At 66.9% G+C, this 46,171-nt stretch carries 29 protein-coding genes, 1 pseudogene and 1 riboswitch (1 of these 31 only partly in view); of the genes and pseudogenes, 5 read left to right on the plus strand and 25 right to left on the minus strand.

The features are described from left to right. The 7 genes from DFR39_RS20390 to tadA all read right to left on the minus strand — a co-directional run. A protein-coding gene (locus DFR39_RS20390) for an ABC transporter substrate-binding protein (RefSeq protein ID WP_133604230.1) crosses the window boundary here: on the minus strand, nt 1–365 show its 5' portion. It extends 280 nt beyond the left edge of the window; the window shows 365 of its 645 coding nt (coding positions 1–365); it begins with the start codon at nt 363–365; its stop codon lies off the left edge, out of view. 593 nt (nt 366–958) lie between these two features. Then, complete coding sequence (locus DFR39_RS14210) at nt 959–2,809, minus strand: ABC transporter ATP-binding protein (RefSeq protein WP_133604231.1); 1,851 nt, start codon at nt 2,807–2,809, stop codon at nt 959–961. A gap of 8 nt (nt 2,810–2,817) precedes the next feature. Further along, nucleotides 2,818–4,263, minus strand: a complete 1,446-nt coding sequence (locus DFR39_RS14215) for an ABC transporter permease (protein ID WP_133604232.1) — start codon at nt 4,261–4,263, stop codon at nt 2,818–2,820. Between the two features lie 13 nt (nt 4,264–4,276). Next, a complete protein-coding gene (locus DFR39_RS14220; protein WP_133604233.1) occupies nt 4,277–5,260 on the minus strand; it encodes an ABC transporter permease in 984 nt (327 codons plus the stop codon). A 17-nt stretch (nt 5,261–5,277) separates the two neighbouring features. Continuing rightward, a complete protein-coding gene (locus DFR39_RS14225) occupies nt 5,278–7,524 on the minus strand; it encodes an ABC transporter substrate-binding protein (RefSeq protein WP_133604234.1) in 2,247 nt (748 codons plus the stop codon). A 182-nt stretch (nt 7,525–7,706) separates the two neighbouring features. Then, a complete protein-coding gene (locus DFR39_RS14230; RefSeq protein WP_133604235.1) occupies nt 7,707–8,720 on the minus strand; it encodes an LD-carboxypeptidase in 1,014 nt (337 codons plus the stop codon). Continuing rightward, complete coding sequence (tadA, locus tag DFR39_RS14235) at nt 8,717–9,286, minus strand: tRNA adenosine(34) deaminase TadA (RefSeq protein ID WP_133604236.1); 570 nt, start codon at nt 9,284–9,286, stop codon at nt 8,717–8,719. The genes DFR39_RS14230 and tadA overlap by 4 nt, the downstream gene beginning before the upstream one ends. A gap of 47 nt (nt 9,287–9,333) precedes the next feature. On the opposite strand from tadA, the gene DFR39_RS14240 reads away from it, so the two are divergent. Then, on the plus strand, nt 9,334–10,401 hold the full coding sequence (locus tag DFR39_RS14240; RefSeq protein WP_133604237.1) for a DUF72 domain-containing protein: 1,068 nt from the start codon (nt 9,334–9,336) through the stop codon (nt 10,399–10,401). Between the two features lie 109 nt (nt 10,402–10,510). On the opposite strand, the gene DFR39_RS14245 is transcribed toward DFR39_RS14240, so the two are convergent. The 10 genes from DFR39_RS14245 to guaB all read right to left on the minus strand — a co-directional run bounded on the left by DFR39_RS14245 (nt 10,511) and on the right by guaB (nt 35,341). Then, complete coding sequence (locus DFR39_RS14245; protein WP_133604238.1) at nt 10,511–12,748, minus strand: NADP-dependent isocitrate dehydrogenase; 2,238 nt, start codon at nt 12,746–12,748, stop codon at nt 10,511–10,513. 192 nt (nt 12,749–12,940) lie between these two features. Next, nucleotides 12,941–13,522 carry a hemagglutinin repeat-containing protein gene (locus DFR39_RS14250; RefSeq protein ID WP_162849533.1) on the minus strand — a complete coding sequence of 194 codons (582 nt, stop codon included), beginning with the start codon at nt 13,520–13,522 and terminating at the stop codon, nt 12,941–12,943. Between the two features lie 46 nt (nt 13,523–13,568). Continuing rightward, nucleotides 13,569–13,955 carry a hypothetical protein gene (locus tag DFR39_RS14255; RefSeq protein WP_133604240.1) on the minus strand — a complete coding sequence of 129 codons (387 nt, stop codon included), beginning with the start codon at nt 13,953–13,955 and terminating at the stop codon, nt 13,569–13,571. Nucleotides 13,956–13,972: 17 nt separating this feature from the next. Further along, nucleotides 13,973–14,626: a VENN motif pre-toxin domain-containing protein gene (locus tag DFR39_RS14260; RefSeq protein ID WP_133604241.1), complete on the minus strand. Its 654-nt coding sequence runs from the start codon at nt 14,624–14,626 to the stop codon at nt 13,973–13,975. Nucleotides 14,627–14,672: 46 nt separating this feature from the next. After that, on the minus strand, nt 14,673–15,656 hold the full coding sequence (locus tag DFR39_RS14265) for a hypothetical protein (protein ID WP_211343874.1): 984 nt from the start codon (nt 15,654–15,656) through the stop codon (nt 14,673–14,675). A gap of 350 nt (nt 15,657–16,006) precedes the next feature. Next, nucleotides 16,007–28,921 (minus strand): two-partner secretion domain-containing protein, encoded by a 12,915-nt coding sequence (locus tag DFR39_RS14275; RefSeq protein WP_133604243.1) that lies wholly within the window; start codon nt 28,919–28,921, stop codon nt 16,007–16,009. After that, nucleotides 28,918–30,717 carry a ShlB/FhaC/HecB family hemolysin secretion/activation protein gene (locus DFR39_RS14280; protein ID WP_246030834.1) on the minus strand — a complete coding sequence of 600 codons (1,800 nt, stop codon included), beginning with the start codon at nt 30,715–30,717 and terminating at the stop codon, nt 28,918–28,920. Before DFR39_RS14280 ends, DFR39_RS14275 begins: the two co-directional genes overlap by 4 nt. A gap of 73 nt (nt 30,718–30,790) precedes the next feature. After that, nucleotides 30,791–30,876, minus strand: a riboswitch (cyclic di-GMP riboswitch). A gap of 60 nt (nt 30,877–30,936) precedes the next feature. Further along, complete coding sequence (guaA, locus tag DFR39_RS14285; RefSeq protein ID WP_133604244.1) at nt 30,937–32,571, minus strand: glutamine-hydrolyzing GMP synthase; 1,635 nt, start codon at nt 32,569–32,571, stop codon at nt 30,937–30,939. Nucleotides 32,572–32,583: 12 nt separating this feature from the next. After that, nucleotides 32,584–33,861 carry an MFS transporter gene (locus tag DFR39_RS14290; RefSeq protein ID WP_246030835.1) on the minus strand — a complete coding sequence of 426 codons (1,278 nt, stop codon included), beginning with the start codon at nt 33,859–33,861 and terminating at the stop codon, nt 32,584–32,586. A 7-nt stretch (nt 33,862–33,868) separates the two neighbouring features. Then, the gene (gene guaB / locus DFR39_RS14295) at nt 33,869–35,341 is read right to left on the minus strand and encodes an IMP dehydrogenase (protein ID WP_133604245.1); all 1,473 of its coding nucleotides are present in this window, start codon (nt 35,339–35,341) and stop codon (nt 33,869–33,871) included. Between the two features lie 172 nt (nt 35,342–35,513). On the opposite strand from guaB, the gene DFR39_RS14300 reads away from it, so the two are divergent. Next, nucleotides 35,514–36,083, plus strand: a complete 570-nt coding sequence (locus tag DFR39_RS14300; RefSeq protein WP_133604246.1) for a DUF4124 domain-containing protein — start codon at nt 35,514–35,516, stop codon at nt 36,081–36,083. Nucleotides 36,084–36,105: 22 nt separating this feature from the next. On the opposite strand, the gene DFR39_RS14305 is transcribed toward DFR39_RS14300, so the two are convergent. Both DFR39_RS14305 and DFR39_RS14310 read right to left on the minus strand, forming a co-directional pair. Further along, nucleotides 36,106–36,441 (minus strand): RnfH family protein, encoded by a 336-nt coding sequence (locus DFR39_RS14305; protein ID WP_133604247.1) that lies wholly within the window; start codon nt 36,439–36,441, stop codon nt 36,106–36,108. Continuing rightward, a complete protein-coding gene (locus DFR39_RS14310) occupies nt 36,428–36,889 on the minus strand; it encodes a type II toxin-antitoxin system RatA family toxin (RefSeq protein WP_133604248.1) in 462 nt (153 codons plus the stop codon). Before DFR39_RS14310 ends, DFR39_RS14305 begins: the two co-directional genes overlap by 14 nt. Before the next feature lie 57 nt (nt 36,890–36,946). Here DFR39_RS14310 and smpB point away from each other — a divergent pair, with 57 nt between their 5' ends. Both smpB and DFR39_RS14320 read left to right on the plus strand, forming a co-directional pair. After that, complete coding sequence (smpB, locus tag DFR39_RS14315) at nt 36,947–37,420, plus strand: SsrA-binding protein SmpB (protein ID WP_133604249.1); 474 nt, start codon at nt 36,947–36,949, stop codon at nt 37,418–37,420. A 10-nt stretch (nt 37,421–37,430) separates the two neighbouring features. Then, nucleotides 37,431–38,495 carry an adenosine deaminase gene (locus DFR39_RS14320; RefSeq protein ID WP_133604250.1) on the plus strand — a complete coding sequence of 355 codons (1,065 nt, stop codon included), beginning with the start codon at nt 37,431–37,433 and terminating at the stop codon, nt 38,493–38,495. Here the strand turns inward: DFR39_RS14320 and DFR39_RS14325 are convergent. The 4 genes from DFR39_RS14325 to DFR39_RS14340 all read right to left on the minus strand — a co-directional run bounded on the left by DFR39_RS14325 (nt 38,473) and on the right by DFR39_RS14340 (nt 42,242). Beyond that, nucleotides 38,473–39,669, minus strand: coding sequence for a PLP-dependent transferase (locus DFR39_RS14325; RefSeq protein ID WP_246030836.1), 1,197 nt, complete (start codon nt 39,667–39,669; stop codon nt 38,473–38,475). The genes DFR39_RS14320 and DFR39_RS14325 overlap by 23 nt on opposite strands. 71 nt (nt 39,670–39,740) lie before the next feature. Continuing rightward, nucleotides 39,741–41,147 carry a 30S ribosomal protein S12 methylthiotransferase RimO gene (gene rimO, locus DFR39_RS14330; protein WP_133604251.1) on the minus strand — a complete coding sequence of 469 codons (1,407 nt, stop codon included), beginning with the start codon at nt 41,145–41,147 and terminating at the stop codon, nt 39,741–39,743. A gap of 54 nt (nt 41,148–41,201) precedes the next feature. Beyond that, the gene (phaR, locus tag DFR39_RS14335) at nt 41,202–41,777 is read right to left on the minus strand and encodes a polyhydroxyalkanoate synthesis repressor PhaR (RefSeq protein ID WP_133604252.1); all 576 of its coding nucleotides are present in this window, start codon (nt 41,775–41,777) and stop codon (nt 41,202–41,204) included. A 93-nt stretch (nt 41,778–41,870) separates the two neighbouring features. Beyond that, a complete protein-coding gene (locus DFR39_RS14340; RefSeq protein WP_162849534.1) occupies nt 41,871–42,242 on the minus strand; it encodes a nuclear transport factor 2 family protein in 372 nt (123 codons plus the stop codon). A gap of 146 nt (nt 42,243–42,388) precedes the next feature. Here DFR39_RS14340 and DFR39_RS14345 point away from each other — a divergent pair, with 146 nt between their 5' ends. Then, entirely contained in the window at nt 42,389–44,734 is a 2,346-nt protein-coding gene (locus DFR39_RS14345) for a diguanylate cyclase (protein WP_133604254.1), read from the plus strand. 59 nt (nt 44,735–44,793) lie between these two features. On the opposite strand, the gene DFR39_RS14350 is transcribed toward DFR39_RS14345, so the two are convergent. Continuing rightward, nucleotides 44,794–45,876, minus strand: coding sequence for a branched-chain amino acid ABC transporter substrate-binding protein (locus DFR39_RS14350; protein WP_246030839.1), 1,083 nt, complete (start codon nt 45,874–45,876; stop codon nt 44,794–44,796). Between the two features lie 200 nt (nt 45,877–46,076). Beyond that, nucleotides 46,077–46,171 (minus strand): annotated as a pseudogene (locus DFR39_RS14355) (ABC transporter ATP-binding protein); the annotation flags it as partial.

A 46,171-nucleotide genomic window follows, 5' to 3' on the forward strand; every position in this document is an offset into this window, starting at 1 on the left:
GGGGCGGGCGCGGCGGGTGCGGGCGGCGGGGTCGGTGCCACGTCGCGCGTGGGCGGCGGGGTGTTGCTGACCGGTGCCTGGATCGCATTGGGCGGCGGCGGCGCCGTCACCTGCACTTCAGGCGGCGGCACGAAAGGCGGCGGCGGCGCCTTCATGTCCGGCGGCGGCGGCACAACCTTCTCGGGCGGCGGCGGCGGCTTGACCTTCTCTTCCACGACCTTCACGTCGATGGGGCCGGCCACTTTTTCCACGGCCTTATGGACCAGACCACTGGCCAATGCCCAAATCATCAGCACGTGAATCAGGATCACGATGCCGAGCCCTGTGAAGCGGGACGCGCCCTGCTTCTCCTGCGCAAAGTTCATGCGCGCTCCTTCATCAAACTGCGAAACACTTCCATCGGTGCAAATCGGTGATCAGCGCCGTATCGCCCCAGCAAGCAAGACGGCATACCAGGATGCCGTCGCCGCAGCAGCGAATCCCCGAATACCTTCTGGGCGCAAGGGCCGGTTTTGTATCACAACCACGCCACGCCTTTTCGACCCCCTCCCCGACCTGCGGGAGCGCATCGCGGACACAAGGCCCAGGCGTGACGAGAACGAACACTCACAAAAAAATCAGCCCGACGGTTCCAGGACCGCGGGCGACCCAGCCCGAATCGGTGGCTGTAACACTATTACAACAACCCCTTCGGACAGGGCGACATCTTAAACCAAGCTGACAACGCCCCCCCTGGGGCTTACCCGAGCAAGACCGCCTGTGCGAATAGCGGAATTTCACTTGATTCCATCGCAGCAGCCTCGTTCGACCGGTGCGAATTCAGGGCATCACGCTGATGCGGCATTGCAACATCAGCTGCCAATGCCTGTCACCAAGTTACAAGCGATTTCAGCCCTGCATGCACATGCCGGCGCGGAGTTTACTGGATACCAGTTTAATACCTCCATGAGTGGTGGTTTCAGCCCGCATGCGCAACGACACCCGGTAGGCGGGGTACCGCAGCCAGCAGCTTGCGGGTGTAGGCCTGCTGCGGCGAACCCAGCACGGCGGCCGTGCTACCGGCTTCCACGATGCGTCCCGACTGCATCACCGCCACCTCGTCGGCGATGTACTCCACCACGCCGATGTTGTGCGTGATGAAGAGATAGGACAGCCCCCGCTCCCGCTGGAGCTCGCGCAAGAGATTCAGGATCTGGGCCTGCACCGACACGTCCAAGGCCGAGGTGGGCTCGTCGCAAACGATCAGCCTGGGCTCCACGGCAAGAGCCCGGGCGATGGCGATGCGCTGACGCTGCCCCCCGGAGAACTCGTGCGGATAGCGTTCCAGCGCATCGCGCCTCAGGCCCACCTGGTCCACAAGGGTCTCCAGCACCTGACGCCGGGCCTGGGCGTCCAGCTCGGGGCGCAGGGCCAGCATGCCCTCCTCCAGCAGCTCCAGCACGCGCATGCGCGGATTCAGGGAGGCAAAGGGGTCCTGGAAGATGATCTGCACCTGACGCCGCGCCTCGCGCAGGGCATCCCCATCCAGCGTGAAGAGATCTCGCCCATCCAGCAAGGCCTGACCCTCGATCTCGGCCTGGCGGCGCAGCAGCTGCACGATGGCCTTGCCCGAGGTGGTCTTGCCACAGCCGGACTCCCCCACCAGGGCCAAGGTCCGGCCGGCCCGCAGGGTGTATGAGACGCCCTTGACGGCCTCGAAGTAGCGGGCGCCGGCGCCAAACAGCCCACCGCTGAGGGCAAAGCGCACCTTGAGGTCGCGCACCTCAAGCAGAGGCGTGGCCTCGGTCTGCGGTGGTGGCGACGCCTGAGCCCGAGCGGGCGGCTGAACCGCAGGCGCTGCGGGAAACTCCTGCGCATGGGTGTAGAGGCGGCAGCGCACGGCATGGCTGGCGCTCAAGGCCTGCAACTCGGGGCGATGCTGGGCACAGGCCGGCAGCGCCCGGTCACAACGCGGCGCAAAGCGGCAGCCTTCAAACTCCATCCACAGCGGCGGCACGGTTCCGCCGATGGCCGCCAAGGCCTCGCCTCGCTTGGCCGAGTCCGGCAGCGCCTGGAGCAGGAGCCGCGCATAGGGATGCTTGGGCGCGGCAAAGAACTCGGCCGCGGGGGCCACTTCAACAATCTGCCCGGCGTACATCAGGGCCACCTGATGGGCCATGCCCGAAACCACCGCCAGATCGTGCGTGATCAGCAGCACGCCCAGGCTGCGCTCGCGCTGCAAGTCCTTGAGCAGATCCAGGATCTGCGCCTGTATGGTCACATCCAGGGCCGTGGTGGGCTCGTCGGCGATCAGATAGTCCGGCTCAGCCGCCAGGGTCATCGCGATCATCACGCGCTGCTTCTGCCCGCCCGAGAGACGGAAGGGGTACTCGTCGATGCGGCGCTCGGGCTCCGGAATGCCCACGCGATGCAGCCACTCGATGGCCTTGGCGCGCGCCGCGGCACCGCGCAGCGTGGTGTGGGTCTCGATGGACTCGACGATCTGCTCGCCCACCTTCATCACCGGATTCAGGCTGGTGGAGGGCTCCTGGAAGATCATGCCGATGCGCCCGCCGCGCACCCGGCGCATCTGCGCCTCGGGCAGGGCCAGCACATCCTGGTCGTCGAGCAGCACGGCGCCATCGGTCACACCGCCGTTGTCGGGCAGCAGACGCATCAAGGCCAGCGCCGTCATGCTCTTGCCGCAGCCCGACTCGCCCACCAGGGCAAAGGTTTCCCCGCGGGACAGGCTCAGCTGCATGCCATCGATGGCGCGCACCAGGCCGGCATCGGCGTCCAGCGCCACCTTGAGGTTGTCAATCTTCAGCATGGCGGTCTTCAGGTCTTGGCGATGGGCTTGAGCACGCGGGGGCGCAGGCTGCGGGCGCGCGGATCGAAGGCGTCGCGCACGCCATCGGCAAAGAGATTGGCGGCCAGCACCAGGGCCACCATGAAGGTGAAGGCGGCGGCAAAGGGCCACCACACCACGGGGTCGCGGCTCATCTCGTTGCGGGCGAAATTGATCATGCCGCCAAAGCTGTTCATGGAGGGGTCCACGCCCACGCCCACATAGGACAACACCGCCTCATAAAGGATGAGCGAGGAGAACTCCAGCACCGTGACGATGAGCATCAGATGGGCCACATTGGGGAAGATATGGCGGCGCATGATGCGCAGATGGCTCACCCCGAAGGCCGTGGCCGCCTGCACATAGTCCAGCTCACGCAGCTTCAGCGCCTCGGCACGCAACAGCCGGCACAGACCGGCCCAGCCCGTGACGCCCAACACCATGCACAGCAGGAAGAGCTTGAGATCTCCCCGCTCCACCCCGGTCTCGAAGAGCTCGGGATGCTTGTCCAGGAAGACCTGGACCATCAGCACACAGGCCGCGATGAGCAGGATGTTGGGGATGGAGGACAAGACCGTATAGATGTACTGCACCAGCTCGTCCACCCAGCCCCGGAAATAGCCGGCCATGATGCCCAGGCCCACGGCCAGGGGCAAGGTAGCCAGCGTGGCCAGGGCGCCGATCACGAAGGCGGTGCGAACGCTCTTGAGCGTCTGGTAGAGCACATCGTTGCCGGTGATGTCGGTGCCAAAGACGTGATAGCGCCCGATCAGCGCGGCAACCATGCCGACGAGCACGCTCAGGGCCAGCAGCGCCCAGGCCGCGGCACGCCAGGGCAGGCGTGACTCGCCGCGCCAGAGCTCGCCGCAGGCCGCGGCAAAGGCCATGCAGCGATGCCGGCCGTAGAACACCGCGCCCAGCGCGCACAGCAGCAAACCACCCAGCAGCCCAGCCGCGGCGCCGCCCAGGGCGCGCAGGCTCACATCGGCCAGCCACTGGCGCGGCGGATCGCTCAGATGTGCGCCGCCGAAGCGCAGGCGCGGGGCGCTGCGCACCACCTGCCCGTCCACCTCCAGCGACTCCTTGGTAAAGCCCTCGTAGTGCAGGGGCAGCGAGTAGGTGGACTCACGCCCCTCCAGCGCCGGGGCCAGCAGCGCGTCCAGCAAGGAGCGCACGCGCACGTCATAGGCGACGGCGGAGGCCGTGCTGCCGGCAGCGGCCGGCAGGGGCAGACGGTAGTGCACGCTGTCGGCCAGCGTCACCAGCAAGCCGGCCGCCAGCACCACGGCCGAGGCCATGGCCGGCGCACCGGCAAAGGCCTTGGCCCAGGTGGCGCGCAGATTGGCGTCGCGGCGCACCATCAGCACATAGGCGAACAAGACCGCCATCAGCAGCCAGATGGCGGCGTCGGTCCACAGAAGCACGAATTTCGGCATGATGCTCAAGTCCTCAGCCCAGGCGCACGCGCGGGTCGGCCCAGGTGTAGGCCAGGTCGATCAGGATGTAGGTGGCGATGTAGAGCAGGGAGCCCACGAAGACCATGGTGCGCACGATGGCGAAGTCCTGCTTGCTGATGGCCTCGATCACATAGGCGCCCAGACCCGGGATGCCGAAGAAGCTCTCGAACACCAGGCTGCCCATGAAGACGTAGGGCAGATAGCCACCCGCGCTGGTGATGATGGGGATCAGGGCATTGCGCAGCACATGGCGGTACATCACCACGGTTTCCTTCAGGCCCTTGGCCCGGGCGGTGCGCACATAGTCCTTGGCCACCTCCTCCAGCAGCATGGCCCGGTACAGACGGGCCTCGGCGCCCAATCGGGCCAGGGCCGAGAGCAGCACCGGCAGCACCAGGAAGCGCACCACGTCCAGGCCCGTGGAGTAGCCCGAGATGGGCGCCAGCTTGAGCACGCGCGAGAAGAAGTACTGGCCCACGATGATGTAGAACAGGCTGGAGATGGAGAGCAGCAGCACACAGCTGATCACCCCCCATAAATCCAGCCGGGTGTTTCTGAAGGTCACCAGCAACAAGGCAAAGGCCGTACTCGCAATGACCTGCAGCACGAAGATGGGCAGGGCCAGCTGCAAGCTCACCCACATGCGGGTGGCGACCTCGTGGCCGATGTCGCCCGCGCTCTCGCCATCGGCGCGGCCGAACTTGAGCGTGAACAGCGAGACCGAGCGCTCCCAGAAGATGGTGTCGGTGTAGCGCTGCACGCCCTCGCGGGCCTCGTTCACGTACAGCGGCTTGTCATAGCCGCGCTCGGCCTTCCACTTCTCGATCAGCTCGGGCGTGACGCGCTTGCCGCCAATGTTCAGGCGCGCCATATCGTCGGGCGTGTTGACCGTGAAGAACAGGAAGAAAGTGGCCAGATTGACGCCCAGCAGCACCAGCAGGCCGTAGCAAAGGCGGCGGAAGGTATAGCGGATCATGTTTGTGCGGGGCTCAATCAGGAGGCAGGGGCGTCGTCGACCAGACGGCCGCGCGCATCCAGGCGTTCACGCCGCTGCAGGGCGCGTCGGGCCAGCCACACGGCAAGGGCCCCGAGCAGGACCAGCACCGCCAGCGGCCAGAGCACAGGCTCGTTCCAGAGGCGCACCTGGCTGGCGCGCTGCTCGGCATCCAGGCGCAGATAGCGCGCGTGGTCGCGAACCAGGATGGCGGGCTTGGAGTTCTTGATCCAGCCATGCACGGCCGCCGAGGCATAGGGATAGAAGCCGAAGCTCAGCGGGGCGTCGTCACGCAGCAGGCGCGTCATCTCATCGATCACCCGCTGCTTCTCGGGGCCGTCGTCCAGGTTCTTGAGCTTGGCAAAGAGCTTGTCGAACTCCGGGCTGATGTAGTTGGCGGTGTTCTCGCCATCGGACACGCTCTTGGCATTGGGGCCGTAGAACAGGAAGAGGAAGTTTTCCGCGTCCGGATAGTCGGCATTCCAGCCCAGCCAGAAGACCTGGTGCTTGCCCTTGCGCACCTTGTCCTGGAACTGGTTGTTGTCGGTGGCACGCACTTCCAGCTGGATGCCCAGCTTCGCAAACTGCTTGACCACCCAGTCGATCTCGGGCTTGCGCTCGGGCGAGGCCGGAGCGTAGTAGTCATAGTTCAGAACCAGGGGGCGGCCCGACTTGGCATCGCGGCCATCGGGGTAGCCGGCCTCCACCATCATGCGGCGGGCATCGTCGATGGAGCGTCGCACGGCGCGCCCGTCGACCCAGCGATGGGTCACCGGGTTCACGCCCTCGGGCGTGCCCTCGCGCGAGCCCGGGATGCCCTGGGGCAGCAGGCCCTGGGCGGTCTCACCGGCCTTCTTGGGGAAGACCTTGGAGTACTCCTCCCAGTCGATGGCAATCGTGATGGCCTGGCGCAGCAGGCGGTTGCGCTTGCGCTGCTCCGCGGTCTCGCCCCAGCCAATCACCGGGTCCAGCATATTGAAGCTGATCCAGTAGCTGTTGACGTCGCTGTACTGCTCAAAGTCAAAGCCCTTGGCCTTGTACTGGGCGCGCACCTCGTCGGAGTCATCGGCCTCGACCAGATAAGACTTGCCGGTGTCCGTGCGCTCGAAGACCTCAAGGTCGTAGTAGCCGTCGCGGAACTTGTTGCGCTGAGGCGTGGCCTCGCGCTCCACGGTCAGCACGATCTTGTCGATGAAGGGCGTGGGTTTGCCGCAATCGGCCAGCAGACCCTTTTTCTCATCACCCGGCATGCCCTCGCAGGGATAGGGCTCGCCCCGGTAGTTCGGGTTCTTCTCCATCACGATGCGCCGGTCCTTGGCGTACTCGGTCATCATGTAGGGGCCGGTGCCCACGGGCCAGACGTCCAGGGTCAGGCCACGCTCGGCCATGCCGGGCTGGGCGTAGAAGGCATCCGCCTCCCAGGGCACAGGGGCCAGGAAGGTCATCTGCATCCAGTACTTCCACTGCGGGTACTTGCCGCGGATCTTGAGGCGCAGGGTGTGCTTGTCCAGGGCCTCGGCGCCCTCCAAGGGCCAGCGGCGAAAGTCCAGAAAGGGCTTGTCCAGGCTGGACGGATCCAGACCCTGACGCAGCTTGGCGTCCTCGCGCTTGATCAGCTCCCCGTACTCCTGCAGGCCCTGCACATACTCGGCAAACACGCCATAGATGGGCGCGGTGATGCGGGTGGTGGCGTGCCGCTTGATGGCATAGACAAAGTCCTCGGCCACCAGCTCGCGCGTGCCGCGCTCGGCGAAGTCCCAGGGCGTGCGCCGCTCACCCAGCTCACCCGCGCGCATCTGGTGGTAGAGGTACTCGCCTTGGGCATTGCGGGCAAAGGCCGGATGAGGCGCGTACAGGATGCCCGGCTTGATGGGCACGTCGTAGATGCTCAGCGCAATCTGCTCACCGGGCGCGTCGTCCGGCAGCGGGCGTCCCTGCTTGTCCAGATACTTGGGCTGCACCACCTCGGCGGCCGTCTTGGGCACCAGGGTGAAGGGTCGCTTGAGGTAGTGGTAGCCGTAGAGCGGCTCGTAGACCTGATAGGTCACGGCCGTGTCATTCGACCAGTAGGACGCCGTAGGGTCCAGATGCCGAGGCGTGTTCTCGATCATGGCCGAGTACACGAGATTGCGGCTCTCGTCGCCCTGGTTCCAGGGGCTGTTGTTGCAGGCGCTCAGCGCCAGCGTGGCGGCCAGCGCCGCGGCAGCGCAACGCGCCGTCGCAGCCAGTCCTCGAAGCACTTGCATGCGGAGCAACCCATCCTTCCAGCAACAGCGGATGCGAGGGCTTGCGGGTCCGCCCCGTCGCATCCTTCAAAAAACAACGAGCCTCCCGGACAGTGCGGCTCGTGGCCGCGTGTGCAGGAGGCAAGGCCCACCATCATAAGGGCAAAGGCTGAGGCAACACCCCGCAGGCGCGGGGCCGGGTCTTACCGGCTTGAAGGACGCTTGGCCTCGTGCTCGGCCTCGTGACTGCAAGCCTCGTCGCAGTCGTGCGCGTGCTGGTGATGCGCCGGGTCCGGGCCCCAGATCATCAGGGCCTCGCGCCCCTGCACCACCAGATCCATCTTGGCGCCCACCGGCAGGCAGACCTTGGTGGGCACATGGCCGAAGGGCAGGCCCGTCAGGATGAGCAGGCCCGGGCAGCGTTCGCGCACCGCGGCAATGGCGCTCTTGAGCGTGTAGCCGCGGTCCAGCGGCGACTTCTTCCAGGCGCTGAACTCGCCCAGCACCACGGCCTTCTGCGCCTGCAGCACCCCGGCCTGGGCCAGCTGCAGCAGCATGCGCTCCACGCGGTAAGGGTGCTCGTTCACATCTTCCAGAAAGAGGATGCCACCCTTGATCTTGGGGAAATGCGGCGTGCCCAGCAGGGAGTTCAGCACGCAGAGATTGCCGCCCCAGAGCGTGCCGCGCGCGTGCAGGCCGTCGAAGCCGGCCTCGGTGCGAAAGCCCACGGCCTCCAGCAGGCCCTGCATGGCTTCCACAAAGCAGTCGCGGGTGATCTCATCCACGCCACCCTCGGCCTCCTCGCGGCCGAAGTCGTCGCAGGCCAGGGGGCCGGCCCATAGGCCAAAGGCCTCGGCGCTGCGCAGCTTGGTGTGGGCCAGCAGACCCAGATGCAGGGAGGTCAGATCGCTGTGGCCCACCCAGCGCGTGCCGCGCTCCACGGCGCGCGCCAGCAGGGCCCAGTCGATCTGGTCCAGCAGGCGGGTCAGGCCATAGCCGCCACGGCTGGCCAGGGCCACCGAGGGCGCGGCCTCGGCCACGCGGTGCAGGGCCGCCAGGCGCGTGGCATCGTCACCCGCAAAGCGCTGGTGGCGCGCCAGCGCGTCGGCATCGATCTCGACCTCGAAGCCGAGCTGACCCAGGCGCTTGGCGGCGCGCTTGAGGGGCTGGCTCTTGGCCAGCACGCCGGCGGGGGTGTAGAGGGTCAGGGAGCTCATGGTTGTTCGGGGTCCAGGTGGGTGGCGTCGCCGGTGGGAATGGGGGTATCCGCCTCGGAGGCCGCGGCCTGGGCGGCCAGGCGACGCTGGCGGGCGGCGGCGCGACGCTCGGCAAAGAACTCGCGCAGCAGGCGCGCCGAGGGCTCGGCCAGCACCCCGCCCACGATATGGGTGTGGTGGTTCAGCTGCTTCTGGCCAAAGAGATCGAGCACCGAGCCCGCCACCCCGGTCTTGGGGTCGGGCGCGGCAAAGACCACGCGCTTGAGCCGCGCATGCATCATGGCCATGGCGCACATGGCGCAGGGCTCCAGGGTCACGAAGAGCTCGCACTCCGGCAGGCGGTAGTTGCCCAGCAGGGTGGCCGCATGGCGCAGCGCCACGATCTCGGCATGGGCCGTGGGGTCGTGCGTGGTGATGGGGCGGTTGTAGCCGGTGGCGATCACCTGGCCGGCCCGCATGATGACGGCGCCCACCGGCACCTCGCCCACCAGCAGGGCGTTGTGCGCCTGGTCCAGGGCCAGACGCATGGCGTACTCGTCGGCGGGGGTGGGGCTCAGGTTCTGCATGAGGCCGGGCAGTGTAGCAAGCGGCGGGCCGCTATCCTTGCGCCCGTATGCAAGACGCCCTGTTTCCCGAGGAGCTGCTGACCCCGGCCGTTTCGCCCATGGCAGCCACGGCGCCCCCGGCCAGCGCCGGCCTCAAGGTCCGCCCACAGCCCGTGGATGAGGCGCAGCGCGCCCTGGCCGCCGCCCTGCCCCGCGAGATCCATCTGGGCGGCTCCTCCTGGAGCTACCCCGGCTGGGCCGGCCTGGTCTGGGACAAGGCCTACGCCGAAAGCCTGCTCTCGCGCCACGGCCTGGCCACCTATGCGCTGCAGCCCCTGCACCGCGGCGTGAGCCTGGACCGCGGCTTTTACCGGCCCTTGAGTGCCAGCCAGTACGAACGCTATGCGGCCCAGGTACAGGCGGATTTCCGCTTCACGGTCAAGGCACCCAGCCTGGTGAGTGACGCCCTGGTGCGCGCCGAGGGCAGCGGCCGGGGCCAGCAACTCAACCCGGTCTTCCTGAATCCCGAGCTGGCCTTGCAGGAATTCGTGCAGCCGGCGCTGGAGGGCCTGGGCCCCAAGATCGGCGCCCTGGTCTTCCAGCTCAGCCCGCTCACACCCCAGATGCTGGCCCGCATGCCCGAGCAGCTGGAGCGCTTGCGAAGCCTGCTGCGCGCCCTGCCCGATCTACGCAGCGCCACGCCCGAGGGCGTGATCGCCGTGGAGGTGCGGGACCCCGAATGGCTCACGCCGGACTTTGCCGCCGTGCTGCGCGAGTGCGGCGCCACCTACTGCCTGGGTCTGCACCCCAAGCTGCCGCCCCTGGCCCAGCAGCTGCCCCTGCTGCGTGCGCTCTGGCCCGGCCCCCTGGTCTGCCGCTGGAACCTCAACCGCCTGCACGGCCCCTATGGCTATGAGGACGCCGGCCGCAAGTACGGCGCCTTCGACCGCATGCTGGACCCCGACCCCGAAACCCGTGAGGCCCTGGCCCGGGTGATACGCGGCACGGCCGGCGCCGGCCACAAGGCCTATATCAGCATCAGCAACCATGCCGAGGGCTGCGCCCCCTTGAGCGTGCGCGCCCTGGCCCAGGCCCTGGTCCAGCCCCTGGTCCAGGACAGGGCGCCCAAGCGCTGAAGCCAGGACAGCGGCTGCGGAAAAGAAAAGTGGCGCGCAAGCCCCAGGGGCTCGCGCGCCATCGCGCTGGGCATCAGGGCCCCGTAGGACGGGGCCGCAATCCGCTGCCTCAGCCGCGCAGGGCGGCCAGGGCGGCGTTGAAGGTCTTGGACGGGCGCATCACGGTGGCCAGCTTCTCGGTGTCGGGCTTGTAGTAGCCACCGATGTCCACCGGCTTGCCCTGCACCTCGGCCAGTTCCTTGACGATGGTCTGCTCGTTCTCGCTCAGGCTCTTGGCCAGGGGCGCGAAGTGCTTGGCCAGCTCGGCGTCGTCGGTCTGGGCGGCCAGTTCCTGGGCCCAGTACAGGGCCAGATAGAACTGGCTGCCGCGGTTGTCCAGCTCGCCGGTCTTGGGGCTGGGGCCCTTGCGGTTGTCCAGCAGCTTGCCGGTGGCCGCGTCCAGGGTCTTGGCCAGCACCTTGGCCTTGGGGTTGTTGTTCTTCAGGCCCAGGTCTTCCAGGCTCACGGCCAGGGCCAGGAACTCACCCAGGGAGTCCCAGCGCAGGTGGTTTTCCTCCACCAGCTGCTGCACATGCTTGGGCGCAGAACCGCCGGCACCGGTCTCGTACATGCCGCCACCCGCCATCAGGGGCACGATGGACAGCATCTTGGCCGAGGTACCCAGTTCCATGATGGGGAACAGGTCGGTCAGGTAGTCGCGCAGGATGTTGCCGGTGGCGCTGATGGTGTCCAGGCCGCGGATCACGCGCTCCAGGGTGTAACGCATGGCGCGCACCTGGCTCATGATCTGGATGTCCAGGCCAGCCGTGTTGTGCTCGTGCAGGTACATCTTGACCTTGGTGATCAGCTGGGCCTCATGCGGGCGGTAGCTGTCCAGCCAGAAGACCACCGGCATGCCGGAGTTGCGGGCGCGGTTGACGGCCAGCTTGACCCAGTCGCGGATGGCGGCGTCCTTGACCTGGCACATGCGCCAGATGTCGCCCTGCTCCACGTTCTGGCTCATCAGCACCTCGCCGGTCTCCAGGTCGGTGATGTTGGCCACGCCGTCTTCGGGGATTTCGAAGGTCTTGTCGTGCGAGCCGTATTCCTCGGCCTGCTGAGCCATCAGACCGACGTTGGGCACCGTGCCCATGGTCTTGGGATCGAAGGCGCCGTGCCACTTGCAGAAGTTGATCATCTCCTGATAGATGCGGGCAAAGGTCGACTCCGGCATCACGGCCTTCACGTCCTTCAGGCGGCCGTCGGCGCCATACATCTTGCCGCCGGCGCGGATCATCGCGGGCATGGAGGCGTCGACGATGATGTCGTTGGGCGAGTGGAAGTTGGTGATGCCCTTGGCCGAGTCCACCATGGCCAGCTCGGGGCGATGCTCGTGGCAGGCGTGCAGGTCACGCTTGATCTCTTCTTGCTTGGCGCTGGGCAGGGTGGCGATCTTGTTGTAGAGATCGACCATGCCGTTGTTGACGTTCACGCCCAGCTCGTCAAAGAGCTTGCCGTGCTTCTCGAAGGCTTCCTTGTAGAAGATCTTCACGCAGTGGCCGAAGACGATGGGGTGCGAGACCTTCATCATGGTGGCCTTGACGTGCAGCGAGAACATCACGCCGGTCTTGTGTGCGTCCTCGATCTCGCGCTCATAGAACTCCAGCAAGGCCTTCTTGCTCATGAACATGGAGTCGATGATCTCGCGGTCCTGCAGCGCGACCTTGGGCTTGAGCACGATGGTCTTGCCGCTCTTGGTCAGCAGCTCCATCTTGACGGTGCGGGCGCGGTCCAGGGTCATGGACTTTTCGCCGTGGTAGAAGTCGCCGCCATGCATGTGCGAGACATGCGAGCGCGAGGCCTGGCTCCACTCGGCCATGCTGTGCGGGTTCTTGCGGGCGTATTCCTTGACGGCCTTGGGCGCACGGCGGTCGGAGTTGCCCTCACGCAGCACCGGGTTCACGGCGGAGCCGATGCACTTGTTGTAGCGGGCGCGGATCTCCTTTTGTTCCTCGGTCTCGGGCTTCTCGGGGAAGTCGGGGATCTTGTAGCCCTTGTCCTGCAGTTCCTTGATGGCCGCCTTGAGCTGGGCCACCGAGGCGCTGATATTGGGCAGCTTGATGATGTTGGCCTGGGGCTTGAGGGTCAGCTTGCCCAGCTCGCTCAGATTGTCCGGCACGCGCTGCTCTTCGCTCAGGCAGTCGGCAAAGGCACCCAGGATGCGGCCCGCCACCGAGATGTCACTGGTACCCACCTTGATGCCTGCCGGCTCGGCAAAGGTCTGCATGATGGGCAGGAAGCTGGCCGTGGCCAGCAAAGGGGCCTCGTCGGTCAGCGTGTAGATGATGTCAGGCTGCTGGGTGCTCATGAGTGTTGTCCTGTAGTTCTTGCGCTGCACCCGCTCACAGTGCAGCAGCGACACAAAAATCACACCCTGCGCCACGAGGCACAGAGATGTTCACGCCGCATTTTCCTGCAATTTGACTCCACGATGCGAAAAACGCTGCAAGCGCTGCCATGACAGGCCCGCGTAAAGAAAAGCCGCTGCAAGGCAGCGGCTCTACGAGCATTCGGAGGCAGGCAGTTCGCAGCGCCTGAGACCAGCATTGAGCCCGCCCGCGCCCAGCTTGATGCCCACACCCACGCTGCCGCTCTTGGAGCTCTGGCTGTTGCTTTCCTGCGTGGTGTTCTGCGCGGCCAGGATGTTGATCTGGTCCTCGGCCTGGAGCCGGGTCTTGCCCCCAGCCTGCACCGTGCTGCCGCGCAGCGTCAGGTCGCTGTCTGCGCCGCCGCCCGTGGCGCGGATGCTGATGTCGCCGCCGGCCGTGACGCTGCTGCCCCGCGCCAGGTCCGCGCTGCTGCTGTGCTGGCTTTGGCTGCGGCTGGCGCCCAGGGTGAAGCTCAGGCCGATGCCCCCGGCCTTGTCGGCGGCGTTGCCGTCGGTCATGACCGACGAGCCGTCCGGATTCTTCTGGCCCGTCGGCACCTGGCCCTGGCCGCCCTTCACCGCATCCACCGCCTGCTTGGTATTTATCGCCACATTGGCCGCAGCCAGGGCCTTGACGCGCGAGTCGCTGCTCTGGCCGGCCGCCTTGATCTGGCTGCTCGCGCTTTGCACCGCGTTGAGTACTGGGTTGCTCACGGCCACCTCAGTGTTCATGCGGGTTGGCGGGATTTTGCAGGTCCGACTAGATACAGCTGTCTAGTCTGGCGCGCAATGCCTCTTCAAACTCAGCAATGGTGAACTCCTTTCCGGAATTCAAATATCCTGCATCATCGTAAACGGAATTACCAAATTTCTTGCAAATTGAGTACACCACCACAGCGGCAAACAAATCATCACCTCGAGTGCTAACAGCCCCCAAAAATCTCGCAGAGTTTGGTATCCGTTCGTCTATCGCTTGCTCATCAATCGACACCCAACACCACTCATTTTCAGCAGCGCCCTTCACGTAGGAGTTTTTATGACAAGGACCAACCGGCTCAAATGTTACCGTCGGCACTTGTTGCTTAAAGTAAACAAAGCCATCTTTTATAGCAACCATTAACTCATCATGCGTGGGATTGGTTGCCATGGGTATAAAAGAATCTCTCATGGTGCACCCGGAACCTTCATAGCAGAGCGGGTCAATATTACCCAGCCATTTGTGGTTTTGATATTAATGTTATTGACAACCCCCTCATTCAATACGTTTGCAATCGGCGACCCTGGCTTCACCCAGCTTGTCACATCTTGAGTCGCGACACCCGCCTTAGTTGCATCAACATACATATCCCCAACTTGGCCGGCCTTACTCATTTGATTGGCGCCGCTTATTACATTTCGTTGAACTGCCGTCATACCATTGCCTGTCACCTCCTTCAGGCTAACAGGTACGCCATTGAGCCAGCCATCAATACCTGGGGTGTTGGAAGCCGGTTGCCCTACGAACTTTCCACCTTTGAAGGCAACAATATCAGCAGCCTGAGCGGTTTCCGCTGCACTCATCGCATTGGGCACAACTTCACCGGCTTTCGGGGCAGGTAAGCGCTTCGCGAACTCACTCCACTGCGCATGGTTGAGGTAGTTGTTCTGCGCCGCATTGGCCGCCGTGTTGGCTGCGGTATTGACGCTCGCCGCCGTGCCGTCACCGGTAGCCAGGGCGCCCGCCACACCGCCCATCAAGCTGGCAAAGGCGACGGTCTCTGCGGCTTTGCCGGGATCCCCCGAGGGGTTGAACCACTGGGCCGCCGACTCCCCCACCATGGCGCCGGCATGGCATCCAGTTTGTGCCGCAGCGGCACTGCTGATCTCAGGCTTTCAAAGCGTCCAGCGACAGCACGGCATCGTAGTCAGGCCAGTCTTCGCGAGCACGCTTGAGCACGCCCTGCATGAGCTCATCGAGCTCGGGCACAGCTTGCTCGGGTGGAAGCTGGTCAAAGGGTGCGGCCATCAAGGGATGATCCAGCCTCGGGTTGGCCAGTCCTTCCCATTCGCGCAGCCGGAAGATGAAAAGGATTTCCACCGGGACGCGCTCCAGATGCCTGTCCTGGTTGAAGTCGTAGGAGTTTTTTTGGCTCTCTTTGCCGGTTTGCCACGTGTGGCGGTCGCACGCGGCCAGCAGGCAAGGCACCAGATCGTCGGGGTTGGGCGTGCGCCAGTGGGCCAACAGCGCTTCGTAGATCGGCTCGTCGTAGGCATAGCCCGGCCACTGGTGTGAGACATCGCCCACCCAGTCGGCAAACAGGCGCAGCATGAAGGCTTGGGCGCGGCGGTGCTCCTCTTCGTATTCGATCACCAGCTGGTGCCCACGATTGAGCGCCGCATGGGTCAAATAGCCTTGGTGGATCACGGCGTCTTTCCAGCCAAGCATCGCCATCGCGGCCATCATGTTGGCGGCGGTTTGGATGGAGAACATCCGAAGGCCGCCGTCTGGATGCTGCGGGAACAGGATGCCGTATCGATAGTGCCAAAAGAACGCTTGCTTGATGCCAACTTGGTAGTAGCGTATCCAATAGGCCAAATCAGGCCTCCAACTCGGGTTGTCTGGCGCAGTTGCCAATGCTCGGCATGCTTGGACCCTTGCTAGCCTTTCTGTGGTGTAGTCTGTTATGTTGCGCTTGTTCGGCAATTGTTGTGAGGGCGCCGCATCCTCTCTGGTCACGTACTCACGAATGGCGTTTCGATGAAAATCTTCGTGAGTGAGTGCTTTCGCAATGCGCCCCAACACGCTTTTGTAGGAAGGCCACTTTGGGTTCACACCCATGCGATCACATCGGTTCATTTGCTGGGCCATGATTCCACCTTGAATTCTGCGACGCCTGTTGTGCCGGGAGCTGGCAGCCCCACTTTGACGGTGACACCTTATACCTTAAAGCCATCCGTACTTAGAGCGACCCGAGTTCACCTCGGCCAGCACCGAGCGCTACGCCTTTTGAACATCTAACTCATCCCACAGCGGCAACAAACCCAACTTCTCCATGTGAGTTCCGAAATCCACAAATGGCTTAGAACCTATATCAGCAAGCGAAAACCATGTGGCTTCGCATTCTTGGCATACGTAAACATCCTGCCCGGTCTTCTTTATCTGCGCTACAGCTATATCACCTTGCTCGCATCTAGGACACAACATTTCCAGCTCCTTACTTATTGAACGGGATAAGCAGTAATTATTTTACTCGTTCCAGGCCGTACAATGATTTTAATGTTAGTTTCGCCGGCAGTGCCAATAACTCGCCCCATTGGAACGACATACGCACCAGGGTCATTTGGCAAAGGATTACCTTTCGCCAACCACGCTTCATCTACTAGCCCCAGGATTTCTTTTCTATCCACATTGAAAACAGTGTGCGTTGTTTTGTTCGGATTCGGTACAGCATGGTCAAGAACGTGCTGCACACGATTGCCGTGCACTGAACCCGGTCCATAGTCAACACCTGCAGGCGTTGTCCAGGTTCTTGTGCCTTTGTCAAAGGTAAGCTCAACAACCTTCGGTGCACTGTTTACCCCACCCGCCGTTCGCGCCTCCGCAATCACCAGCTGCAACTCTTGAACTACCGCAGCTGGATCGGCACTTCTCACCGCGTTGGTCAGTCTGGCAGCCGCCGCAGCTGTCGCCCCCGAGCCAACAACGGGCGCCGTAACTCCAGTTGTTGGCACACCACCTGCGATTTCAATTGCACCGATGCTGATGTCTGTCATCAAGCTAGTGCACGCCGGTGTGCCTATGCCGCTGCCGCAGGCAGCCACCAAGGCCCGGCCCACATGCACCAACACCCCAGCCCCCGTCGCTGTCGCCCCCACCATCAGCGCACCTCTCATGATGGCGGTGCTGCTTTGCACGTGCTCAGCACCCCACTGCAGCGCGTTGAGCGCCTGCCCCAGATCATTGACCTGGCGCTGGATCAGCCGGTCCGCAGTCGCGCCACCCAACACCGCGCGCACCTCGGGGCTTTGCAGGTCTTGCAACGCCTGGGCCATGTCTTGCACCCGCGTGCTGCACGCTTGCGGGTTGGCTTTGCATTGGTCCACCAGGCGCCCCACAGGCTTTTGCTGCCCACCAGCGCTTTCATTGCCCAACAGCAGCCGGCGCAGGCTGTCGCAGCCCACCTTGCAGTTCTCCAACTGCGCGATGGCGTTCTTCAGGTCGCGCGTCTCCAGGTAATTGTTCTGCACCGCGTTGGCGGCTGTATTGGCCGCCGTGTTCACGCTCGCTGCGCTGCCGTCTCCCGTGAGCGCGCCAGCGGTGGCGCCCATGAGCTTGGCAAACTCCAGCACCTCGGCCTCTGTTTTGGTGCCGTTGGGGTCGAACCACTGTGCCGCCAGTTCACCCACCGTCGCACCAATGGCGCCGCTGTGGCAGCCTTGCGACCCACCACCCGCTGCACCTGCCAGGCAGCCCCCCAGCGCGTGCGCCAGCAGTTGGCCAGCGGGGTTAAGCACGCTTTTCCCTTGCGCATCGGGCACCGTCATGCTGCCAATGGCTTGGGCACCAAACGCCCCTGCCGTGCTGGCCATCGCCCCCACCAGCGCGGTCCTGATGCTGTCCTCCAAGCTGGCTCCGGTCAACGTGCTGTTGATCGCGGCACTGGCCACATTGCTGATCACGGCTTTGCCCAGATTGGCAGCGAAGCCGCTGTTCTGCGGTGTGATGCTGGCCAGGGTCTGACCATTGAGGGTCAGGGTGTTGGACAAGCCGTTGAGCGCTCCTGCCGTGAGCATGCTGGTCAGCAAGTTCTTGATGCTGTCCTTGCTGCCGAGTTCCTTGAGCGTCTTGCCAATGTCCCCGCCGTTGTTCACCAGGCTGACACTCGCACTCGCGGCCAGACCTGCAAACCCTGCATTCAGGGCCGCTCCGGCGGCCGTCAGGCCGCCTGCGCTGGTCGCCAGGGTCACACCGCCGAGGGTGGTGGTTCCCGCGGTCGTGGAGCCAAGCAACTCAACACCCATGCCGCCCGTGGCCCAGGCCACCGCCAAGGCCACAAGCGCTGCACCGGCTCCGGTCAGCCCCTGCTGCTTGTAGCTCCATTCACGCTGGGCCAGCTCCACCTCGCTCCATTTGATCGAAGGGTGGCTGCGCAGCTGTTCAAGGTAGGCCAAGCCGGGTTGCTGGCCGGCCAGCTTCTGCACCTGCTCCTGCAAGCTGGGCACGGCTGCGCCACTGCCCGGTTCGGCCACGCGCGGCAGCTCAATACTGAGCTTCACACCGGCGTCAACGCTGACCGTTCCCAGCAGCTCACTCATCTGCCCCGTGCTGCGGTCGTGACCCTGCCCCTCCTGCTTCTGCCAGACGCCGCCCGTGACCGCACGGCTTTGAGAGCTGGCCTGGTCCCTCTCAATCGCAGCACCAATGAGCAGCTCGCCCGTCGCCCCCTCACCGGGCCTGCGCACGAACGAGATCTCTGGCGCCTGAATGCGTGCACCGATCAGCTCGGTACGCTCACCCACGCCTATCCGGACCGCTTGGTCCGAGACCAGCTCCGTGCGCACGGCCTGAGTCTTGAGGCTCAAATCCTGACTCGATACCTTGCGGTAGCCGATCCCGGCAAAGCTCGAACGGCTGGTGCTGTCGGTCAAGGTCTTATGGGTGTTTTCTGCGGAGTACAGCAGCGTCTTGTCCACGCCCTCCACGTGCAGAAGACCCGTGCTGTCGAACTTCGCGCCCACACTGATCACGTTCTGCCCCAGCACCTCAATGGCCTGGCCTTCAAGCGTCGTGCGCACCGCCGTGGCCTTGAGTTCCTCGTGCTGGGTGACCGTTGTCTTCTTCTTCAGACCGCCCCAACCCCGCTTGGTCGAACTCGTGGTCCAGTTCCGCTGCTCGGTGTCCGTGTTGTGATCCAGCAGGACCGTGCCCGCCGAACTCACACTCACTTTGCCCTGCACCGCACTCAGATCCGTGGCCTGCAAGTGCACTTGCGTGCCACCGTACAGGGTCACGCCCTTGTCGCCCTCAATGCGCGTCTTGTTCAGAGTTTCCAGGCTTTGAATGGTGACGCCGTCGACGAGCTTTTGGCTCTGGGTCTGGGTGCTTCCCGTTGTGATGCTCTGAGCTGCGATCACGGCTGTTTGGCCGGCCGCGCGAAGCTGTGTGTCGACCAGGTCCACACTGCCCTGCTTGGATTGCAGCAACAGTGATCCGCCAGCCCTCAGCGCTGATGCTTTAACACTGACGTCGCCTTGGACCTCAAGCCTCACCGTGCCTTGCCCCGCCACGAGCAAAGAGCGGTCAATGCCCAAGTTCGAAGCCGTGATGGCAAGACTGCGGCCCGCGATCACCTCGCTGTTGCTGATGTCTACCTTCTGACCGCTCAAGGCCACACTGACGCCTCGAATGCCGCCCCCGCTGCTGCTGATATTGAGCGCCTTGACGTCAACCAGTTCCCCCGCGCGCACCTGGCCTTGGTTCGTGAAGTCGCCGCTCAGCGCCATCTCCACGCGCTTGCCGGTGATCAGCGCCCCGCTGGGCTGCAGATCACCCTCGCGCGGCAGCAGGTAGACCTGGGGAACCAGCACGCGCTGGCGGCTGCCGTCGGCCAGGGCCACCTCCTGCTCCACCAGCCAGACCAGGTCGGTGGTGAGCTGGCTCATCTGCTCGGCGCTCAGGGCCACGCCGGGGCGCAGCTGGTGCTGCTTGGCAAAGCTCGCGCCGTTGTCCAGCAGGGCGCGGTACATGGCCTCGTCGCTGCTGTAGCCCGGCAGGAAGCTGGCGCCCGTGAGCTGCCCCAGTTGCTCGCGCACCAGGCGCTGCTCATAGAAGCCGTCACCCAGGCGCTTTTGCGTGGTGGCCGGGTCGGCCGCCACGGCCTGCAGCAGGTAGTCGCTGGACAGCCATTCGCGGTAGTTGGCGAACTGCGGGTCCGTCTCCACCAGGTAGCGCGCACTCGATTCGCTGCGCGTCTTGAACAGGCTGTTGCTGGGCAGGCCCAGCCCCACGGGCACGCTGCGCGCCAGGCCGGCGCCGCTGAAGCTCGCCGCCGCTCCGCGCAGGGTCTGAGCCGCGGCCGCGCCGGGCGCGCGTCCGCCCCCAAGGCTGCCGGCATTCACGGCATCCACCGCCGCCGCCTGTGCGGCCTGGCGCAGCTGCGAAGCCTGGGCATCCGCCCCGCCGGCCTGGGCTTGCAGCGCCGCCCGCAGCGCGGCCTGCACCCCGGCGCGGGCCGACTGCGAGCCCGCCTGCACATTGGCGTCCACGCTGGCCGCGCTGCCGGCCCGCACCGCCTGGGCCGTGAGGCCGGCATCCTGACGCCAGCCCGCCGCGGCGCCCGCATCGGGCCCGGTCTGCGCTGCCGCCGTCACGCTTTGCGCGGATGGCCCGGTCAAGCCACCGAGGCCGGCGCCACCGGATGCCTGCACCGCCACACTGCCGGCGCCCGCTTGGGCACCGGCGCCTGGACCGACGCCCACGCTACCGGCCTGCGCGCGGCTGCCGGGCGCGCTTGCTGCGGGCAAGCTGGCGCCAGCGTGAGTGGGCAGGGTCAGCGCCACCTGACGCTGCGTGCCATTGCCTGGGTCCGTGACGGTGACGGTACGGTTCAGATTGTTCACCGCAGCGCCCGTGATGGCCACGCCATCACGCCCCTCGACAATGCTCATGTCGTTAGTAATTTGGGCGCCCGTGATGCGCAGCTGTCCCCCCACAGTGATTCGAGCCGCCGACGACTGAGTAGCTTCAGCAGAGCCACCTTTCACGAGCTCCGGCATGAAGCGGGCATAGCTCGGTTTCTCAGCAACGAACTCTTCCCAGGCTTGGCCCGGATGCCGCCCTCGGATTTTGTCGCCGCCCTCGAAACTAATCCCTGTGATTACGCCGTTCTCAGTTTCGCTAGTTGTGTACGGCTCAAAGACAATCAGGTCATCCTTCAGAATGCGATCGTTGAGAACAAGGGCTGGTGCGCCTTGTATCTGATATGCACGCCCAGGATTTGCGAGGACGAAATCGCCCCAGGCTCGCATAACCGTTCGGCCATTCAGGTACACCCACTCGTCAACGGCGACGTTGTCCGTGCAGGTGAAGCCGCTATCTCCGCCGCATTCGTAGTAAACCGGGTAGTACCCAACAAACCGAACCCGATCACCCAGCGGATCGCCTGCGGCCCTCCACATCAGATACGGATTCACATTCCGCACATCCCCAGCCTTCAACTGCAGGTCACCGATCGCCTCGATGGTCGCCCCGCTATTGAGAACCGTCCCGCTGCTGGTGATCTGCATATCCCCACCGCTGCGAATCAGCGCCTTGCTGTCGAGCAGGCGCACCGGCGTGTTGCTGCTGCTGCTGTCCTGCCCGCTGCCTGCCCCCGCATGCACGCTGCGGTTGACCAGCCCCCCGGTGAGGTCCAGCTTCAGCCAGCGGCTGGCTTCCAGCGTGGCGTTCTCGTTGAGCAGACTGGCGCCGGACAGGCTCAGGTCGCCGTCCGCAAAGATCAGGGCGCCGTCCCGGTTGCTGATCTCGCCGCTGAACTTGCCGTCCAGGGAGCGGCGTGCGGCGATCACCGCGGCCTGGGCGCCTTCCCGCTCATTGCGCAGCGAGGCGGCATCCAGGGTGATGTCACCGCCGTAGAGGCGGCCGCTGCCAAGGTTCAGCACCTGGCCCGCGGTGATGGCCACGCCCTCGCCGTCGATCAGGCCCCGGTTGCTGAGCGTGCCGCTGCCGGCATTGAGCAAGGTGAGGCGGCCATTGAGTTCGCCGCCGGCCTCGTTGTCGATCTGGACGGCCTGGATGCTCAGGCTGCCCCCGCTGCGCAGCACGCCCTGGTTGCTGAAGCGGCCCGAGAGTCCCAGGCTCAGATCACCCGCTGCCTGCAGCTGGCTGCCCGCGCCGTAGACCCAGTCCCCGTTCAAGCCCAGCAGGCTCAGCGAGCCCCGGCTGCTGATCTCGCCGCTCACGCCGCCCACCAGCTCACGCACCGAGAGCTTCAGCGCGCTGCCGGCCCAGATGCGGCCGCCCTGGTTGTCCAGCGAGAGCGCCGAGACCTGCGCTGAGGCCCCGCCGTCGCTGAGGCTCAGCTCACCCACGGCCCCGATCTGGCCCGCCGCATTGTTGACGCTCTGGCTCAGGCTGAGCTGCAGATCGCCGTTGGCCCGCAGCTGGCCGTTGCGGTTGTCCAGCTGGGCGGCACTCACGAGCAGGTGCCCGCCTTGCAGGCCCTGGTCCTGGCCGGCGGTGTTGCGGTTGTCGATGCCGCGGTCCACCCGCAGCGTCAGGGTGTTGCCGCCGTACACCAGGCCCCCAGCGTTGAGCAGCTGCTGGGCCTGAGCGTCCAGCCCCTGGCTGCCCACCAGGCGCCCGCCCCGGTTGTCCAGGGTGTCGCCCACGGCCAGCGTGAGGGTCTGTGCTGCGATCTCGGCACGGTTGCTGAGCTGGGTCACGCTCAAGCGCGCCGTGCTGCCGCTGCTCATGCCGTTTTCATTGAGCAGGCTGGCAGCGTTCAGATCCAGCTTGCCCACGGCATGCACGCCCGTGGGGCTGCTGATGGCGGCATCACGCGTGTTGTTCAGTGCGGCGCCCTGCAGCTGCAGGTTCAGATCGCCTTCGGAGCGAATCAGCCCACCCTGGTTGTTGACCGTGCCGCTGCGCAGCTCCAGCAGCTCTTTGGCCAGCAGGCGAGCGCCGCTGTTGTCCAGCGACTGGCCCTGGCTGTCCAGCAAGAGTCGGCCGGCGGAGATTTCGCCCTGGCGGTTGCTCAGCGGGCCGCCGCTGCGCAGATCCAGTTGCTGGGCCGCCTGCAACTGGCCTTGCAGATTGTCCAGCCCTGCGCTGAGGCGCAGCGTGGCACCCGCGTCCAGGCTGGCAATGCGCCCCTGCTGGTTGCCCAGCGATGTCGCCTCCAGATGGAGGGCCTGTTTGGCCACCAGGCTGCCGCCTTGGTTGAGTACGTCCGCGCCGGCCTTGAGTTGCAGCGCGCCCCCGCTGCCCACCTGACCGCCGGCCCGGTTGTCCAAGCCGCCCAGCGTGAGCGTCATCTCGCCGCCGCTGCGCAGCTGACCGCCCTGGTTGTCCAGTCCCGCGTCGGTGGAGAGCACCAGCGCCGCCTCGCTCTGCACCAGACCTGCGCCGCCATTGCTGAGGCTGGCGCTGTGCAGCTGCATCGGGCCGCGGCTCATCAAGCTGCCGCCACGGTTGTCCAGCTGGCCGCCCACGGTCAGGGTGGCCGCACCGGTGCTGAGCAGCTTGCCGGCTTGGTGATCCAGGCTGGCGGCCTGGAGCGTGATGTCATGTGCCTGGGTCTGGCCCTGGGCCAGATTGACAGCGCCCGTGGCGTTCAGCTTCAGGGTGCTCGAGGCCAGAATCTTGCCGGCCCGTCCCTCAAGGCTGCCCAGCTGCAGGCGGAGTTCGCCGCTGCCGGCCTGGGCGATGCGCCCGCCCGCGTTGTCCAGATGTGCCGCCTCCAGGTGCAGCAAGCTGCCTTCCGCCTGAATCTGCCCACCGGCGTTGCCCAGCTGGCCCGCCATGCGGGCCAGCAATGTGCCGCCGCTGCCGCGCTGCGTGAGCGTGCCGCCGGCGTGCCGCCATTCGCTGGCCTGCAGGTCCACGGTGGCGCCCTGCAGGCTGGCCCCCTCGCTGCTCAGCACCCCAGCACTGCGCAGCGTGAGGGCCCCCGGGCTGGACAGCAGGCTGCGGTCCAGGGCCAGCGGGCCTTGGCGGCTGCTGAGCGTGATGGCAGCTGCCTGAACGCGGCTGCCCTGCAACTGCAGCTCGGCAGCACTGGCATCGAGCGTACCGGCAGCCAGCAGGCTGCCGCCTTGCTGCAGGCCCTGGCTGGTCTGCAGGCTGAGGTTGCCTTCACTGCCCAGGATGTTGTCCGCGCGCAGGCCCGCCGCCAGCGCTCCGCTGCCGCTGATCGAGCGGGCGTTCACGCCGAGATGCCCTTGGGCCGCCACGGTGCCGCTGTTCTGCAGCCCCCCTCCCAGCTGGAGCCGGGCCTGGCCCTGGGCGTAGAGGCTGCCGCTGTTGATCAGGTCAGCGTCGAGCTTGAGATCCAGCAGCCCGCCGGCCTGCACTGTGCCGGTGTTGCTCAGGGTCTGGGCCTGGAGCTTGAGATCCTGCTCGGCACGAAGCAGGCCCTGGCCGGCGTTGTCCAGCCGCTCCAGCTGCAGATCCAGGCGCTTGGCGCTGAGCTGCCCATCACGGTTGAGCAGGGCGCCCGACTGCAGCTGCAGGGCCTCCTGGGCCTGCAGGACGCCTGCCTGGTTGTCCAGCGCGCCCCGCAGCGTGAGCTGGGCCTGGGTGCCGGCCAAGAGCTGGCCGCCCTGGTGCTGCAGGCTGTCGGCCTGCAGCGTGATCTGTCGGGCCTGGGTGCGCGCCTGGCTCAGATCGGCCGCTCCGCCAATCTCCAGCTGCAGATCGCCGGTGGCAAGGATCTGGCCTTCACGGCCTGCCAGCGAGCCGGCCTGCAGCTGCAGCAGGCCGGCGCCCGCCTGGACGATACGGCCCTGCACATTGCCCAGCGAAGCGGCTTCCAGCGTGAGGCCCTGGCCTGCGGCCTCGATACGGCCCCCCTGGTTGTCCAGATGACCGCCCAGCGTGGCATTCAGATGGCCGCTGGCCGTGCTTTGCAGCAGCTGGCCGCCGGCATGGCGCCAGTCCTGGGCCCTGATGTCCACCTGGGCCGCGCTCAGGCGGGCACCACGGGTATCCAGCGCCGTGGCGGCCTGCAGTTGCAAGGCCGCAGCGCTGCCGAGCTGCGCGCCCTCCAGGCTCAGCTCGCCGCTGCGAGCCTGCAGCGCGATCTGGCTGGCCTGGGTCTTGCTGCCCTGCAGGGCCAGCTCGGCCGCGCTCAGGCTGAGTGCGCCCGCCGCCAGGCTGCTGCCGCTGTGTTGTAGCTGCCCCTGGGCCTGCAGATGCAGCGCACCGCCGGGCGCCAGGCTGTTGTCGGGACGCAGGCCGGCCGCGAAGCTGCCGCTGCTCGCCACGCTATCGGCCTGCACGCGCAGATCGCCCGCCGCGGCCACGGTGCCGCTGTGCTGCACGTGCCCGGCCTGAATTCGGGCGTCTCCTTGGGCGTAGATCAGGCCGCTATTGCGCAGCTCGGCGCCCACCTGCAGGGTGGCCGCGCCGCCCGATTGCAGGCGACCGGCGTTATGCACGCTGTCCAGCGTCAGGCTCAGGCCCTCTCGGCCCTGAAGCAGGCCCTGTCCCAGATTGTCCAGGCGGCCGCCGCTGAAGCTGAGCTGGCGGCCATCCAGCTGCCCGTCCTCGTTGCGCAAGCTGCCCGCCTGCAGGGTGAGCGCCGCCGTGCTCTGCAGCAGGCCTTGCCGGTTGTCCAGACCTGCCGCTATTTCCAGCCGGGCATCGCCCAGCACCAGAGTCTGGGCACCTTGGTGGTTCAGACTGGCGGCCTGCAGCGCCAGCTGCTGGGCCTGGGTCTGGGCCTGGGACAGATCGGCCACGCCCGCCATCTGCAGGTCCAGCCGGCCCTGCGCCAGCAGCGCGCCGCGCTCGCCCAGCAGGGTGTCGGCCTGGATGTTCAGGGTGCCGCCTTGACCGGTCTGAACGATGCGGCCCTGGCGGTTGTCCAGCTGCGCGGCCTGCAGCTGCAGGCGCTGGCCATTGGCCACGATCTGCCCACCGCGGTTGTCCAGGCGTCCCGTGAGGCGGGCCTCGAGCGCGCCGCCTGCGGCAAGCTGGCCGATCTGCCCGCCCGCATTGAGCCAGTCCACCGCCTGCACGCTGAGCTGGGCCGCGCTGAGCTGGGCGCCCTCGGTGCGCAGCTCAGCCCCGCTGTGCAGACCCAGATCGGCAGCCACCGCCACCGTGGTCCGGTCCAGGTTCAGCGCGCCCCCACGGGCGCTGGCGCTGAACTGGCCGGCCTGGATCTGGGCGCCCTGCAGCTGGAGCTCGGCCGCGTCCAGGCTCAGCAGCCCGCCCGCCATCAGGCTGCCGGCATGCTGCAAGCGCTGGCCAACGCTGAGGCGCAGCGCCGAGGCGCCGTCCAGCGTGTTGTCCGCGCGCAGACCGGCCGCAAACAGACCGCTGCCCTGCAGGTGGTCCGCCTGCACCGTGAGCCCAGCGGCCGCGCTGCTGCTGCCCTGCTGGTTCAGCTGGGCGGCGCTGAGCCGGGCGTCCCCCAGCGCACGGATGCGGCCACTGTTGTCGAGCACACCGCGGCTGCTGAGCACCAGCGCGCCCTTGGCCTGCACGCTGCCGGCATTGAGCAGGGTGTCGCCCTCGAACTGCAGCTGGCCTTCGGCCGCCAGCAGGCCCTGGCCGCTGTTGCGCAGGGTCTGGACCTGCAGGTCCAGATTCCGACCGGACAGGTGGCCATCGAGGTTGTCCACCAGGCCGGCCCGGACCGCCACATCGCCCGCCGCGAGCACGCGACCGGCGCCGTTGTCCAGGGTCTGGGCCTTGAGCTTGAGCTGCTGACCGCTGTGCTGGATCTCGCCACGACGGTTGTCCAGCGACCCGGCCTCCAGCGTGAGCACCTCGGCATTGCTCTGGATCAGCCCGCCCTGATTGTCCAAGCGCCCCTGGAGCATCAGCTGCTGCGCCTGGGTACCGCTGAGCCGGAGCTGGCCGCCCACATGGGACCAGTCGCGAGCGCTGAGGCTCAGGCTGCGGGCCGTGAGCTGGGCGCCATCGGTGTTCAGGCTGCCATCGGTCTGCAGGGCCAGCTGGCCCGTCACCTGCAGCTGGCCACGGCTGAGATCGAGCGAGCCAGCGCTGTTGATCGACAGCGCGGCCGCCAACTGCTGGCCCTGCAGGGCCAGGCCCCGCCCCGCCCCCAGGGTGAGCTGGCCGCCCTCCCCCACCCGCCCATCAGCGCCCAGGCCGGCCGCGAGCGTGGCGCCCGCGTCGGACTGCAGGCGTCCATCGGCATGGGCCCGAACGTCCCCCTGGGCCGCGAGCAGGCCGCGCAAGCGCAGATCGCCACCGCTGTCCAGATCGAGCCGAGCGCCGGCATAGCTGCTGCCCCCCAGATCCGCGCTGCTCCGGGCATCCAGGCTCATGGCAGCGCCGGCACGCAGCTGGCCCTCGCTATTGAGCTGCCGGGCCTGCACGCGCAGATCCCGATCGGCGCTGATGCGACTGTCCGCGCCCTGGCTGAGGCCGGCCTGCAGCTGCAAGCGCACGTCCCGCCCCGCCAGCACCGCAGCGCCCGACTGGTTCAGCGAAGCCGCCTCCAGGTCCAGCGTCTCGCGCGCGGCGATCACGCCGCCGGCATTGCTCACGACCGCCTGGCCGCGCAGCGTGACCGCACCGGCCGCCGACTGGATCTGCCCGCCCTCGTTGAGCAGCTGCTCGCCCACCCGCAGCTGCACGCCGGCATCGGCCGACAGCTGCGCACCCCGGTGATCGACGCGTGCGGCACTCAGCAGGGCTTCGCCGCTGCTGCCCGCGCGGGCCTGTCGCAGATCCAGCTGGCTCCCGCCCTGCAAGGCCAGCGCACCAAGCGATTGCAGCGTGGATTCCCGCAGATCCAGGCTGTCGCCGCTCACGCGCAGCGCACCACTGCCGTACTGCTCCAGGCGCGCGCCGCGCGCACGCAGCTCGCCGGCTTGCAGCGGGAGCTCACTGCCGTTGCCGGCCACGCGTGCACCTTCGAGATTCAACAGGCCACTGATCTGGATCTGTGGCGCCTGACTGCCGAGATGGAGCCACTCGCCGCCTCGGTTGTCCGCGGTGGCCGCCTGAATCCGCAGCTGGCCGGCCACCAGGCTGGCGCCTTGGGTGCTGATGTCTTGCTGGAGTTCGGCGCTGAGCAGCGTCTGGGCACTGAGCTGGGCCCGGTCGGCCCGCAAGCTGGCTCCGCTGAGCCGCAACTCCCCCGCCTGCGCCTGGGCGCCGCGCAGATCCAGGCTGGGTGCTTGCATCTGCACAAGCCCCGGGGCCAGCAGCAGCCCGCCGTGCTGCTGGGCTTCGCTGGCCTGCAGCCGCAGTTCGGCAGTTCCTTCCAGCTTGCCATCCGTCTGCAGGCCGGCAACGGTCACGCTGCCAGCCTCGCCCTGCACGCGCTGACCCTCCACCGTGATGGAGCCCTGGCTGGCCATCCAGCCCGCGTTGCGAACCCCGTCGCGCCCCTGCACCTGCAAGCTGGCCCCATCGCCCTGGGCGTAGAGCGTGCCGCTGTTCTCCAACCAGCCCTGGGCGTTCAGGGTCAGGGCTTGCCCCTGCATCTGGCCGGCCTGCCGCACCCCCAGGCCGGCCTCGGTGCCGACCAGGGTGATGCGCTGGGCATAGATGCCGCCCAGCGCGCTGCTGTCCAGGGCATAGCGCGGCGTGTCGCCCAGGGCCACCAGGGTCTCGCCGACGGGCGCGCCCTCTGCACTGGTCTCGCGGGTCCCGGTCGTGATGCGCAGGTCCTGGGCCCAGATGCCGGCATTGAGCTCGACGGCGCGGGCCAGCACGGCCGTGTAGTCCGTCTGGCTGGCATCCAGCCCCTTGCCCTCGATGCGGACTAGGCCGCCCTGCACGCCGAAGCCGCTGATGCCGCCATCCGCCCCGAGGCGCACGGCGCCGGTGGTGAGCGTGGCGCGGCTGGCATTGATGAAGCCGCTGCCGTCCACCTGGATGCCGGCCGGGTTGGCGATGATGAGTTCGGCGCGCTGGCCGGCGATCTCCACAAAGCCCTTGAGCTGGCTGGGCTGGCCGCTGTTGACTTCGTTGAGGATGACCCGGGCGCTGCCACGGGTCAGCCAGGGGTTGCCCTGGACCCAACCGCCCAGCTGGGTGGCGGCGTCACGCCGCGCGTTGTTGAGCACCACGCCCTTGTCCTGGACGTCGAACTGGCTATAGCTATTGCGCGAGACACCGGCGGCGCTGGGCGTCTGGATATTGACCAGGGGCGTGCCATTGGCGGTGGTGAGCACCGTGGGCTGCTGGTTCTTGGGCGCGCTGGCGTCCGGGCGGATCTGCGCCCAGACCGCGCCGGGTGAACCCAGGCCCACCCCGCCGGCCAGCAGCAGGGTGCCCAGGGCGGCCATGGCGCGCGGGGCCCGACGGCGCCGCCGCGCGGGGCTCTGCCCACTGCTCTTGCTCTGGCTGTTGGCGGTTTCCGCAACGGCCATCAGCTGGCCGCGCTGCTTGTTGAAGACGATGCGGTACTGGAGGCGGTTCATAGCGAGTAAGTCAGGTTGAAGCCGGCGTTCAGGCGTGCTTCGGGAAATCGTTCGGGTTGGCGCAGGGGCATGCCGGCGAAGACGTCGAGGTACAGGCCTTGCCAGCGCCAGCGGGTGCCCAGCACCAGGCCGGCCAGGTGTCGGCCGGCCAGGCGTTCGGCGCCGGGGCCGCCCGCCACCCAGCCCTGGTCCACGCCGGCATAGCCGGCCACCAGGCTGCTGAGCGGCAACTCGATCTCGGTGCGCCAGAGCAGGCCGTTGTCGGCGGACAGGCTGCTGTCGCTGCCAAAGCCGCGCACCGTGTAGCGCCCGCCAATGGCGAAGCGGTCCTGGGCGACCAGGGGGCGCTGGGCCAGCTGGCCGCGCCACAGGCTGTTGAACTGGGCCTTGCGCTCGCCCAGGGTGAGCGGCAGGTTCAGGCTCAACTCGCCCTGCAGCAGGGCCAGGCGGGAGCTGCCTTCGCCAAACTCTTCCTCCGGCGCGGGCAGGGCCGAGAAGGCGCCGGTGCCGCGGCGCAGGCTCAGGTTCAGCTCGCTGCTGCCTCCCCCCTCGCCGCTGCGCTTGAGCTGCAGACCCGCTTCCCAGCCGCCCACGCGGCGGCGCTGCACCTCGACCTCGGTGTCGTCGATGTAGTTGCGCGAGCCACGCGAATAGAGCTTGGCCCAGACGCCAAACTTGTGGCGAGCGTCGCGCCAGAGCGTGGTGCCGAGCTTGATCTCGCCGCTGTCGCTGCGACCACGGTAGACATAGTCCTGGTTGGCGCCGATCACCACCTGGCGGTAGCCGCTGCGGCTGAAGTTCAGGCTCAGCAGGCTGTAGCCCCAGGGCAGCGAGTAGTGCAGCACCTGCCCGCCGTTGCCGCTCGCCGGGCCCTGTGAGCCGCGCAGTGAACGGTCCACCCGGCCCAGATCGCGGTTGAGCGTCAGGTAGAAGAGGTCGTTGAGGGTGAGCAGATGGTCCAGCGAGGCGGTCAGCCCCAGCGCATGGCGTCCGGTGGCGGCGCTGCCTCCGTCATCCAGCGCCAGCTGCAGGCGCCAGGCGCGGCCGCCCTGGTAGCTGACGGCCAGGTCACTCATGCCCGGCTCCTGGCTGCTTTGCGCTGGCGCGACCTGAATGTCGGCCTGGGCCCCCGGCACCCGCTGCAGGTTTTCCAGGGCCTGCTCCAGGTCCCGCAGATTGATCAGCTCGCCAGGGCGGGTGGGCAGGGCATTGCCCAGGCGCAGCTGGGGCGAGCTGCCCTCGCGCACGCGAATCTGGTGCAGGCGGCCTGGCACCACCTGCAACTGCAGGCGGCCGGACGACAGGTCCTGGGCCGGGGTGAGCACGCGCGTGGTGATATAGCCTTGCGCGATCAGGGCGTCCTGCAAGCGGCTGAGCAGGATGGATACGCCGCGCACCCCCAGGCAGCGCCCCTCGGGCGGGTCATTCCCCTCGGGGCCATTCAGGGCGGGCCGCAGCACATGTTCCAGCGCCGCCAGGCCTTCGAGGCCCAATAGCTCGACGCGCTGGATTTGGAAGCAAGGAGTTTCGGGCGTGGCCGCATCGAGGCGTTCGCGCGCCAAGCTGGTCGCCCGAGGCGGGGCGTCTTGCAGCCGCACATCGGGCTCGCGCTCAAGCTGCCTGCGCTGTTCGGCCTCGCGCTGTTGCTGCAACTGCTGCTGGGCGGCCGGGTCCGGCACGGCCACCGGCACCTGGCCCTGCGCGGCAGCAAGCCCGCAGGCTCCCAGCGCCAACACCATCCATACCCCACGCGCCGGGTGACCGGCCGCCCCTCCCAGGGCACATTTTGCATTCATGAACACTGCCTGATTCGTGGCCACGAGGGCCCCAAAGGCAGTGCACAAAGCAGCTCACGGATCAGGGTATTGATCCGGCAACCCCGCTATCTCGGCCCAGAGCGGGCGAGACCGGAGGCTTTGCGTCACCGGCTCGCGCCGGCTTTGCCTTTGGTAATGAGATTAATGGCTACAAATGGTAGCGATCAAACCGTTGGCGGGTATCGCCCCTTGGGGGGCTTACTCCCACTCGATGGTCGCGGGCGGCTTGGAGCTCACGTCATAGGTCACGCGGTTGATGCCGCGCACCTCGTTGATGATGCGGCCCGAGCAGCGCTTGAGCAGGCTGTAGGGCAGCTCGGCCCAGTCGGCGGTCATGAAGTCGCTGGTCTGCACGGCGCGCAGGGCCACCACATAGTCGTAGGTGCGGCCGTCGCCCATCACGCCCACGCTCTTGACCGGCAGGAAGACGGTGAAGGCCTGGCTGGTGAGCTCGTACCAGGTCTTGCCCGTGGCTTCGTCGCGGGTGTTGCGCAGTTCCTCGATGAAGATCGCGTCGGCGCGGCGCAGCAAATCGGCATATTCCTTCTTCACCTCGCCCAGGATGCGCACGCCCAGGCCCGGGCCCGGGAAGGGATGGCGATAGACCATCTCGGGCGGCAGGCCCAGGGCCACGCCCAGCTCGCGCACCTCGTCCTTGAACAGCTCGCGCAGCGGCTCCAGGAGCTTGAGGCCCAGCTGCTCGGGCAGGCCGCCCACATTGTGGTGGCTCTTGATGGTGGTGGCCTTCTTGGTCTTGGTACCGCCACTCTCCACCACATCGGGATAGATGGTGCCCTGGGCCAGGAAGGTGGCGCCCTTGACGGCCGGGCGGCCGTCACTCCCAGCCTTGCCTTGGCCGCTGGCCTTGAGCTTCTCGGCCTCGGCCTTGAACACATCGACGAACAGGCCGCCGATGATCTTGCGCTTCTTCTCAGGATCGGTCACACCGGCCAGCTGGCCCAGGAAGAGCTCGCTGGCATCCACGCGGATCACCTTGGCGTGCAGCTTGCCCGCAAACATGTCCATGACCATATCGCCTTCGTTCAGGCGCAAGAGGCCGTGGTCCACGAAGACGCAGGTCAGCTGGTCGCCGATGGCGCGGTGGATCAGGGCCGCGGCCACGCTGGAATCCACACCGCCGGACAGGCCCAGGATCACCTCCTCATCGCCCACCTGCTCGCGGATCTTGGCCACGGCTTCCTCGATGTAGTCGCCCATGATCCAGTCACCCTTGCAGCCGGCGATCTCACGCACGAAGCGGGTGAGCATGGCCTGGCCCTGCACGGTGTGCGTGACCTCGGGGTGGAACTGCACGGCGTAGTAGCGCTTCTCTTCATTGGCCATGCCGGCGATGGGGCAGCTGGGCGTGGAGGCCATCAGCTTGAAGCCCGGCGGCAGGGCCGTGACCTTGTCGCCATGGCTCATCCAGACCTTGAGCATGCCGTGGCCCTCGGCCGTGGCGAAGTCCTGGATGCCGTCCAGCAGCTTGGTATGGCCATGGGCGCGGACCTCGGCATAGCCGAACTCGCGGGTGTCGCTCCAGCTCACCTCGCCGCCCAGCTGCACCGCCATGGTCTGCATGCCGTAGCAGATGCCCAGCACGGGCACGCCGGCGTCCCACACGGCCTGGGGCGCGCGCAGCTCATGATCCTCGTAGGTGGAGGCATGGCTGCCCGAGAGGATGATGGCCTTGGGCGCGTAGGCGCGGATGAAGTCGTCGCTGACGTCGTTGGGGTGGATCTCGCAGTAGACATGCGACTCGCGCACGCGGCGGGCAATCAGCTGCGTCACCTGGGAGCCGAAGTCGAGGATCAGGACTTTGTCGTGTTGCATAAAAAGATCCAATCAAGAAGCCCGGGCCAGGGGCACCGGGTTGGCCTGACGACCGAAATGGCGCCAGGCGAAGAACAGGGACGCCGCTTGCAGCAGGGCGCAGAAGTAGAAGGGCGCGCCAATACGCCAATCGCCCTTGGGCAGTTCGGCCACCAGATACATCAGACTCATGCCCAGGATGGGCGCGAGCACCGCCATCACGCTGTTCAGCGAGGACACGGCCCCCATGGTCTGCCCCTGGGTCTTGGCATCGGCCGCATTGGAGATCAGGCTTTGCAGGGCCGTCGATGCGGCAAAGCCCAGCACATTGAAGACGATCACGGCATACATCACCCAGCCCGCGGTCGCGGCCCCCCAGACGAAGTTGGTGATGACGCTGGACGCCAGGCCCAGAACCACCAGTCGCTGCGGGCTGAAGAGCTTGAGCAGGCGCGGCAGCAAGAAGCCCTGCACCAGCACCGCCATGGCGCCGACGGCGAACAGGGAGAGTCCGTTTTCCTTGGGGCCCCAACCGAACTTGAAGCTGGTGTAGATGACCCAGCTGGTGTGCAGAATCAACTGGGCCAAGCCGGACAGCGCAATCACGAAGACCAGGGTGCCCACGCCCTTGAGCGCCGCCAGCTTCTTCAAGGAACTGACCGGATTGGCCGTTCGCCACTCGAAGGGACGGCGATGCTCGGGCGCCAGAGACTCGGGCAGCACGAAATAGCCGTAGAGCCAGTTCAGCAGGGCCAAGCCACCCGCCACGTAGAAAGGCAGGTGCAGATCGATATCACCCAGCAAGCCCCCCATGACCGGACCGAGGATGAAGCCCATGCCGAAGGCCGCGCCCAGCATGCCAAAGCGCTTGGCGCGATCTTCCGGCGCGGTGATGTCCGCCACATAGGCATTGGCCACCGAGGCATTGGCCTGCATGGCCCCCGAGAACAGGCGCACCACGATCAACATCCACAGCGCGGTGGCCGAGGCAGTGACCAGAAAGCTCAGGGCCAGACCGGAGAAGCCGATCAGCAGCACCGGCCGGCGCCCGAAGCGGTCGGACAGCGCGCCCAGAATGGGCGCCCCAAAGAAGTTGGCAATGCCGAAGGCGACGCTCACCGCCAGATAGGCCAGGGTGTGCTCGGCCGGCGTCGTGGCAAAGGTACCGACCAGCGGTGGCAGCACCGGAATGATGAGGCCGATCGAGATCATGTCGATCAGCACCGCGATCAGGATGAAAGACATGGCGGCCTTGCGGCCGCCATGCTTGGAATCCTGCTCGCCGGAAGGTACGGTCACCGGCTCGCTCAAGACTTGCTCACTCCAGGCGGTAGTTGGGCGCTTCCTTGGTGATCTGCACATCGTGCACATGGCTCTCGCGGATGCCTGCCGAGGTGATCTCGACAAACTCGGCGCGCTCGTGCATTTCGGCAATGCTGGCGCAGCCGCAATAGCCCATGGAGGCGCGCAGGCCACCGGCCATCTGGAAGGCGATCGCGACCATCGAGCCCTTGTAGGGCACGCGACCTTCGATGCCCTCAGGCACCAGCTTGTCCGCGTTGGGATTCGTGGTCTCGTCGTTTTCCTGGAAGTAGCGGTCGGCCGAACCGGCCTTCATGGCGCCGATGGAGCCCATGCCGCGATAGCTCTTGTAGGAGCGGCCCTGGTAGAGGATGACCTCGCCCGGCGCTTCTTCGGTGCCGGCGAACATGCCGCCCATCATCACGGTGCTGGCTCCGGCGGCGATGGCCTTGGAGATGTCGCCCGAGTAGCGGATGCCGCCGTCGGCGATCAGGGGCACGCCCGTGCCCTTGAGCGCGGTGGCCACATAGTCGATGGCGGTGATCTGGGGCACGCCCACACCGGCCACGATGCGGGTGGTGCAGATGGAGCCGGGGCCAATGCCGACCTTGACGCCGTCGGCACCGGCTTCCACCAGGGCCAGGGCGGCCGCGCCGGTGGCGATATTGCCGCCGATCACGTCAATTTGCGGGTAGTTCTTCTTGACCCAGCGCACGCGCTCGATCACGCCGGCGCTGTGACCATGGGCCGTGTCCACCACGATGGCGTCCACACCAGCTCGCACCAGCAGCTCCACGCGCTCCTCGGTGCCCTCGCCCACGCCCACGGCCGCGCCCACGCGCAGCTTGCCCTGGGCATCACGCGCGGCATTGGGGAAGTTGGTCTGCTTGGTGATGTCCTTGACGGTCATCAGGCCGCGCAGCTCAAAGGCGTCATTGACCACCAGCACGCGCTCCAGCTTGTGCTGGTGCATCAGGGCCTTGCCTTCTTCCAGCGAGGCACCCTCCTTGACCGTGATCAGGCGCTCGGCCGGGGTCATGATCTGGCTGACCGGGGCGTCGTTGCGGGTCTCGAAGCGCAGATCGCGGCCGGTGACAATGCCCACGACCTTCTTGCCCACCAGGACCGGGAAGCCGGAAATGCCGTGCTGCTCGCTCAAGGCCTTGACCTGGCGCACCGTGGTCTCGGGCGTGATGGTGATGGGGTCGCGCAGCAGGCCCGACTCATAGCGCTTGACGCGCGCCACCTCGGCGGCCTGCTGGGCGGGCGTCAGATTCTTGTGCACGATGCCAATCCCGCCCTCCTGGGCGATCGCAATCGCCAGCCGCGCTTCGGTCACGGTATCCATCGCGGCAGAAACCAGAGGCAGGTTCAGCCGGATATTGCGGGTGAGTTGGGTGGCGAGGCTGGTGTCGCGGGGCAACACCTGGGAGAAGGCAGGCACCAGCAACACGTCGTCGAAGGTGAGTGCTTTTCCGAGAAGGCGCATGAGAAAGCTCCAGACGCAAAGCGGCATTATACGGAATGTGTCCACCGGGCCGGCAGCGACTGGCGGATTGCGCGGCGCGGTGGCCGCGAAGATGCAAAGCGTCACGATGGCGGCGCCCCGGCGCCGGGAGCGCTGGCTACACTTCGCGCTAGATCGACCGGAAGCTCACGCCATGTCCCACAAGCCTCTCTCGCACCCTGCACGACCACAGCCCCTGCTCGCTCTGGGACTGGCGGCTCTGGCGCTGCTACTGGGCTTGGGCAGCCCTGCCGCGGAGGCCCAGACTCAGTGGAAGTGGCGCGACGCCTCGGGCAAGGTGCTCTACAGCGATCTGCCACCGCCGGCCAATGTGCCCGAAAAGGACATCCTGCAACGCCCCCCCGGAAAGCGTGCACCTGTGCTGGTGCGCCCCATTGCGGAGGCAGCACCGCCGGCCACGAGCCCAGCCTCCGCGCCAGCGCCCAAGTCGGCCTCGGCGCCCAGCCGGGCGGAGCAGGAACGCCAGGCGCGCGCCCGGCAAGAGCAGGAACAGCAGGCCCGCAAGCAGAAGGACGAAGAGCGCCGCGTGGCCGAGCAGCGCGCCGAGAACTGCAAGCGCGCCACCAGCCATCTGCGCATGCTCGAAGACGGCATGCGCATCTCGCGCCGCAACGAGGCGGGCGAAACGGAATTCCTGGACGAGCGCCAGCGCGCCGAAGAAGCGCAGCGCACACGCGCCATCATCAGCAGCGACTGCCGCTGAAGCGCGCGCCCCGACTCAGATCTCAGATCGCCCCGGCCTTGGGGCGGTGGCGCGAGACGATGCGCCGGCCCGTGGCGCGATAGCGCTGGCGCCGCGCCTCCTTGGGGTCCACGGTCAGCGGACGGTAGAGCTCGATACGGTCTCGCTCGCGCAGCGGCGTGTCCAGCGGCCGCACCCGGCCCCAGATGCCAATGCGAAAGCCCGCCAGGTCCACACCGGCCAGGGTCTCGCAGCCGCTCAGAGCCTGGCCCAGGGTGCAACCGGCCGCCAGGTCCAGCCACTGGTGGCGAACATCGCCCGCCACCGGGCTCCAGACCAGTTCCACCCGCAGCCGCGGCGCCGATTCAGCGGGGACCATAGATCACCTCGGCCCGCTGCACAAAGCGATCCACAAAGGTGTTGGCAATGCGATCGAAGACGGGGCTCACCACGGCCTCCAGCGCACGGCTGGAGAAGGCATAGCGCAGCTCGAACTCGATCTTGCAGGCCTTGTCGGCGTCAGCATCCGCGCCGGGCTTGTTCAGGGGGATGAACTGCCAGACCCCATCCAGCTGCGAGAAGGGGCCATCAACCAGGGCCATCTCGACCCGGCTGTTGCTCAGATGGGTGTTGCGGGTGGTGAAGGCGTGTTGAACCCCCGCATAGGCCAGCGACAGCCGGGCGGTGATGCCATCCTCGCGCTGCTCCAGCAGCTCCGCCTTCTCGCACCAGGGCAGGAACTCGGGATAGTGACTGATACCGGTGACCAGCTGGTACATCTCCTGCGGGGAGTACCACAGCAGCACGGACTTCCTAACGTGTTTCATGGCGCTTCTTACAATGCCGGGATTGTATTGGGCGCAAGCGCCCCAAGATCCGAGCCCATGTCCATCGCAGAAAACCGTCGCGCCCGATTCGAATACCACATAGAGGAGCAGTACGAGTGCGGGGTCGTGCTCGAGGGCTGGGAGATCAAGGCCATACGCGCCGGCCAGGTCCAGCTCACCGATGGCTACGTGATGATCAAGAACGGCGAGCTCTACCTGATCGGCTGCCGCATCAATGCCCTGCGCAGCGCCTCCACCCATGTGAACCCGCAGGCCGACCGCACCAAGAAGCTGCTGCTCAAGAAGGACGAGATCCGCCGCCTGGTGGGCAAGGTGGAGCAGCGTGGCTTCACGCTCGTGCCGCTGAACCTGCACTACAAGGGCGGTCTGGTGAAGGCCGATATCGCCCTGGCCAAGGGCAAGAGCCTGCACGACAAGCGCGAGACCGAGAAGAAGCGCGACTGGGAACGCGAGAAGGGCCAGCTGATGCGCCACAAGGTCAGCGGCAACGGCAAACCCGGCCGCAACTAAAGAGAGCACCATGCAAGCCGACACCTACCGCCCCATCCCCCGTGCACAGTTGTCGGCCCTGCTGGCCGCGGCCCCCAAGGCCGAGCTGCATCTGCACATCGAGGGCACGCTGGAGCCCGAGCTGATGTTCGCCCTGGCCCGGCGCAACAGCATCACCCTGCCCTACCCCGATGTGGAGGCGCTGCGCCGCGCCTACGATTTCAGCGATCTGCAGAGCTTTCTGGACCTCTACTACGCCGGGGCTGGCGTGCTGCAGACGGCGCAGGACTTCGAGGACATGGCCTACGCCTACTTCGAGCGCGCCGCGGCCGACCGCATCCGCCGCGCCGAGATCTTCTTCGACCCGCAGACCCACACCCACCGCGGCATCGCCCTGGCCACCGTGATGGCCGGCCTGGAAGCCGCTATTGCCCGCGCCGAACGCGAGCTGGGCCTGAGCATCGCCCTCATCCCCTGCTTTCTGCGCCACCTCAGCGAGGAAGACGCGCTGCAGACCCTGGACGCCCTGCTGCCCTACCGCGAGCGCCTGCTGGGCGTGGGGCTGGACAGCGGGGAGCGCGGCAATCCACCCGAGAAGTTCGCGCGCGTGTTCGAGCGCGCCCGGGCCCTGGGCCTGCGCATCGTGGCGCATGCCGGCGAGGAAGGCCCGCCCGCCTATATCTGGGGCGCGCTGCAGACCCTGGGTGCCGAGCGCATTGACCACGGCGTGCGCTGCCTGGAAGACCCGGCCCTGGTGGAGGAACTGCGCCGCCGCCAGGTGCCGCTGACGGTCTGCCCGCTATCCAATCTGCGCCTGTGCGTGGTGCCGGACCTGGCGCAGCACCCGCTGCCCGCTCTGCTGGACGCCGGGCTCAAGGTGATGCTCAACTCGGACGACCCGGCCTATTTCGGCGGCTATCTGGGCGCCAATCTGGACCAGTGCTTCGAGGCCCTGCCCCAGCTGGATGCCCGCCACGCCTACACCCTGCTGCGCAACAGCTTCGAGGCCAGCTTCGCCAGCCCCGAGCAGCAAGCCGGCTGGATCGCCGAGCTGGACGCGGTGTTCGCCAGCTTCAGCGCGGACGCAGCACGCTGAGGGCCTGCGCCAGATCGGCGCGCAGATCGGCCTCGGCCTCCAGGCCGATGGCAAAGCGCACGATGCGCTCGGCCGGATAGGGCAGGCCCAGATTGCGGCTGCGCCGCATGTCATAGGGCACGGCCAGGCTCATGGGCCCGGCCCAGGAGTAGCCGATGCCGAAGAGCTGCAGCGCGTCCACAAAGGCATCCACCTCGGCCGGCCCGTATTCGGGCTGGAAGACCACGCTGAACAAGCAGGCCGCGCCCCCGGCGCTGAGGGCCTGCCAATGCGCATGGCCGGGCGAATCCGGCAGGGCCGGGTGCAGCACGCGCGCCACCTCGGGCCGCTGGGCCATCCACGCCGCCAGGGCGCGGGTGCAGGCATCCTGGGCGCGGTAGCGCAGCTCCAAGCTGGGCAGGCCGCGCAGCACCAGCTCCACATCGTTCTGACCCAGGCCGTAGCCCAGGTGCTCATGCGCATGGTTGAGCCGCTCGTGCAGGGCCGCGTCGCGGGTGACGACCGAGCCCATCAGCACATCGGCCCCGCCCGAGGGGTACTTGGTCAGGGCCTGCATGGAAATGTCCACGCCCAGGCCCGGCGCCAGCTCGAAGGGCTTGAAGGCCACGCCCGCACCCCAGGTGTTGTCCAGGGCGCAGACGATGCTGCGCTCACGGCAGGCCGCCACCAGGGCCAGCAGGTCCGGAAACTCCAGGGTGATGGAGCCGGCCGCCTCCAGCCAGACCAGACGGGTCTTCTCGCTCAGCAGGGCCTTGAAGCCGGCCACGTCCAGCGGATCGTAGACGCGGTGGGTGATGCCGAACTGCGGCAGCCAGGACTCGGTGAGATAGCGGTTCTGGCCATACACGTTGTCGGGCACCAGCACCTCGTCGCCGGGGCGCAGCAAGGCCATGGAGACCAGGGTCACGGCGGACAGGCCGCTAGGCGTGAGCAGGCAGTGCGTGCCGCCCTCCAGGCTGGCGATGCGCGCGGCCAGGGTGTAGCTGGTGGGCGTGCCGTGCAGGCCGTAGCGGTAGCTCAGGCCGTCGCGCGGCCGGGGCTTGTGCAGATCGGCGGTGTTCTTGAACAGCACGGTGGAGGCCTTGTAGACCCCCACCGGCACGGCCTCCCAGCCCTCGGGGGCGCGGTAGGCATGGTGGATCTGCTCGGTGGCAATGGCACGCTGGCGGCTCAAGATCGGTCCTCGCTCGACAAAGAAAAAAGGCGGGCCCGGGGCCCGCCTTGATTCTCCGCGATTGCCGCGCCTCAGATGGGCATGGCCACCAGATCGTGGCCCTCGGCCGCGACGATGCGCGCACGCGTGAACTCGCCGACCTTGAGCGTCTTGCTGGCCTTCTCGGGCGGCAGCAGGCGCACGGTGCCGTCGATCTCGGGCGCGTCGGCATAGCTGCGGCCCACGCCACCCTTGCGACCCAGGGCCGGGGCGGAGTCCACCAGCACCTGCATGGTGGCGCCGATGCGCTCGCGCAGCTTGGCGGCCGAGACGCGCTCGGCCACTTCCATGAACTGGGCGCGGCGCGCCTCGCGCACGGCCTCGTCCACGGCGCCGGGCAGCTCGTTGGCGGTGGCGCCTTGCACCGGCGAGTAGGCAAAGCAGCCGGCGCGGTCGATGCGGGCCTCCTGCATGAAGTCCAGCAGGTACTGGAATTCGGCTTCCGTCTCGCCAGGGAAGCCGGCGATGAAGGTGGAGCGGATCACGATCTCGGGGCAGATCTCGCGCCAGCGCTGGATGCGCTCCAGATTCTTCTCGCCATTGGCCGGGCGCTTCATGCGCTTGAGCACATCGGGATGGGCATGCTGCAGGGGCACGTCCAGATAGGGCAGGATCAGCCCCTGGGCCATCAGGGGCAGGATCTCGTCCACATGCGGATAGGGGTAGACGTAGTGCAGGCGCACCCAGGCGCCATGCGCCTTGGCCAGCTCGCCCAGACGGGCCACCAGATCAAAGAGCTTGGTCTTGACCGGCGTGCCGTCCCAGAAGCCGGTGCGGTACTTCACGTCAACACCATAGGCGCTGGTGTCCTGGCTGATGACCAGCAACTCCTTGACGCCGGCCTCGAACAGGGCGCGAGCCTCGTTCAGCACATCGCCGATGGGGCGCGAGACCAGATCGCCGCGCATGCTGGGGATGATGCAGAAGCTGCAGCGGTGGTTGCAGCCCTCGCTGATCTTCAGATAGGCGTAGTGCTTGGGCGTGAGCTTGATGCCCTGGGCGGGCACCAGGTCCACAAAGGGATCGTGGGGCTTGGGCACATGGGTGTGCACCGCGTCCATCACCTCCTGGGTGGCATGCGGGCCGGTCACGGCCAGCACGCTGGGGTGGACTTCCTTGATCAAGTTGTCGCCACCGGCCTGGCCGGCCTTGGCACCCAGGCAGCCGGTCACGATGACCTTGCCGTTCTCGGCCAGGGCCTCGCCAATGGTGTCCAGGCTTTCCTTGACGGCGTCATCGATGAAGCCGCAGGTGTTGACGATCACCAGATCGGCACCGGCAAAGGTCTTGGAGGTTTCATAACCCTCGGCGCGCAGCTGGGTCAGGATCAGCTCGGAATCGGTCAGGGCCTTGGGGCAGCCCAGGCTGACGAAACCGATTTTGGGAGCCGTGCCGGGCGCTGCGGGCTGGGACGGGCTCAGGACGGGGGTATCGCTCATGATGCCCCGATTGTCCCTCAAGCCGGGCGCAGCGCGCCCGGCGCTAGGTGCATCTCAGGGCTTCTTGCCCGGAAAACCCGGCATGCCGGCCATGCCGGGAAAGAGCGCGCCCGCCTGCTTCATCTGCTCCTGCATCTGCTCGAACAGGGTCTTGGACTGCTCCAGATAGCCGCCCATGAGGTTCTGCATGACCGGGTTCTGGGCCGTCATGAACTGGGTCCAGGCCTCCGGGCTGAAGGGCAGACCCTTGCTTTGCTCGGCAAACTTGCTTTGCAGCTCCGTAAAGGACTGCATGTTCTTCTCGAGATAGGCCCCCATCACGCCCTGCATGGCATGGCCATAGAAGCGGATGATCTGTGAGAGCGCGGCGGTGGAGAACATGGGCACGCCCCCGGTCTCTTCCTCCAGAATGATTTGCAGCAGGATGGAGCGCGTCAGGTCCTCGCCGGTCTTGGCGTCGCGGACCTCGAACTCCTGCGCCTCCAGCACCATGGCCTTGACGTCGGCCAGGGTGATGTAGCTGCTGCTGCGGGTGTCGTAGAGGCGCCGGTTGGGGTACTTCTTGAGCACCCGCAGGCCTGTCGTCTCCTCGGCCTTGCTGGCGGACTTGCCGCTGCGGGCAGTGGCCATGGGTTCTCCCTTCGAATGCAATGGAATTTGCCCGCATTCTAGGAGCCCGCACCCCCGACTCCGGAGGGGTTTTCCCAGGCGCGGCGTGGAGGCTCAGGCCGGCTGCGTGAAGAAGAAGACCTCGGCAATCAGGCCTTCGCGGCAGCGATACACCACGGCGAGTTCATGGGGCGTATCGCCACGACCATGAACCACCTCATGATCGACCACCATCTCGGGCAGTACCAGGCGCTGGCTGACCTCGGCCCGGACCGCGGGCTGGGCAAAAGGGCCCGCCGCATAGCGCGCCCTGAAGGCGGCCATGCCCGAGAGCCGGGGCTCGGGCTCGGGCGGGTGCCAGACCTTGACATCCTCGCTGTAGCAGGCGCAAAAGGCCTCCAGGTCCTTGCGGTTGTAGGCCTCAAGCTGAGCCTGGGCCAGCTCGGCGGGGCTGCGGATCGGGCGGGGTGTGGAAGCTGCGGACATAGGTATTGGCATTGACGACGAAGGCACGGATCCGAGCCCGTGCACAGGCTGCGATTCTGGGCCCCGTCAAGGATTCCGTGGGGGCAGCGTCTGGCGCCCCCGGCTTTGAGATAAGCTGGTTTCGTGTCGCCCACAGCCTCCCTGCCATGAGCCGGAATGCCGAGCCCCTGATGCTGGACCACGCCGCCGCCAGCGCCAAGCCAGGCCGCAGCTGCGCCACCTTGCGGCATCTGCTGGCGACTGCGGAGGCGCGCGCCCTGCCCCCACGCTGGCAGCGCGTGCTGGCGTGGCGCTTCCAGCACCCGCGGCTGCTCGCAGCGTGGCTGGGCGGCCTCGGCGAGGCCGAGGCCGCGCGCGACGCCTCGTCACGCTGGCTGTGCAGCCTGATGTATCTGCGTTTTCAGTGCCTGGAGGTCCTGGGCCAGGGCCAGCCTCTGGGGCCCGAGTTGCAGCGCCTGCAAGCCCTGAGCCTGGAACAGGGCTGGAATCCCGAGCAAGCACGGCTGCTGTGTGCCATGGGACGGCTGGCCTACAGCCGGGGTGACTATGGCGAAGCCGCGCAATGCTGGTCCGCCGCCATGCAGCTGGCCCGCTTGAGCGAGGTGGCCGATGCCGAGGTGGAGGCCCGGGTGGGCCTGGGCCAGATCTATGACGCCTTGGGCAATGGCCATACCGCCGCCCGCCTGCACGGCGATGCCGCCCGGCTGGCCGAGTCCTTGCAGGACGACTACCTGGTCAGCAAGGTCGCCATCAACCAGGGCTTCAATTTGCGCGTAATCGGGCGGGCCGAGGCTGCCGGCCGGGCTTTCGAGCGCGGCCTGGAGGCGGCGCGGCGCGGCGCCATACGCCATTACGAGGGTGAATGTCTGTGGCAGCTGGCCGACCTCGCCCTGCAGCAGCAGGCGCTGGAGCTGGCCGCCATCCGCGTCGAACAGGCGCGCAAGCTGGCCGAGGCCGCCGACAACCGCTGGCTGCTCAGCGGCGTCTACCGCACGCTGGCGCAAGTCAAGCTCGCCCAAGGTGAGTCGGAGGCGGCGCGCAGCGCCTTCGAGCGGGCCCTGACTCAGGCAGAACAGACCGGCGCGCGTCGCCAGGCCGCCGACTGCCTGGACGCCCTGGCCCTGCTGGCCGAGCAGGCCGGTGATTTGAGTCGGGCCCTGCGTCACACCCGAGCGGCCAAGGCCTTGCAAGCCGGTCTGCTGGACCAGCTGCATGTGGCCGAGAATCTGGACGCCCTGAGGCAGTACGACCTCAGCGAACCGCCGCCCCTGGAGCGCATGCTGCTCTTGAGCGAAGAGCTGCAGCAGATCGATGCCGACCGGGCACAGGCCCTGCAGCGACTGACCCAGGCCGGTGCCCTGATCCTGCGTGCCGATGTTGTCTCGGTCTGGTACTGGCCCGACGGCGCCGCGGTGTCGACAGCCGACGCCGGCCTGGCCCCGGATGCAAGGCCTCAGTGGCAGCGCTATGTCGAGACACTGCGGCAGTCGCAGCGACCACCCCTGGACATCCGGGTGCTGCATGATTTGCGCGCCCATCCCGATGTAACGGCGCTGCGCCCGGTGCTGCAGTCCCTGGGCCTGGGTTCGGCCATCGAAGTTCCGCTGCGGCAGCAGGGACGCTGGCTGGGCCTGCTGCTGCTGGCCCGGCAAGGGCCGCCCCGGCCCTGGTCGCGTGAAGATGTGTTGCTGGCCTCGCACCTGGGCTCGCTGTGCAGCCATATCGAGGCCAAGCACCAGACGCAACTGGCGCACGAGGCCCTGCTGCAGGCCAACCGCACCCTGGAGCAAAGGGTGATGGAGCGGACGGCCGAACTGGAGTTCAGCAATCATGCCTTGGCACTCGCGAATGAATCGCTCACCGCCGCCACCCTGACCGACCCGCTCACCGGGCTGCACAACCGGCGCTTTCTGGAGCAGCACATCGCGTCGGATCTGGGGCTGGCGCAGCGCGATGTCGTGCGCACCGGCCTGCATATCGTGGCCTATCTGATCGACATCGACCATTTCAAGGCCATCAACGACCGGCATGGCCATGGTGTGGGCGACCAGACCCTGGTGGAGGCGGCCCGGCGCTTGAAAGCCGTCTGCCGCCAGTCCAGCTATCTGGTCCGGCTGGGGGGTGAGGAGTTCCTGCTGGTGGATCGCGGCATGGAAGCCGAGCAATCACCCCACTTGGCCGAACGCATCTGCGAGGTGTTTCGGGCCCGGGATTTTGAACTCGGCCCGCTGCGCTTGCGGGTCCGCTGCTCGGTGGGCTTTGCCTGCTTCCCCTTGGCACGCGAACAGAGCATTCTGAGCTGGCACGAGGTTCTGGAACTGGCCGACCAGGCCATGTATCAGGTCAAGCGTGAGGGTCGCGATGGCTGGATGGGCATCGCTCCAGCCCCCGGGCGAAGGCTGCCCCCCGAAGCACAGCCCCTGAGCGAGCTGCTGGCCAGCGGCTGCCTGCAGGCCATGCGCGGCCTGGGCGCAGCCTCCGCACCAGGCTGAAGACCTGCCCCATGAAAAAGGGCGGCCAGCGGCCGCCCTCGTCATGAGCCCGGATCCGATCAGCGGACCACCGCGATCTGCTCGCGAGCACCACCCTTGTAGGTGAACAGGGTCAGGGCGCCGTTCTTGATGTCGCCCTTGTTGTCGAAGGCGATGGTGCCCGTCACGCCCTTGTAGCCCTCGGTCTTGGCCAGCACCGGCAGGTACTTGGCCGGCTCGGCGGAACCGGCCTTGACCATGGCAGCCACCATCACGTTCACGGCGTCGTACACATAGGGGGCGTAGATCTGCACGTCCACCTTGTACTTGGCCTTGAACTTGGTCTTGAACTCGTCCAGCGACTTCTTGGATTCGCCCTCGACACCACCGGCCTCGGCGCAGACCACCTGGCCGTCGGCCATGGTGCCGGCGGAGAGCTTGGGCAGCTCGCCGGTGCAGATGCCGTCGCCACCCATGAACTTGGCATCGATGCCCAGCTGCTTCATCTGGCGCAGCATCGGGCCGGCCACCGCATCCATGCCGCCGAAGAAGACCACGTCGGGCTTCTTGGCCTTCAGGGAGGTCAGGATGGCGGTGAAGTCCGTGGCCTTGTCACTGGTGAACTCGCGGCCCACGACCTTGCCGCCCGCGGCCTTGACGCCCTTCTCGAACTCGTCGGCCACGCCCTGACCGTAGGCGGTGCGGTCGTCGATCACGGCAATGCTCTTGCCCTTGAGCGTGGTGACGGCGTACTTGCCCAGGGTGCCACCCAGATGCACGTCATCGGCCACCACGCGGAAGGTGGTCTTGTAGCCGTTGCGGGTGAACTTGGGGTTGGTGGCCGAGGGGCTGATCTGCGGAATGCCGGCGTCGCTGTAGACCTTGGAGGCCGGGATAGAGGTGCCGGAGTTCAGGTGACCCACCACGCCATTGACCTTGGCGTCGGCCAGCTTCTGAGCCGCGGCCGTGCCCTGCTTGGGGTCGCCAGCGTCGTCTTCGGCCAGCAGCTCGAACTTGGCCTTCTTGCCGCCGATGGTGACGCCCTTGGCGTTCAGCTCCTCGACGGCCATGCGGGCGCCGAGTTCGTTGTCCTTGCCCAGGTGGGCAATCGCGCCGCTGGTCGGGCCCACATGGCCAATCTTCACCACCAGTTCCTGCGCCATCGCCCCACTGCCCAGGGCCAGCAGCAGCAGGGAGACGCTCGTCTTCAAAGCAGGTTTCATCATGGAAAGTCGCTCGATACAGTTTGTGCTGCCGAACCGGCGAGCCGCGGAGAATGCGGTAGAGGACGCGCGGGCTTCGTCCCTCGTCGAGCCGGCGGGATTCCCGCTCGCTCTCTCTCGAAAACTGGGGACCCTGGCCGTCACTCGCCCAGATAGGCGGCGCGAACCTTGGGATCGTTGAGCAGGGTCTTGCCCTCGCCGGTCATGGTGATGAGGCCGGACTCCATCACATAGC

The sequence above is a fragment of the Roseateles asaccharophilus genome (genome assembly GCF_004362405.1).
Classification (GTDB): Bacteria; Pseudomonadota; Gammaproteobacteria; order Burkholderiales; family Burkholderiaceae_C; genus Kinneretia; species Kinneretia asaccharophila.

Coding starts and splice junctions, on each gene's coding strand:
- DFR39_RS14350 (WP_246030839.1), bottom strand. CDS start 45,876: ATGGCGCAGGAACTGGTGGTGAAGATTGGCCATGTGGGCCCGACCAGC.
- DFR39_RS14255 (WP_133604240.1), bottom strand. CDS start 13,955: ATGGCAACCAATCCCACGCATGATGAGTTAATGGTTGCTATAAAAGAT.
- DFR39_RS14340 (WP_162849534.1), bottom strand. CDS start 42,242: ATGTCCGCAGCTTCCACACCCCGCCCGATCCGCAGCCCCGCCGAGCTG.
- DFR39_RS14230 (WP_133604235.1), bottom strand. CDS start 8,720: ATGAGCTCCCTGACCCTCTACACCCCCGCCGGCGTGCTGGCCAAGAGC.
- DFR39_RS14260 (WP_133604241.1), bottom strand. CDS start 14,626: ATGGTGGGGGAGTCGGCGGCCCAGTGGTTCAACCCCTCGGGGGATCCC.
- DFR39_RS14225 (WP_133604234.1), bottom strand. CDS start 7,524: ATGCAAGTGCTTCGAGGACTGGCTGCGACGGCGCGTTGCGCTGCCGCG.
- DFR39_RS14265 (WP_211343874.1), bottom strand. CDS start 15,656: ATGGCCCAGCAAATGAACCGATGTGATCGCATGGGTGTGAACCCAAAG.
- DFR39_RS14320 (WP_133604250.1), top strand. CDS start 37,431: ATGCAAGCCGACACCTACCGCCCCATCCCCCGTGCACAGTTGTCGGCC.
- DFR39_RS14310 (WP_133604248.1), bottom strand. CDS start 36,889: ATGAAACACGTTAGGAAGTCCGTGCTGCTGTGGTACTCCCCGCAGGAG.
- guaB (WP_133604245.1), bottom strand. CDS start 35,341: ATGCGCCTTCTCGGAAAAGCACTCACCTTCGACGACGTGTTGCTGGTG.
- DFR39_RS14345 (WP_133604254.1), top strand. CDS start 42,389: ATGAGCCGGAATGCCGAGCCCCTGATGCTGGACCACGCCGCCGCCAGC.
- DFR39_RS14245 (WP_133604238.1), bottom strand. CDS start 12,748: ATGAGCACCCAGCAGCCTGACATCATCTACACGCTGACCGACGAGGCC.
- DFR39_RS14280 (WP_246030834.1), bottom strand. CDS start 30,717: ATGAATGCAAAATGTGCCCTGGGAGGGGCGGCCGGTCACCCGGCGCGT.
- tadA (WP_133604236.1), bottom strand. CDS start 9,286: ATGCAGAACCTGAGCCCCACCCCCGCCGACGAGTACGCCATGCGTCTG.
- smpB (WP_133604249.1), top strand. CDS start 36,947: ATGTCCATCGCAGAAAACCGTCGCGCCCGATTCGAATACCACATAGAG.
- phaR (WP_133604252.1), bottom strand. CDS start 41,777: ATGGCCACTGCCCGCAGCGGCAAGTCCGCCAGCAAGGCCGAGGAGACG.
- DFR39_RS14275 (WP_133604243.1), bottom strand. CDS start 28,921: ATGAACCGCCTCCAGTACCGCATCGTCTTCAACAAGCAGCGCGGCCAG.
- DFR39_RS14305 (WP_133604247.1), bottom strand. CDS start 36,441: ATGGTCCCCGCTGAATCGGCGCCGCGGCTGCGGGTGGAACTGGTCTGG.
- DFR39_RS14210 (WP_133604231.1), bottom strand. CDS start 2,809: ATGCTGAAGATTGACAACCTCAAGGTGGCGCTGGACGCCGATGCCGGC.
- DFR39_RS14215 (WP_133604232.1), bottom strand. CDS start 4,263: ATGCCGAAATTCGTGCTTCTGTGGACCGACGCCGCCATCTGGCTGCTG.
- guaA (WP_133604244.1), bottom strand. CDS start 32,571: ATGCAACACGACAAAGTCCTGATCCTCGACTTCGGCTCCCAGGTGACG.
- DFR39_RS14220 (WP_133604233.1), bottom strand. CDS start 5,260: ATGATCCGCTATACCTTCCGCCGCCTTTGCTACGGCCTGCTGGTGCTG.
- DFR39_RS14300 (WP_133604246.1), top strand. CDS start 35,514: ATGTCCCACAAGCCTCTCTCGCACCCTGCACGACCACAGCCCCTGCTC.
- rimO (WP_133604251.1), bottom strand. CDS start 41,147: ATGAGCGATACCCCCGTCCTGAGCCCGTCCCAGCCCGCAGCGCCCGGC.
- DFR39_RS14240 (WP_133604237.1), top strand. CDS start 9,334: ATGCAAGACGCCCTGTTTCCCGAGGAGCTGCTGACCCCGGCCGTTTCG.